The following is a 57,671-nucleotide window of genomic DNA, read 5'->3' as shown; positions in this document are numbered from 1 at the left end:
CATACCGTTATATGACTATTACAGTACCATATTACCATACTGTTATATGGCTATTACAATACCGGGAGGCTTGAACCTGAAAGAGACCCTTCTTGAGATAAAGGCAGAATTTGCAGGATACTTTAAAGAACGCGAAGCTGAGATTAACGGCTCTCTTCTCGCTGTCCTTTCAGGAGAAAACCTTCTCTTTCTCGGTCCTCCCGGTACGGCCAAAACCCAGCTTGCAGGAAGCATCTGCCAGATAATTGAAGGAGGGAACTTTTTTAATTATCTCCTGACCAGCTTTTCCACTCCTGAAGAGATTTTCGGGCCCCTTTCCTTAAAAGCCCTTGAAGAAGACGAGTTCAGGAGAAATATAAACGGATGCCTCCCGACTGCCCATGTTGCTCTGCTGGACGAGATCTTTAAAGCAAGCAGCGCTATCCTCAACAGCCTCCTTACCATACTGAATGAAAGAAAATACCATAACGGAAGGGAGATAGTTGATGTTCCCCTGCTGTCCGTCTTCGGGGCTTCAAATGAACTTCCGGAAGAAGACGAAAGTCTTGAAGCCCTTTATGACCGTTTCCTGTTCAGGTACAGGCTCTCATATATCCAGGACGATGAAAACTTCAAAAATCTTCTTTTCAGAGAACCCGAAGATTTCAGACCTTCTGCACGCATTCCGGTCTCAGAAATCGAAGAGCTCCGCAAAAATGCAAATTCTCTTTCTGTTGACCCTGATGTTGAGATAATAATTACGGAACTCAGGAAGAATCTCCAGCTTCAGGAGATAGAGATCTCAGACAGGCGCTGGAAAAGAATAGTCCAGGTCTTGAAAGTTGCAGCCTGCAGCAGCGGGTGTTCGGCTGTTGACAGGACAATGGCTCTTTTGCTCCAGCACATGCTCTGGAACCTCCCCGAAGAAAGAGAGACCATCAGAAAAGCAGTTTTTAAGCTCGTCGTTTCAGGAGGAACAGATACGGAAAAGCTCCGCCAGGATGCTGAAGACTTGAGGACAGCACTCAGTATTGCCCTGAAAAACGAACTCCCTGTTAGAGTAGTCTGCGACAGCTGCGGGGAAGAGTTTCAACTGAGGGAAACTCTTGAAGTCCATCACGCTGCCTGCCCGAACCACAGCTATACTCTCAGGCAGGAGGGGAATTCGAGGATTTACCCTTACGATAACCTTGTGAGGGAAATTGAATCTCTTCATGTGAGTTCAGGAAAGAAAAGTACCCTGTCTCAAAGCCAGAGAGAGGTTTTCGAAATAGAATTCGAAGCCCTGGCTGACAGGATAAACAGAGTAAAAAAGCGCCTGGAAGAAGAAAAAGAACTGCTCAGGGACCTGATGGAGGCAAACATCTGGCTTTCGACTGCTGACAGGAACGAAGCCCTGCTCCTGCATGATACCGGTAGCTCAGAGCTTTCAGGCACGGAAGAATTCATAGCTGAAATCCGTGATATTCTGAGCCTGCAAGATAAAGGAGGTAGGGCTGCAGGATCCGTACCCGTAAAACCTTCATCTTCCGGGCTATTATCTGAAGTTTCTCACTCAGGCTCTCATGCCGCAAAGGTGGAAGCAAAAGTCCAGGCATCTGATTTGGGAAACAATGCCGGAGGTTTCATAAAAGGGCTCGGGTCCAGATTCAAGCTCAGATAAAAAGCAAAACTGGTATCGAAATATTGTTTAAGGTGTTAAGATATTAGTCAATATCAGATACTGGTCAGTTATTGATGTATTGTCAGTTATTGAGGTGTTGGTCAGTTATTGATATACTGATCAGTTATTGATGTATTGTCAGTTATTGATGTATTGTCAGTTATTGAGGTGTTGGTCAGTTATTGATATACTGATCAGTTATTGATGTATTGTCAGTTATTGATGTATTGTCAGTTATTGAGGTGTTGGAACGGAAGACAAAACCGGTTTTTTGAGCTCTCTGGACAGCGCCCCATCAGGGTTTTACTCGTTTTTTTCAAGAAACAGGCTCTGGCATGATTCTCTTTCAGTCCAGAGACAGACGGCTTTTCTTCTTGGAGGGGAATTGAGAAGCATCATCGCTTATCCCAGGACAATCCCCAGGTCTCTACGTGAAAAAATAGCTGAAGTTATCGCACTTGAAATTCTTTTTGGCCAGCCGTATGAGATAAAAGATACTGAAAAGTTTATAGGACTTGCAGGGGCTTTTTACCCGATTTTCCTGACTTTGAAAAACTCAAGGCCATGGCCCAGGCTTCAGAAGATTGCAAAACGAAGCAGGGGAGCCGGGGTTGCATGTTTGAAACTTCTTCTTCCTTTAATTTATGACCTTATGGAACGCTTTTCAGAAAATAGAGGCCGGAATTCGGAAACAGGATTATTAAAGGAACTGGATGCTGAAACAGAAGCCATCCTGGAGGAATTTGAAAAAATCCTTAAACAAACTTTCCTCCTGAGGCAAAAAAGTTATTCAGATGACTCTTCATCTGGAGATTCTCCGGGATCAAGTTCTTTTTCCGGGAATCCCGATATTTATGAAGCTGTCCTCGGCTTCATGCAGCAGGACGGAAGCCAGGCTTTTCTTGACGGGATAATGGAAGGAGTGTACAGCAGGATGCAGGAGTTCATCTCTGAAATGGAAGAAAACCTGGACCTGTTTGATACCCTTGCCCTGCTCTTCCCTGGCAGAAGCTGGAGTTATTCCGTAAAAGAACTTAAAAAAGAGCCTTTTTATGTCCAGCTCAGGATGTTGAAAAGCTATTCGGCTTTTTTTGAAAAAAACCCTGACCTGAGGAGGATAATAAATTTTATAGGCAGGCAGGAATTTGACCCTCCTTCTGAGCGCATACGTTATTCTCCTTTTGGAAAAAACCGGATCCAGACCGTGCGGTTTTCGGACTCGATAAATAGCCTGCTGCCCATGGAAGCCGCAAAGCTCCTTAACCCTGCTCTGAAGCGAAAATTCTATGCTGACATGCTTGAAGGAAAACTCCTGAGCTACCAGCTTCTTGGCAAACACTACACAGGCCCTCCCCGAATAAAACCCAGAGGCCCTATGATTGCGCTCGTCGACACCTCGGGATCAATGCACGGGACTCCCCAGACCCTTGCAAAGTCTGCAGTGCTTGCAATGGCAAAGCTGATGCTCTCCCAGCAGCGGGACATGAAGGTTATTCTTTTTGCCTCTACGAGCCAGCACCTTGAAATCGAGCTCAGCAATAGAAAAAAGATGTCAGAGAGGTTTCTTAACTTCCTTCTCTACACCTTCGGCGGCGGGACAGATTTCAATACCGCGCTCGCTTCAGGCCTTAAATCCCTTAAAGAAAAGGATTTTCAGGGCGCAGACCTGCTTTTTATTACAGACGGGAAGTCTGAAATTTCTGATGAACTTGTCCTGGCTCGCTGGGAAGAGGCAAAAAAGAAGTATAACGCAAAGGTCTATTCCCTGATCGTCGGAGGCAGCGGAGCAGGCGGGCTTTCGCAGATCTCGGATTATACGTATATTGTGGAGATGGAGCAGGATAAGGAAAGTTCTGGAGGCAGAGTGAAGCTGGTAAAATGTGAGACCGGAGGATTTGAAATTAATAAAATTTCCTGAATATCCGGAACTGTTTTATCCGTAACTGAAACTCTGCTTTCTGTTTCTCCTCCGTCTCCAGAAGATAGTCCTTAGATGTCAAGTTGATTTAATGTAAGGACCCAGAATCATATCTTTATAAGACCCTCCAGCCGGAACCTTCGGATACAGGACCTCTTCCCTGTCTGTGCAGGCTTCCAGGAAGCAAGGTCCCTCTGCATCAATAAATGCTTCCATTTTCACATTCAAATCATTTCTGTTGCTTACCCTCTCTGCATAACTGAAACCAAATGACCTTGCAATCTCTGCAAAATTCACATCTTTTGGCCTTTGTGTTCCTGTGCGTACTCCTTCATAAGCTGCATCCTGAAGGTTCTGGACCATACCATCGCTTCTGTTATTCAACATGAGAATCTTGATTGGAAGGTCCAGTGATGCAATTGTATGCAGTTCTCCCAGATTCATTCTCAGGCTGCCGTCACCATCGATTGCTATGACTCCTGAATGTGGGTTCGCATAATGGACACCAATTGCTGTGGGCAGGGAAAAGCCCATTGTGCCAAAAGAGCCGGAAGTCATGAAAGATTTTGGGCATTGCATTGACAGGTACTGAGCTGCAAGCATCTGGTGGTTACCTACACCAGTAGTTATCTTTGTGCTTTCGTCAACGTGGTTTGCAAGCATTGAAATTACCTTGGCAGCCTGTATGTATTCGGATGATCTGTTGTAATTCAGAGGCCACGACTTTTTCAGGTATCTTGCACGTATCTGCCATTCCCGAATATCAAGACGGATATTATGCTTCCTGGCATAGTTCAGCAGGTCGCGTAGCGCTGTGGCAGCATCTCCTATGAATGTGAATTTCGGGCTGCGCTCGATTTTTATCTGATGCATTTTCTCAGGATTAATATCAATATAAGCTATGTCAGTGCCTATTGCAAACCCGACCTTTTCCGCAACCCGGTCATCCCATCTTACTCCGATGGCGAAGAATAAGTCGTTCTCCTGTATGAGCATGTTCGCATAAGGTGTACCGAACATTCCCAGCATTCCAAGGTTCAGGTCATGCCTTTCGTCAACGACGCCTTTTGCCATAAGTGTATTGACAGAAGGTATTCCGAAAAGCTCATTGAATTCCCTGACTGCCTGGCTTCCTGACTCAGAATTCAGACCGCCTCCGAGATAGAGCAGGGGCCTTCTGGAGTTGAGCAGCAGCTTAAAAAAATTTTCACACTGGCCTTCAGACAGATGTCTATCATCATGATAACTTCCCTCGAACCTTTTGACGTCCATACCATGATACTCATGGTTTTTTATCTGTTTGTCAAGAGGAAAATCTATGACTACAGGTCCGGGTTTTCCTGACTTTGAAAAGTAATAGGCATCCTTGATTATGGTTTCTATGTCATCACCATTGGAGAGCTGTATGACCTTTTTGGCTGCATCCCTGAAGATACCTCTTACGTTAATATGCTGAAAGGAATCGGTGCCTATCTTATGCTCAGGGACCTGCCCTGCAAATACAAGCAGGGGAATGCTGTCCCCATAAGCATCAGCAACACTCGTGAGCGTGTTAGTTATGGCAGGTCCGGATGTAACTATAGCCACACCTACCCGGTTACTTGACCGTGAATAGCCTGCCGCGCTGAATGCTGCAGATTGCTCATTGGAATTAACTATAATCTCAATATCACTATGCCTGAGGGCATGGAATACCGGAAGTATTGCTGCTCCCGTATAGCCAAAGATATGTTTGACACCAAGGTCCTCCAGACACTTAATCAGGACTTCTGCTCCATTCATTTCTTTCATCTTAAAACACCCGGAAAGAAACAAAACTGGCACAGAATGCACTATTCAGTATAATAACCAAAAACAGCACACTTGAGCCAGAATGATTTCTTTTTCTTGCTCAAGCGAATAGTACTACCACTACTACAGTTACTACGGATACAGGAAAATCGGATTCCGTGTACTTTGTGGTAGAACTTAACATTAGGAGAGTAGAAGAAGAATCTTATACTTAAGAGTTGTCATGGGTTTTCTGACTATTCGGCATCGGAGCGTGGAGAAATTCTGAAAACCGATTGCAGAAGAATTATTAATAAACCAGCCTATAAAAGCTGAGCATGTCTTTTTTTCAAGTTTTATCTTATCTAATATTGTTTTAGATGTAATTATTGTTTTAGATGCAATATCTAAAATATAAATGAAAAGTTATCAGGTTAGTAAGCTTTATAGAATTTAGTAAGCTTTATAAAATTTTTCACAAATTATCTCTTTCAGGTGAAAAAAATGGGAAGCCAGAAATTGGGTCGTGTCCTCAAATCATTGACTTAGTTTTATATAATCTTGAATCTATTATTATTTGGGGGCATCTTAATCACTTCTGAAATCGATTTTTCACAATTTTTTTGCTGGAACAAAGACTGCACTGATTATGGAATTAAAAATCAAGGGAATATAGTCCTTAAAGAAAGATATGGTAAAAATAACCATGCTCTTTTTAAATGTAAAACTTGTAAAAAATGTTTTAGTGAAACCAAAGGTACAATATTTTTCGAATTAAACACTCCAGATGAAGAAGTTCTAAGGACAATAGCTATGCTTCCTGAAAAAGGCAGTATTCGTGGAGTTGCAAGAGCTACTGGACATAGTAAAGACACTATTTGTAGATGGCTTGAGATTGCAGGAACCCATGCAGAAGAAGTTACAACTTATTTCCTCAAAAATCTTAATCTTACGAGAGTAGAGGTTGATGAGATCTGGTCATATATAAAAAAAAGCAAAAAAATGTGACTGACGAGGATTCTGAAGAGTGTGGGGATGTGTATTCACTTACAGCAATCAAAAGTGACACAAGATTGCTCCTTTCTCATCATGAAGGAAAACGTAGTGCTGAGGATGCTATAGAGTTATTTAAAGAAGTTGAGAAGATGCGTTCCACATCTTCTCCTATTCCTGTATTTACCTCAGATGATTGGGATGCCTTTGAAGAAGCACTTATAAACGTTTATGGTAAAATCGAGTTGCCACAATACAAAGGTATCGGAAGAAAACCGCTACCTAAACTGGTTCCACCTGACGATTTAAAATATGTCAAAGTATTGAAGAAAAAGGTAAAAAATTATGTAGTTGAAACAGTTCAACGTATCATCTTTGGAGATCCTGATGAGATATTCGAAATGCTTGGAGCTGATGCGGATAGTTATATTGGAACTTCTTATGCAGAAAGGATTAACCTTACGATAAGGACATCTCTTGCAAGATTTATAAGAAAAGGAATGAATTTCAGTAAAACCAAAAGGATGCATCAGAAAGCTATTGATTTATTCCAGGCATGGTATAACTTTATAAAACCTCATAAGTCTCTAAGGCTAAAAATAGATTCTGGAAACAGAAAATGGTTTCAAAGGACTCCAGCTATGGCAGAAGGAATAACTGATCACATATGGAGTTTAAAGGAACTATTAACATTTAGAGTTCCTGTTCAATAATATGAGGACACGACCAGAAATTGATATCTGACAGGCAGCAAATCGAAGACATCCTTTCAAAAGCAAAATTTATCCGCATCGCTCTCTCTGATGACGAAACGCCGTACATCGTCCCAATGTCTTTCGGCTATAAGGAAAACGCTATCTATCTCCACAGCTCCCAGAAAGGCAGGAAAATTGAGATCCTTAAAAAGAACCCCAGGGTCTGTTTTGAAGCCGCCGCCGAAACAGAACTTATTACTGCTAATGACCCCTGCAAATACAATGTCCGTTACAGGAGTGTTATTGGGCACGGGCAGGCAAAGTTTCTGGAAGATTACGACGAAAAAGTCAGGGGGCTTACTGTGCTTTCAGAGCATTACGGAATGGAGGGACCTTTTGAGTTTGAAGAATGGAAGGTTAACAGGCTGTGTGTGATTAAGATTGAGATTGAAAGGATGACCGGGAAAGAGAGTGGATTTTAATCCCGTCCCTTTACCTCGGAAAATATTGAAATTGAATGGTCAATCTTTGAAAACATTATTGCAAATTAAGATATAATCAGATTGTAGCGAATGATTCGGAATCTTATATCTACTTTCAAAACTCTCATCTGCACCGATAATTGCCGCAAATATTTCGTAATGATTGAGACCTTCTCTATCTATAGACATTTTGAATGCCTTATACAAATGATCGAATGTTATCCCTTTTTCTTCACAAATGCAGCAACTTATTATGTGGTGAACAAGCACATTTGATTTGAACTGTTTCCATCTTTTATATTCTAGCACAGACTTTTTCCATTCAATTATTAACTGATTCCACTCAGAAGATTCAAAATATTGATCAATTGAGGAATCAAGATCAAATTCAGGTATATAGGAACCAACAACACCGTTTTCTAGAATACCATCATCAATAACCCCTTTTTCCCTAAAAATCAAGATGGGCATATCTATTTGGAAAGCCATGGAAGGTTCAATTTGACAGTAGGGACTTGTAATCCATTTTTGAGAAATATCGTACTGTGTATGTCCTGTCAGATTTGTATTAGGTTTACCAACTCCTTTTTCTATAAAACCTCGCCTAAATGCAACTGATAATAGCCCATGAGATTCATTTATTATCTCTCTTATTTTGATTAATGGTGCTGAAGTACTATTGTCGGTAATTCCTAGAGTTCTCGGCTTGAAGCCGATTTCTACTAAATGTCCTGCAACTTTGCGGATAAATTTTGTTTGTTTTTGATTGAACGGTTTTGCATAACTAAGAAACACTGGAATTTCCATAGAACCATTTTAAAAACTCTTTTGCGATTATGCGGAAATTTAAAATTAGATTTGATCCCATCAGCTTTTGATTAGAAACCATCATTTCACAAACGATTAAAAATTTTTCGTTTTGATATATAGAAGCGTAGCAATAGATAAAATAGTAAGGAATTCGATTTTGAAGGCCGATTATTAAAACATCTGTATAAAGGCAAGTTTAAATCTGAAGGAGTAAGACGATCATCTCATATTAAGTGAGTAAATAACCCAGCCTGATTGCTGGACAATAAAGATTTGAGCATTAATTCTTGCCCAAATGAAATTATAGTTTGTTTTGTTTGACTAATCTCCAATAGTGATATCCTAAAGCTGTCAACTTACAAGATTTTGAATTCATTGCAGCATAATACATATGCTCCTCATCCACAGGTTTTACAAGACCTTCAGATTCAAAATCTTGTAAATCCTTGAATATTTCACATTTAAAAGCAATAGCCTTCTCTGAGGTAGGTTCATAAGAAGGATCCAATTTAAATTCATTTTCAGGCTTTGGGAAGTATTTGGGAATTCGTCTCAGCTTTTCAAGTGGTATTTTTGGATTTATGCTTCTGATTGGTACAAATCTGGAAACATTTGTTTTGAAAATAGGCCTTTGTGCCCAGGCACCAAGAGCAGAATCTATGTAAGCATATATACTTCCAGCTGTGATATGTCCCCGAATATCTGCAGCTCCCCCTTGAAGTGCATCTATTAATAATGAAGTGAATACTCCATGGCCACCTATTTCATCTGCAGACTCGATGTCACGACTAGCTGTAATTACTGTCAACTCATCGCATAAATTGGAAATACTTGAGTTTCCAAGATTTGATTCCGCAAAGGAGCCCGCATGACAACAATCTAAGATAATGATTTTACTTCTAGCTCTTGAGTTTATTGCAAGCCCAAGGATTTCGCTCATAGGTATTTCTTCATTATGTGTTTTAAAATCTGATGTAATAATATACCCACCTGTAGATTTTAACAAACCATGACCCGCGTAATAAAATAACGCAACATCACTATGTGTTTCAAAAAGTTCATCAATTAACCTTCTTGTTGTGGGAATATCCTGCCTGTCTGAAGGATTTGTAATTAATCTAACATCAAAATTGGGGGATCCATCTTCATTTTTTTTCAGCAGACTGGCTACACATACAGCGTCATTTACACAGCCCTCTAATGGATCGTATGGATAATTATCGATTCCTATAACCAATGCCTTTCTCATGATTCCATCACCTTATGCCCAGTCCCTTATTGCACCAACTATCGACTCAGTGTCCCGTTTTACAATCCTATCAACATGCTTTTTTACAATTCTCGATGTTCTTTCTGATCCCCAAGTTCAACAGCAATTATAGATCTTCCGAAGTACTCTGCAATTTCAAGCTCTTTGTCAATCCACTTACTTTAAATCATATACATTTCTCGAATTCTTTGATAATCTCTTGAAGCTTTTCTATATTATGACCTTGGCAAATACGAGCCTGTTTTAACATTCTAAGATTGTCTGATGTGGACTTTAGCATCCATGATTCTTTTGCTTTGTCTAGAACTTTTGGTAAAACGTTTACTGCAGAAACCCAATCACAGCTTATACAATTAAGTTCGAGTACCGTAGCAAGATCCCAGTAGTTATTGGAACTGGCACCACCACGGCGAGCCACTGCAAAACTTACGAGCGGAGCTAGCTGTTCCGCCTTTTTCAAAGCTTCTTTATCGCCTTTCTCGATAAGTAGTGTAATAGCACTTATGCCCGGATAGTAATCACGAGGATCTGAATTGAAGCCCTCAACATAAGTAGAGATTGATTCGTCCAGGGCAGCTAAAGCTATAATGCTCCCCTTCTCTTTTGCTTCACGGTAGCGGTCCTTGTGTATGCGCCCTAATATACCAAGAGTCTCGGGATCGGGACCATATTCTTTCATAACCTCTGTGAGAAGTGAAACAGCTTTATCCCTATCTCCCGGTTTGTTTCGTCGATTTAGTGAAAAGGCCCACTGCTGACGTACAAAGATATTATTTTTTAAATAATCCGGAAAAGCTTCGCATAGATCCGTCATTTTGTTCCAGGCTTCCACACTGCGAAAAGAGAGCATCAGATCTAAGAGTATACTAGCTTGAGTTCCTTTCAGATCACCTAAATCTTCTTGAATCTCTAGAAGGGCCACACATCGTTCCTGATTAGATGGTTTTAATTTGGCCCTGTCAAGACGTTCATGGAATTCTTTGTCGTGGCTAACTCGTTCTCTAAAAGAGTATGTTACTTCATATGGCAGCTTGATAGCTGGAAATTTCGGGATCAATTCAAATAGTGGGCTGTCATTTGCTTGAGGACCGTTGATCGCTTGTTGAATACGTTTCATAAGTTCAGATTTTAGATTTTCAGCTGCCTCTTTTGATAAAATACCGTTTTTTAGGTTATAACCAATTGACCTAATCATGTCCACGTCAAAAGGTAAAGGATGTATTTTGGCGTAAATGGGCACTGTAGTAAATGGTTTGACGGCGTGACGGATTCCCAGTTCATAAAATACATTCGGATTGGAAAGAGTTAAATCAGCCACCACATATTCGGAAAGTAATAGTCTGGCAAACATTGTAGTATGAATTATCCCCCCGGTTAGCTCTTCATCACCACGCAGTGGCTCCAGTCCCGCTTCCTCAATTGCTGGTTTTATGGCCAATTCGTATATTTTGTCAAAATCGATTTCAGTTCCAGTTGCCAAATCAGTTTTCTTGCCATAGGGCATAGCAACGAAACATATTGATTTGTAATTATTTCCGCTCATTAATTCACCCAGTCCAATAATTCCCTATGAAGGCAATATCTTCAATTTGCGAGTAGCGTCAGAGTTAAGAAATCAGCACTCAAAAATTACATTGGAAGCAAATGAGTCTTTTTTTATAAGGATGTAATACTTATGATTAAGATAAATAGACAGACCATTTTATACATACCCATGTTTGATTTTGGTTATAGCATGCTTAGAAATAAGCCAAGTTTATCCAGTCGAATACCCCATCCGCTTGCTGTGGAGATAGCATCGAAGATGAAAGAATCCGGTAATTAAAGAAAAAATTGCTTCACATCAAGCGATTCTGGAAACAAGCATATAAACAAAAGCACTTAAAACCAGCCTGATTAAAGAAAAAACAACTGAAATCATTGAAAACGCAAGCATATAAATATTCAGAACCAGGATCCTCATAAAAAAGCCGGAAAAATCGGCATTGAGAAGCAGGGCAAAGGCATTTACAAGTAAAATGAAGAAAAAGATAGTAATCAGGCCTCTCCCTGCTCCTTTAAGGTCTTCTTTGCTCAGAGCTATGTGGGAGGAAATCGCAATTGCAAGAGCAAAATAAATCAAAAAACCGGGGGAAGCCAGATTTTCTGCAGTAAAAATGCTTTTAAAAAGCTGGATTGTCAGCATGAAAATATCCGCTAACGTCTGTGAATCGGGCTGTCCGGGTTCAAAAGAAAAATAATTTGAAAACGTGGAAAAGGAATCAGGAAGGAAAAGGTACATTCCAAGGATAAGGGCTGCGGTTCCGCTGAATATGGGACCCATGCCTATGAAAAAGTTCCCTATATTCTGATAAAGGCTTTTTGAGTTCCAGCTGTGGTTGACGTATCCCAGTACTCCATCCCTGGGTTTCAGGGTAAATAGTTTGAATTCACTTACTTTGTGCTTGAAAATATAGCACATGAGAAGGTGGCCTGATTCATGAATCGGAGTGCCTATCCAGGATGTGAGCATAATTCCTTTCATGCCGAAAATACTCTGGATATAAAAGTTGGCTCTGTGCTCAAGTATCCCAAGGAGTATGCCTGTGAGGATCAGAGCACCTGTGACACAGAAAGTTTCTAACAGACTGAGTTTTAGGGCATCGAAAAGTATATTTCCCATTTTTAAATTCCCTTATTATTTTAAATCCCCTTATTATTTTAAATCCTCTTATTATTTTAAATCCTTTTGTCTATTTTTTAATAAAGTTTGATTATCTATATTTATTCGATCATCTCTAATTCATTCATAGAAAAACCCGGATAGGTTCTTTAAATGTAGCTATGGAATAAAAATACTACAGAAAGTCAAATTAAAACTAAAAATTAAAATTAAAAATTAAAATTAAAAAATGTTGAAATCATACTATTCTATGATGCCATACTATTCTATGATGCCATACTATTCTATGGTACCATAATAATTTATGATACAAAAAATCAGTTCTGGCTTGCAACATCAAACCAGACCGGGGTTTTGTCTTCAGGGTCACAGTTATAGTTTATGGTAATTTCCTCATCTTTCTTTATATCTTTTATACAGACGTATTTTAAAAGGCCGTTGTTGAAGTCTTTCTGGTATTTTGCGTTTGGGGTGTAGGAATGGTTGTAAAGGGACCCGTAGCCCAAAGCAATCGCTGCTGCTGTTGAATCGGCTCCCCATGCGAAGTAATAATTGTAGAGCCGGGTAAGCTCAAGAGTATTTACTTCTTCAGGGGGAAGAACGATGACCGGACAGGTTTCTATCAATTCACCTTTTTTAAGATCTCTCTGTGCAAATACGCCTCTACCTTTTCCTGGTGCGTCTTTAACACTTATCAATGACATTTGATCAGGCTCCTGCACGTATTGTAAACTGCCTGGAACTATTGCATTATTTTCAGAAGTCAACTCATTTATAATTTTCTGTCAGAAGATTTTCATGCCAAAGTTTTTGTAAATTTTTGCAGGCGTTCCAAAAATATTGCAGCCCTTTTAGAAGTCCATACTAACATTTTTGAAACCGCTGAATTTTTAGATAGCGAAGACCGAAGAGACGGCAGAGACAGCAGAAACAGTAGAAACAGTAGAAACAGTAGAAACAGTAGAAACAGTAGAAACAGTAGAAACAGTAGAAACAGTAGAATTACTATTGTTCCTGATGCCGGGTAAGGCAGGGTATTTCCTGGGTTTCTTCCCGAATTACGTGTTCCTTTCTGGAGGAAATGGTTTTTTCGGAATTTTTTCTCCCGAGAAATCTCCAGTATCCAAGCCCTATCAAAAAGACAGGGTAAATGATTTTCCACGTAAAACCTGAGACCAGAAAACTAAGAGACAGGAGTGCGAGAACCGAAAAAACCCATTTCTGCCAGCCAGATTCTGTTTTCCAGTAGGCGATAATGATAAAGGCATAGAGGAAGACGAAGTTCTGGTTTACGAGCAGCATCATGGCTGACACAGGGATTTTGAAAACGTAAGTTCCGAGGATGAGTAAAATTGACAGGACATACAGCCCCACAAGGCTGGATACGGGGATATTCTTCCCTGAAAGCTTGCCAAAAACATCAGGGAAGGCACCTGTCCTGCCCCCGGCATAAAGAAGGCGGCTTGCAGTAAAGTTCCACGAACAGGCGTTTGCTGCAATTACTATCACCATGAGCCATATGAGATGGCTTCCACCGGGAGTAAAAAGGACAAGTCCTGAAAGACCCGCAGCCCCTTCCAGGGGGACACCTGAGGCGCTTGCTCCTGTACTTATGAGAGCCAGGACAATATAAATCGAGGTTACAAGTGCAAAACTCAACCAGTAAAGTAAAGGCACGTTTTTCTCGGGTTCTTTAATCTCCCCGAGGGAAAAAGAAAGGTTTTCCCAGCCAATGAATGCCCAGAAAAGAAGTGCTGAGACTTTCCAGACATTGTTAAGGTCTATTTTTTCACTGCCCCTGAAAACTTCACCTGCAAGCTCGAGTCCCGAACCCAGGAAATCAAGGTTAAAAACTATGAGAAGTCCCGTAAGCAGAAATAAAACAGCCAGAGCCGCATAGTTGATCATGGATACTGCTTTCATTCCTGCCAGGTTTGAGATAAACATTAATGTTACAAGAAGGACTGCAAACAGGGCTACTCCTGTCTCTGTCAGGCTGAATAGCTGCTTCATGTATTCGCTGCCGATAAGAGCAACAGCAGGAAGCCCGAAAAAGAAAGAACCGCCTACAAGATACGAGACTGCATACCCTCCCCAGGGACCCACGGCTTCTTCGGCATACCCTGCAAGTCCTGCAGTTGAAGGGAATTTCAGGCCCAGGCGGGCGCAGATCTGTATAAGAGGTACTGCAATAAGGGCAATCAGGAACCAGCCAAGAATCGCTTCATGAGCGCTGCCGGCATCGAGCGCAAGACCGGGAAGTGCCAGAATGCCTGTCCCGATAAGCATGCAGATTGCAAGTCCCAGTCCCCTCCTGAGCGTGATTGTTTTTTCCAGTTTTCTCATTTTTCCTCTTACATGTGTCCGGTAAAGTTCCAGCAAATATTATTAACGAATATTTATCAGCAAATATATTTTGTGCTACTTATATATATTCGCCACTACAGGTTAAGTAGAAATTGATTTAAAGGTTCGGTTTTGCAGACCTTAATAAGCCGTATAAGCTGCTTTTTCTTCCTTTTCTTTCTTCTTTGCGTTTTTCCTGACAAAACCGTAATACCCGATTCCTGTAAGAGCAACAGAATACAGAATTTTCCAGGTAAAGCCCGAGACAAGGAAGGAAATGGAAAGGAAGGAAAAACCCGAATACACCCAGCGCCTCCAGCCGGTTTCTGTCTTCCAGTAAGAGAGCAGAATAAAGCCGTAAAGGAAGAGGAAATTCTGGTTCACAAGCATGAGCAGGGAAGAAACTGAAATATCGAACACACAGGTTATCAGAAGCACCAGCACAAAAGCAATATACATGCTCAAGATGCTTGCCATGGGCTGTCCCCGTTTTGAAATTTTACCCAGAAAAGCCGGAAGTACTTCTTCCTTTCCTGATGCGTAGACAAGACGGCTTGAAGCAAAATTCCAGCAGGTCACATTGGCAATGATAACTACGCCCATCAGCCAGATAAGCAAATTTCCCGGAGGCGTAAATTTAACCAGCTCCACAAGCCCGGAAGCCCCGCTAAGGGGAATTCCGTCAGCATCTGCTCCTATACTTGTGGCTGCAAGCATCAGGTAAATAAAAATTGTCAACCCGAAGCTTAGCCAGAAAACCCGCTTAACATTTTTTTCGGGATTCTGTAGTTCTCCCAGCCCAAATGACATATTCTCCCAGCCCAGAAAAGCCCAGAAAAGCAGGGCAGAAATTTTCCAGACATTATAAGGGTCAGGAAAATGGACAGGACTATCGGAGCCGGAAATTCCCAAAACCATGCCTGTAATTCCTGATATGCCTTCAAATAGAGCATTTATTGAAAAAACCAGCCCCGAGGAAAAGAAATTGAAGTTATAGAAAGTAAGTGCTGCAATCAGGAACAAAAGTATGACTACCGCTGCGTAGTTGAAAAATGAAACAAGCCTGACTCCGGCAACCGTTATAAGAGTCATGGCTGTGATAATGAGAAAAGCCAGCAGATGCACTCCATAATCAGACAGGCCAAAGATATGCTGAAGATACTCTCCGCCAATGAGGGCAACAGCCGGTTCTCCAAGGATGAAGGAACCACAGACGAGAGCGGTTACTGCATATCCTCCCCATTCTCCTACAGCCTCACGGGCATAATGAAAAAGTCCCCCTGAATATGGGAATTTCTTTCCAAGTTCTGCACAGATCTGAATAAGAGGCATTGCAGCCAGGATAATCAGGAGCCAGCCGAAAACTACTTCCTGAACCGTTCCCGCATCGGCGACCAGACCGGGCAGTCCGAGGAGTCCCGAACCTATGACCATAAGAATTGCAAGGACCACACCTCGCCCCAGAGTTACTGTTTTTTTCAGTTCTGTCATGATTTTTATCCTTCAAGTTTAAGGATTCATACTTATCAACAGGTTTTACCGGCGGCTATGGGAATATGAAGTAAAGGTGAAGAGATAGAAAAAACTTTCAGCCCTATAACCTTTGCGTTTTTTAGGCTGCAGGTATTCTATTTGAGACCTGCATAAAGGTAAAATATCTAATAAGCCCGGAGATATCATTCCCAAGCAGGAATCTCACTTAAAAAATAATGTAAAATTTCAGGCCAGTTTTTCTGGCGATCTTACTATAAAGAGAATAAAAGTTGAAAAAAGGTGTTGAAAGCTGAAAACAGGAAGAAAAACCTTAAAAAAGCATTAAAAGTAATAAAGTAGACCTGGATTATGGCTGTCTATCTCCTTTTTTATTCTTTTTATCTCAATTCTTCTGGATTATCAATTAATCTATATGTTATTTTTATCTAGGTATCAATCCATCTATATATTATTTTTTTATTCGGGTTATCTGGAAGAACTCCACTCCGGTTAAATAGAGGAGAAATATAACACAGGCAAAAAATTAATAAAGAAATATAACAATACATTAAAAATAAATTTAATAATTTGCACTACAAGAGAATTCGAAGTCATGGAGACCCCCACATGAAGCGAAAATTCCAATCAGGTAATGATTATCTCGTTCTGTATGACTGCGGCACTGCCTTTTTGCGATACGGGAATTCTTCTCCTGTTAAATGCGATTATTACGAATGTGGAGACTTTATAACTATCAGACTGGGAGGGGACACAATGCAGATGAGGATAGAAGAAGGAGGCATCAGTTCGTTTACAGGAGATAGATGGGAGGAAATTTATCCTTTTGATATTGCAGCCTGAACTCACTATTTTTAGTTCGGCGTGGAAGTAAATATCAAAAATGGAATAAATCCAATAGACTATTAAAATAATAATGTGACGTATTGTAGTATATTATATTATATTATATTATATTATATTGTAGTCTATTATAGTCTATTATAGTCTATTATAGTCTATTATAGTATATTATAGTATATTGTAGCATATTACAATATATTTTATAATATATTATACTGATATAGATAAAAGGGAATTTTAAAAAAATTTGAAATAGAAGATAGAAACAGGGTTTTTAAAACCCTGAAAAACTACTTTTAACTGTTATTTTCATATCCATCTTCTGTTTTAATCTTTTTCTATGCAGATAAGTTCCCGTGCATAAGGAAGATTTTCTTTCATCCAGTCACAGAACTCTCTCCACTCATCAAGCTTGTGGTGGCGGCGCTGGAAATAAATGTTCCTGAGTTCGGCATAGTTTGTTATGACTGTCCTCTTCTGCATGTAAGCGCTCGGAAGGTCCTGAACAAGCTCCCTGAAAACTGCTTTCCGGTAAGCATTGTCCTCCTCGCTGTCTCCTTCACGCGATTTGTAGGCCTTGATAAGGTCATTCAGGTGTCTTATCTGTGTGTTCCTGTATTCGGTCATCTCATCAAAAGAAAAATCATGAGGAGCAAGGTCCCTGCTTGTAAGCTTATGCATTGTTGAGGTTGAATTCTTTTCCGTAAACTTGTATGTATCAAACTCTTTCCACCAGTAAAGGGGAGCTGTGAGGTCAAAACAGACCGTAATGAACCGGAGAAACTTGCCGTGCTCGTTTCCTGCGAGAGTCAGACGCTGGGCAAGGTTAAGGTCTTTTTCCCCGATTGTGCAGTTCCCTGCCTGATCAGGCTCGCTGCTGTCCATAAGGTGCCAGGAATTCATGGGGTTCCGCATTCCAAGAATCGCATAATAAAGGTTGTATGTACCGTGTAAATCTATTTTTATCATAAAAGCGCCTCTTTAACCCGGTTTTCGTAGAATTATAAAGCCGGTATGGTTAACTGATTATGGTAAACGTTTGTAAACCTGCTTCTGGATAATAACTTACAATTCATTTTAAATATCTGTTGCGCAGAAAAAAAGACTTTTCATGGGTAAATTATTTAAGAGAAACAGTCACCCTCTTAACCCATGATTTATCCCTTCAAGTATGACTTCTCTGCAAGCTCCGGGTTTTTCCGTCTAACGATAAGCGGCAGTACTGTATATTTCCAGTACGATACTATTAACTCAAATAAGCTGCAAATCCCATGTAAAAAGAGACCTGAAACCTGTTCTTAATCCGAGTTATTTCTTAATTAAAGGAATGTCCTTAACCTGAGAACTGTCCTTATATCCCGAAAATAGAATACTGAAAATCAGGATATTAAAATGACTTCTGTAGAGCCTCTTTATATTGTAACCCTCTTTCTCACAGGCGCATTTACAGGTGTGATTTCAGGCTTGCTGGGAGTAGGAGGGGGTTTTATTATGTTCCCGGTCCAGTACTGGCTTTTGCAGGAAAACGGGCTTCATCCTGACATTGCCATAAGGATAGCTCTCGGAACAAGCCTTTTTGTAATCCTGTTAAATTCCATCAGTGTAACTCTGAAGTACCAGCGGAAGAAGGCTGTGCTATGGAGGCAGGCAACTCTTATGGGAATTTTCGGGTCGGTTGCCAGTTTCGGGGGTTCGGCTGTAGCCTCTTATCTTCCTGCATCCGTACTGAGCACAACCTTTGGTATTGTGGTCATTATCGGAGCGGTCAGGACCTATAAAACACCTGCTGCAAAAGAAACAGAAGAGATAAGCACCAGAAAACTCTCTTACATCTTTGCCGGTATCCTCATAGGCTTTTTTTCCGGGCTTCTCGGAATAGGAGGAGGAGTAATTGGAATCCCCATTATGTTGATTTTCCTGCATTTTGACATGTTGAAAGCTGTAGGGACTTCGGCTGCGGTAATAATGTTCACATCCTTTGGAGGCTCACTTGGATACATAATCCACGGATGGGGCCAGCCTGGACTTCCGCCTTATTCCCTTGGATATATAAATCTTCTTAACTGGGTTCTGCTGGCAATTCCCGGTTTTTTTGCGGCAAGAAAAGGGGCAGATATAGCTCATATCGTAAATCCCGAGTACCTGAAGCATCTTTTTGTACTTCTCATGATCTACGTGGGGCTGGAAATGATAGGAATTCTCTGACGAATCAGGCCATTTCAGAACTTAAATTGTTGAGGATTATAATCTCTCCTGTTCAGGGACTCTCGATAGCTTTCATAATCTCTCTTTTTCAGGCGCTTTCAATAGCTTTTACAGGGTCGAGTTTTGAGGCTTTGCGCGCAGGATAAATCCCTGAGAGGATGTTGACGATGAAAGCAAAGAAAGCGGCATATACAAAATTGAGTGCTTCTACTTCAAGGGGCAGGGTCTGAAGCCCGAAATACATCTCCTGAGGGACCTCTATTTTATAGTTCTGAAGCGCAACAATTGTAATATAACCCAGAACCGTGCCGAGGACCAGGCCTATGGCTCCGAGAACCAGTGACTGGAAAATAAATATCACCATTATGCTTTTTTGCGAGGCTCCCATAGCTTTCAGGATTCCTATTTCCCTTGTCCTCTGGGCAACAATGGTAATAAGGGTGTTTGCAATCCCAAAGCCTGCAATCCCGTAAATGAGGAGGTAAAAAATATTTACAAAAACCATCTGGGTTTCCAGAAGCCCGAGGATTTCGGCGTTTGCTTCACTCCAGCTTACTGCATTCAGCCCGGTTTCCCTCTCAATCGAAGATGCGATAACGTTTGCCTGGTAAGGATCTGCAACCCTTACCCCTATGGTGCTTACTACTCCGGGTTCATTGAAAAAGTCCTGTACTGAATCCAGTCTTGCATAGGCTATGGTTTCATCTGCAGCAGTACCGGTATGAACCAGGCCTACCACCTTAAAGGAAGTTGTCTGCGATCCTGGAAAAACAACGTCCACCCTATCCCCTATATGGACCTCAAGATTTTCCGCAAGCCTGTCACCGAGAAGGATTCCGTACTTCGTATGGACAAGGGTCAGGAGGTCTCCTTCTATAACGTCTTTATTTACCCTCATAACGTTCTCTTCGGATTCAGGGTTAACTCCCTGAAGTGAAACACCTTCGGCATTGTCCCGATATTCAAGCGCAGCCTGGCCCAGGTATTTGGGGGATACGGCTATAACCCCTTCTTTTTTAGCAATTAAAGCTGAGGTGTACCTGTAAAGATGGATGAACTCTTCTCCCTCATCCTGAGGACTGATAACGATATGGGGGTTATTTTCGATGCTTGACCTTACAAGCTCGTCCTGAAAACCTGAAAGCATTGCCATCATCACTGTGATAACGGCAACTGCCAGAGCAACGGCAAGTATAGCAAAAAGGGTCTGCTTTTTTCTGGATAATATCTGCCTTAAAGCAATTTTCAGTTCATACATCTGGATAAACTCCCTTATCTTACCAGACTGCCAGGTTTTCAGGAACATCATACCTGCAAAGTTTCAGGCAAGTTCAACCTTCTCAGCATTTCACTTTTAAGATTCCGACTTCAGGGACTTTAAGTGATTAGATTTTTTCGGATATTCGGGGCTCCATAAATTTCGAATAATCAAACAATGAAAAGTATCTGATTTTCCAGGCATTCCTGAAATTTACACTTCTGTATTCATTTTTAGAGGGCTAATATAAATCTGTTTCTGGCAACGGGAAAAAAGCACAATATTTCAGGTGCAACTATACTCTCATCACCTTACTTTTCCCAATGTTTGATAATGAGGAGCATTTCTTCCAAAAATGCAGGCAAATTTTGCTGATGGATATTTTTAAATAGTATTGAATCGTCTCGATTACTACATTTTTGATGAATTTTCATCAATCCAAATACGAACTATCTTCCTACTATAATCAAATTTCACCTGCCGGTATATTATTAACTCCTGCTTTAGGACCCTGGAGGAAAAATGGACCCCGAAAGAATTAAGAAGATAAGGTTGATGGACCTTGAATTCCGGGCACTTCACAGCAAATTGTTTGAAGAAATGTTTTTTAAAAAAATAGCTGCATCCAAAAACGCCGAACTTAAAGAACTCAGCAAAAATCAACCTGCTGCCCTCATGATAATCGGGCTGGAAAAGGAAATTATGCCCTCAACTATAGGGATATATATGGGCATGGACCGCAGCAGCCTTTCAAGGATGGTGGATTCTCTTGAAGAAAAAGGGTTTGTCCGGAGAAATAACGACCCTGAAGACCGCAGGAAAGTCCTCGTTTCCCTGACTGAAAAAGGGGAAAAGTGTTCCGAAATACTGAATAAAATAAGCGAGGAGATGTCTGTGGAGCTCCTGGGGTTAGCTGGGGAGCAGGACTTCCGGGATTTTGAAAATAGCCTTGAAACAATGCTTCGAGTTTTGAGGAAAATTGATTCCTCAATATCAAATGGTAAATAATATCAAGTGCAGTAAAACCCGAATCCCGGATAAAATATACTGTAATCCGTAACAAACCTGACTGAAAAACATACCTAAGTGAAAAACAGCCTCCTCAGGGGGATTTCTTATAAAAAACGTTTTTGAAAAAATGGGATTTTTTATTCTGAATAACCGTAAGGTTACAATGGCCCTTGTATTTTTGCTGATCCTTCTTTCCCTGCAGGGTGCCCAGTATATTGAAATGGCATCTGGAACCGAGACCCAGGTATCAAAAGATTCGCAGCTATACAAGGACTATGACCATCTTTTCCTGAAAACTTTCAGCACGGATAGCATCATATTGATGGTTGAGGGAAATGATGTGGGTACCCGGGCTATCATGAAAGCTGCCGACCTTCTCGAGCAGCAGGTCCTTATTGTTCCCGGAGTCACCACAGTTTCAAGTCCTGCTTCCATTATAAAGCAAATTAATTATGCAGAGTCGGGGAGGTTAAAGATTCCGGATTCTGACCGTGAAATCCGGGAAATGATGGAGAGATACCCGGAGTATTTCAAAAACCTGGTAATTGATAAAACCCATGCGCTCATAATTATTCAGATAGAAGGGGACAGCACAAACCAGCAGCAGGAAGACATGATCAATAACATAGAACTCGCGCTGGAAGGAGCTGAATTTCCTCCTGGCTATAAATTGACTCTTACAGGCAAGCCTTCCCTGATGCTTGACATTCAAAGTGAGATGGGGACCAGTATGGGCACTCTTCTGGGAATTGCCGGGATACTTATGGTGGTCGTACTTTTACTTGTGTTCAGGAATGTCAGGTGGGGACTGCTTCCGCTCCCTGTTGTATTGTTAGGAGTCCTTTTTACTTTCGGGGTCATGGGGTATCTCGGAGTGCCTATGACAATGGTTTCAATGGCAGCTTTTCCAGTATTGATAGGCATTGGAATCGACTATTCTATTCAGTTCCACAACAGGATGGAAGAGGAGATCCGGGCAGGAAAAACTTCTTCTCAGGCTCTTGTATCTACGGTCAAGAACACAGCACCTGCAGTGTTGATAGCTCTTGTAATGACAGCTCTCGGTTTTATCTCTCTATTTACTTCTGTTGTCCCTATGATCCAGGACTTTGGAAAACTCCTGCTCATAGGTGTAATCATGTGTTACATTTCTTCACTCTTTTTCGGGCTGATTACCCTTTACAGTTTTGACTGGATCTCTCGAAAGAATCCGTATGGATTATTTATGAAGAAATTAAAAAAGAGCAAAGCGGACGATAGTGAAGATCACGGGTTAGAATCAGACTCCAAAAATTCTGAATATTCTGGATATGGTTCTATTTCCGTCACTGGAGAGCGTGAACCTGGAATAATTGAAAAAATCCTGAGAAAAATCACTGGTCTTACGCTCAAATATTCTACACTGGTCCTTATATTTGCCCTTTTTACCTGCTGTGCAGGGCTTTATGTTGACCAGTCAATTCCCATCCAGACAGACACCAATTCCTTTATCCCTCAGGACATGCCTTCCCTGATCAATTATAAAAACATGCAGAATATATTATCGGGGTCTGGGGACCACCTGAATGTTATCCTGAGAGTAAAAGATACAAGTGATCCGGAGTTGCTGAGGTGGATAGATGAGTTTTGCCGGCACGAGGTTGAAAACAGAGGGCATGTTCATAGTGCCTCAAGCATTGTAGATCTCGTAAAAGAACGAAACAGCGGGATAATTCCCGAGACTTCGGAGGAAATTCAGGCGATATATGACGAAATCCCCGCAAGCCAGAAACAGCAATACATAGAAGGAGGTCAGCTGCTTCATATCGACCTCGATATAGGAAACGCAATGGCAGACCTTGAAGTTGCAGGAATTAAAGAGCTCAGGGATATTATCCTGCAGGATATACAATGGTTGCAGCCGCCTCCCGGAGTTTCGGTTACGGTTACGGGAAACTCTGTAGTTATTATTGATATGCTTGCCGGGCTCACAACAGGCAGAAGTCAGATGACTTTACTAGGTGTTTTCCTGGTATTTGTGGGTCTCCTGGTTGTTTACAGGAACATCGTAAAGGCTCTTTCTCCCATTATCCCGATGCTGGTGGTAATCGGATGGTCAGGCCTTGTCATGGAAGGGCTTGGAATTGCCTATAACCCAATGACTGCAGTTATGGGTGCGCTGATTCTTGGAGTGGGCTCTGAATATGCGATCCTTATGATGGAACGTTATTTTGAAGAAAAGAATGCTGGAATGAGCCCTGTGGAAGCTATTTTCCAGGCTTCTTCCACCACTGGCACTGCCCTTATCGCTTCGGGAGCCACAACAGTTTTCGGGTTTGCAGCCCTTATATTTTCACCTTTCCCCATGATAAGTAATTTCGGACTGGTGACTGTCATAGATGTCCTCCTGGCACTGGTTGTAACCTTCGTTATTTTCCCACCCCTGATAGTCCTCATGGACAGCCAGGGAGGAAAAAAGCCCGGAATACTGGAGAAAATTGGGGTTTTCATGAAAAACCTGAGGGCAAAATATTCAGTTACCTGAATGGCACGGGTCGGATAAACTCACCGCCCGGAGAAGAAAAGAGCATGAAATCAGACTTATTCGCTGCCCTGTGAACTTATCCCTGTGAACTTATCCCTGTGAACTTATGAATCGAGACCTGAGTGCCGGATAAGTCGTGATTCAAGCTCTTTTTTCTCGCCTGAGTCCTGTATCGGGAAGAAGGAGTCCTGTTTGCCCGAATTCTGCTTCAGGGGAACGGGGTCCTTTCCGGCAGATTTGCGGCTCTACAGTACTCTTTCCTTTTCGGCAGATTTGCGTCTCTGCAGTCCGCTGTCCTTTTCGGCAGATTTGCGTCTCTGCAGTCCGCTGTCCTTTTCGCTTCGCTCAAGAGGACTAACATGTCTAATTTGTGGTTTAGAATATTTGGTTCGTTCGCTCAGGAGGACGAACTGAATACTTATTGTAGTGAACTTCATTGAAGGTTCCGGATTTTTCTATCATTCTTTCGACTCTGGATGTTACCAGACAGGCCTGTGAGGGTGCTATATAAATCAAGTCCTGAGCAGGTTCAGGAATTAAGGTTGGTTTTATATTGTGTTCAATTTTCAGGTTTGCCTTTTAAGACCGGATCGATAATGTCGAAATACTTATATAGTATCTAATATTAGTTGATTTATCAACTGTATGATTATCAATTATATGATTTTGTATAATTGTAAATTCAATTTATTCGTGGAGATTTGTTTATTCATGGTAGTTTGTTATAGTCCCGGAAGTTACAGGTTATTTTTCATGGGGATTGGCCAGGTACGCTAAAAAGGAATGGTAAAAATGGATGAGGCAATACTGAGTAAGATAATTCTGTTATCAGTGGAAAGGGACGCTCTTGCTAACCTGATTTTTGAGCAGACCTTTCAGAAAAAAACAGCAGGCAAGTTCAGGGAACTGAGCAAGAACCAGCCCATTGTAATTAAGATCATGGGAATTGAAGGAGAAATTATGCCCTCCACTCTTGGAAAGTATACAGGAATGGATAAGAGCAGTTTAACAAGGATGGTTGACGACCTGGAAAAGAAGGGGATCGTTTTCAGAAAAACCGACACCAATGACAGGAGAAAAGTGCTTGTTTCTTTGACTGAAAAAGGGCTTGACTATTATAATGACTTAAGCCAGATTACCACTGAAATATCTGAAGAGTTGCTTCAGTTTGTCGATGATGAGGACATTGAGAGTTATATGGAAAGCCTTGAGACCATGGTAAGAATCCTGGGAAAAATAGAAGCAAGCAGAGCTGCCGGCTTAAGGTGACAGTATAGTAGATGGAGAGTTTAATAAATAATATTCTTTAAAGACAGCAAAATTCTTGAGGGAATTTAAGAGGTAATAGAATCGCTGGATAATGAAATTTTCAGTTAGATCAGATCCCGGAACATTAAGAAGGAGGAAACCTGAATGACTCTTAAGCTTATTGAGAACCTTCAGAAATTGGGTTTTACCGGCAACGAAGCCAAGGTTTATTCGAGTCTTGTCTGCCTGAAACAGGCAAAGGCAAGTGAAATTGCCGAAAATGCGGGAGTTCCGAGACCCAAGATATATGGAACTCTCAGAACGATGGAGAAAAAAGGTTATGTCAGAATAATCGAAGGTGAACCAACCATTTTTTGCTGCATCCAGCCAGAAGAGCTCATTTTAAGGTTAAAGTCGGATTTTTTGCTCTTTTTAAGGGAAACTGCCAGTGAATTGAATTCCCTGACTCCCGGAAACAGTGATTTCGTTTCTGAAGGTTTTTATAGAGAAAGGATTAAGGTCTGATAAAATAGAAGTCTGGTAAAATAGAAGTCTGATAAATAAGAATGATTGAAATTTGGAATGTCTGAACAAAAGAATGATTGAAAAAATGAAAGGCGAATAATTTCTTTTTACAAATCTATCTCTTTCTACAGATTTATCTCTTTTTACAGATTTATCTTTTTTTACAGAGCTTTTTCCAGAGCTTTTTCCAGTACATGAGTACGACTTCTGATCTTCCTCTTTTCTATATATCTGTAGACTCGAAGGAATTACTCTTTGACTTAAAAAATGCCATTCTTTAACTCAAAAAATTATAAAGAGACCATTCTTTAACTCAATGAATTATTTAAAGAGACTGTTCTTTAACTCAAAGGAACTACTATTTATATTTTCAGAGAGCTATCTGGAAACTAAAAATCTTAGATTCATAAATAGTTTAATAATATCCGGATAGAAATTTAAAGGTAGGAACGCATGCCTCTCAGCACCAACAGGAACATATGGCAGTTTCTGGCATTGACAACCATACTTTTTGTCTTATTTTTCGCAATTCTCTTCTATTTTGAAGACATTTTCATAGTTCTTATTGCAGGAGCAATCCTTATCCTGATTGTGGAAAAAGTGATAGAGATATTCAACAGGTGCATGGACAGGTTTCCGAACTGCAACAGAAAAACAGTTGGCTTGATCCTGCTTACAGGTTCGGGGCTTCTGGTCCTGTTTTTCCTCAGCAGCCAGGTTCAGGGCATTGGAGCCCTTATAGGGGACATAGGCAACATACAGCAGGACTATGCAAGCGGAGCCTCAGCCCTTTTTACCGAGCACGAGTCCGAGCTTTCAAAGCTTGCAGATTCCGGCCTTATAAAACCTGAAGACCTGCAAAAGATAGGAAACACCATCTTTTCCGGGATTACGGATCTAGTTTCAAAAGTTTCTTACTATTTCCTTACCGGAGTGCTGGTAATCCCTCTAATGTTTGGCATGTATTTCAAGCACCATAACAAGATAGGGGATTATATTCATGCTTATGCCCCTCCCGAACATGCAGATGGAATTCTCAGGGCTTTAGAAAGCATTGGCCGTGAGCTGGAGGATTTTTTCAGTGCTAAAATGCTTGAGTCGGCTATCATAGGTCTTATTTGCTGTATCGGATTTTATCTCGGAGGTCTTGATGGGTGGCTTTTTCTGGGCATTCTGGCAGGTTTTCTGAATATTATTCCTTATATCGGTCCTATCCTGGGAGCAATCCCTCCGGTTATTATAGGCTATATCGACAGCCCGATGACAGCCCTTTTTGCAGTAATAACCGTCGTCATTGCCCAGACTATTGATAACCTCTACCTCATTCCTTTCATGATCTCAGAAAAAGTAAATATTAACCCTCTCTTAAGTGTGATCCTGACCCTTGCAGCGTCCAAACTTTTAGGTCCTCTCGGAATGGTACTCGCAATCCCGATATATATTATCTATAAAATAATTGTGAAAGAGTCCTATATAGAACTAATTAATATATACAATAAAGATTAATTCTCTTATATTCCCTTTATTTTTTATTTTCTTTCTTTTTATTCCCTTTCTCTTTTATTCCCTTTCTCTTTTATTCTCTTTCTCTTTTATTTTTCAGAGGCTATATTCTTTCTGAATTAAGAGCCTTATATTTTAAGACTTCATGATCTCATAGTTATAAAAGCCAAATTATTTTTCACATTACCTATTATATATCTTAAAACAGAAAGGCTTAAAAATATATAAAGAGTATTTGTAAAAAGATATTTGACTTAAGGAAAATCACAGCTTAAAGGAGCCTGAAATATGATTGAAGTAAAGGGTCTCTCCAAGTTCTACGGGCAAACACAGGCAGTAGACGGTGTTGACCTTTCTATAGGAAAAGGTGAGCTTTTTGGCCTTCTTGGTCCAAACGGCTCCGGAAAAACGACCATGATTAAAATGCTTACAGGGCAGATAAAGCCGACCTCGGGCACTCTGAGGGTTCACGGAATAAATGTACTCGAAGACCCTCTTAGAGTCAGGGAGCTTGTGGGCGTTATTCCTGAACAGGAAACTCCTCCAAGTTTTCTAACCGCGGAAGAGTATCTTCATTTCGTTGCAAAAATCCGGAAAATGGAACACTATGAAGAAGCCTGCAGTAAATGGTTTGATTTCTTTGACTTTGCAGACCAGAAAGACTCTTTATGCAAAGACCTTTCACGAGGCACAAGGCAGAAACTTATGTTTGCCCAGGCTTTTCTGCATGAGCCAGAACTTGCCATTATCGATGAGCCTCTTATCAATCTCGACCCTGTAATGCAGAAGAAGGTCAAGGACTTCCTGAAGGGTTATGTGAATAATGGAGGTACGATCTTCATTTCCACTCATATTCTTGAAATTGCAAAAGAGATCTGCACAAGCATAGGGGTAATTTACAGAGGAAAACTGGTCTATACAGGCCGCCTTGACGATCCCGAACTTCAGAAAAGGAATTTTGAAGGCTTCTTCCTTGATCTTGTTAGCAGACGGAAAGAAATTTCAAACGATATTATGCAAAAACCTACAACAGAAGTTCCTCTCCCGGTCTGAGAGCAGGTGTAAAAACAGTAATTATGAAAACAACGATCTGCAGGGATTTTATGTTTGACATTTTCAAAAACATGGTCAAAGAAGAATGGAGGATGCACTCAAGCCTTTTCGGGCATAGAGGTTTTGCCCTCTTTCCGGTCTTTATTTTTTTATTTACATTTTTTGTAAGCCTTGTCCTGCCTGTTTTCAGGGAAATAGTTACCGATACCCAGATAGCTTTAGGAATACATTACTTTTTCCTGCTTCTAGGGTGTATGATCGGTGCTTTCGGGCTCATGAGCCGCGAATTCATGAACCGACGCTTCGGGCAGGCAAGCCTGATCGCATATTCTTCACGCGTGCTTCCGGTTTCTGAAAGATTTATCTTTGCTAATTTTCTTGGAAAAGATATAGTATATTATTTTGTTCTCTATATTCTGCCTTTTGTTGCAGGTTTTTCTCTTGCTGCAGAATTTGTCCCTGCTGGGATATTCAGTATTCCTTCAGTTCTTCTGACGCTTGTTCTGACCCTTTCCCTTTCTTTTGTGATTGGTATTTCTACAGTTTTCTTCCTGTCCACAGTTTACGCTCATTCAGGAAAGATCTCACTTTTCTGCCTCTTCATTGCTTCCATTCTCCTGCTCCACATATCCGGAAACATGAACCAGAATGTCCTTTACAGCCTTCCAAGCCTCTCCTTTTTCCTTGACCCTTCAGTAAGCAAGCTCCTGCACTCCGGCATCCTGATTCTTGTCCCTTCAGCCCTGTCAATAATTTTCCTTAAAATCGATTTTCCACAGTCTCAAAAGAGTTTTTCAAACTCTTTTTCAAAACTATGCAGGCTTCTGGGTTCATACAGATATGCAGCCTTTGTTGCAAAAGATTCCCTTGACCTTAAAAGGAGTGAAGGAGGGCTCGGAAAAGTAATTTTCTCTTTTGTATTGCCTCTTACGCTTGTATGGATACTCCTGTCCGCTCTGGGAAGAGTAATGCCTGCTTTAAGTACACTTACAATCTTTGCTCTGGTGCTGGGTGTGCTTTCATCTTCAATGTATAACTGGCTTACCGAGTATGATATTTTTGCTTCTTACGCCTTTCTCCCCCTGAAAGTATCTGACATGATAAAGAGCAAACTGAACAGCTATCTTTTCCTCAACCTCATTCCGCTGGCAATCCTTACACTGCTTGCCCTTAAAAACGAACCAGGGTCCCTTATCCCATCAATGCTGCTTTTTCTTACGATTTCACTTTATATGGTTGCAGTACTCGTTTACCTTACCGGGCTTTCCCCGTCCACTAATCTCTACAACGCAAAGACCTTTGCCCTTTATACGCTTTCGGTCGTGCCTTTACTGATGCTTAACATAGTTCTTTCCATGTTTGGCCCTTATTATTCTCTTGTGGATCTGCTGCTGGTTCCTTTTGCCCTTTACCTCCTTGGGAAAGGTTTTGAGAAATGGGACGGTAATAATTGCCAGTGCTTTTAAGAACTTTCAGTTTCTGGGAGCCTGTATTTACTCCTGTACATGGAGTAATCACAGGTTAACCCTTCTCATAGATGTCTTTTTAAGCCTTGGAGAGAGAAGTAATAGGGAAAAACCCTTCAGAATTCTCTGATTCGTAGCATGAGAAAAGGATAAAGCAAGATCGACAGCTGTGGGGGATATAGGTTACGATACCGTTTCTTTTTACAATAATGATGTTTTTAAATACAGTAAAAACGCTGCTTAAGGATCCAAAATTCCGATCCCTTCTGTACCTTACTACACTGACGCTTGCTTCAGGTACTTTTTTCTATCATTCTGTTGAGGGCTGGAGCTGGCTTGATTCTTTCTATTTTTCGGTAATAACACTGGCAACTGTAGGATACGGGGATTTTACGCCTCAAACAGACCTGGGTAAGATTTTTACTGTAATCTATATTTTTCTGGGACTGGGGATACTTGTTGGCTTTGTCACTCCGATTGGGGAATATTTAATAGATAAAAGAATGGAAAATATCGATAAGAAGATGCGAGAAAAAGAGAATTCTCAGATTAAAAATCAAAAGAACCCCGAAACTGAATATCAAACCAGAATTAATTTATCTGGAATAATCGGGAAGTTAAAAGGAAAAAAGTAAAGCCTATCCATTCCAGACTTTCTCCTGTGACCCTGTGTTTTATCTTATTCTCAACCATCTTTATTCTCAACCAGTTTTTCTGGAATTCTGGAATTAAGTTACTTTCAGATACTGTATAGTTATTGTAAATTGATTATGGTTACAGGCTCCGTAATTTGATTATGGTCACGGGCTCAATTCTAGTTGATAGTTGATTTACATAATAGTTTTTTGAATAAGTTAACATTCTGGTTCAAAACTTATATATTTATTTAAAACAGTATTCAGCATACTTATATAAAATATTAAGTCAGAGGTGTTTTAATGGCAAAAAATACAGCAACTGAGAAAGCTCCAAAAACAGGAGCAGAATGTGGAAAAACACAGGCAAAAGCTCCAGCACCAGCAAAGAAGAATGCAAAAGCTGACAGCAAACTATCCAAAGGTTCAAAGAAATAATAACAAACCGGTTACCTCATAAAGCCAACCCTCTCAGCAGTAACTTATCAAAGTTTAAAATTCAAATATTCTTAAAACTGGAAATACAGTAGGTTTAAACATCAAGAGTTCTAAAGTGACTGAAAACTGTATTTAAAAAACGATAACTAAAAAACGACAACTAAAAAACGATAACTAAAAAACGATAACTAAAAAACGATAACTAAAAAACGTTAATTAAAGCAATATTTAAAAATAAGTAACTAAAAAAAGTAATTAAAACAATATTCATAAATTGAATACTGGAAAATCAATTAAAATTTTAAAAATTGATAAGCTGCTGTTTTTAAGTCAAACCACAGGGACCCGGACTGCTTATTTCTAGCAGTCAATTTTGGCAGTCCGGAAAACCCTGAAAAATTAGAATGAATTTTTTATCTTTTTGTTTCCCATTTGAGCTTTTTATCTTTTTGTTTTCCATTAAAACTCTTCTATTTGCCTCTTCTGGGAGATAATTTTTAAAATGTATTGCCTTCAAATCAGTTCTCTCGGCTGTTTATGCTCAGGTATAACCGGCAGTGGCATGGTATTGATCAGAATTGAGCTCTCGATATTTTTTGCCCTTTCGATCACAAGTTCTTTTCCTTTCTTTGTGAGAGCAAATAGGGGAATTGCAGCTGCTACCTGCACAAGAGGTTTTGCAAGTTTCCTGATGTATTTGGAAGCACAGCTGATCACAATATCCGAGTTATCCAGAAGCTCCTGAGCTTCTTCCCTGCTGATGCCCGTTATGTGTACTGCAATAACGAAAAGGTCAAGCCCTGATTCGGATTCTATTTTCCTGACCTTTTTTGCGGTCTCGGCATCTGCAATTGTAACTGCAATTTTCTTATAGCCAAGTTCAGCTGCTTTTCTTACTCCGCCTGCAGGATCTATGGTTGCGGTTGAAGGATCCAAAACAGTTCCTCCTCGTTCTTCTATTCCTCTGATCACTGCATCTATAGGTTCGGTTTCGATTAAGCCGGACATCCTCCCTCCTATTCCCTGAACCAGCGCAGGATTGCCTGATATCACGGTTCCTGCTCCGTCACAGGTTGTTACGGTTGTTTCAAGGAAGCCACTGGTGAGACCGCTCATCATTATTTCTGAGGCTCCGAAGGCAACAACAGTTGTTTCAAATTCAAGCCTGCGGTTTTCCGTGAACATTCCCAGCTCGCTGATCCGGGCCTCCATGTTTTTCCTGATTTCATCAGGAGTCATCTTTTCAACTCCCCGCAGTTTGACAAAAAGAGGGCACCATTCTACTTCAGGGATTCCGACTTCTATAACTTTTCCGTCTTTTACGACTACTCTTGCTTTCCCCATCATTTCCATTATATGAGGCATTTAAAACCACCCTCCTGAAAAGAAATATTGTATTAAAAATCGTATCATTTAATATTGTGGTTCAATATTGTAATTTTTACCTTATTATTCCTGCTTAATTTCTGAATTTCTATCTGACAGGTAATCGGATCTTTACAGGTTGATCTTCTAAGGTAAACAACATTGGTTTTCTGACCTGAAATGAAACCTCATATCCGTTCCGGAAGTGAGGTGCTGAGCACGGATAGAAAAACAATACAGAAGGAAAGAGAGAAAAAGGAGAACTTAAAGCGAACGAAGAAAGAAATAAGCAGGACTTAAAGCCCTGCCCTGTCAACTATTGTGTCTGCCACCTGTTTTGCATCCCTGAACGGAAAATCTGCAGGAGTAAGCAATTTGCCTGCTTCTCCTGCAGTAACTGCAAGGTCGCCTGATCTGCATGTGGTGTCTGCACCCGCAGGAAAAGCAGCGAGCAATTCCTCGGGGGTGTTTATTGGAAACTTTGCGCCTTTTAGGCCTGCAACAATCTGTCCGTGAATGTCATCTCTTACAGTCATATTTATCCCTCATATTTTTGTTTTTTTCGAATTTTGTCTTTCCTCTAACCTTTTCCTTCCCGTTTTTCCATTTCCCTGTTGCCTGATTTTCTGGCTCTGTGAAGCATGATTTCCCCGGAGAACTCATTCTACAATCCTATATTGGCAGGTTATTATATATACTTAATCGGCACTGAAATGTAGTTAATGCATTCCACTGTATTATCATAATCCTGGATTACCTGATCTTCCAGATAGTGAGAAGAGCAGTATAAAATTGCCAGTAAATACTGAAAAACCGGGGCCAAAAAAACCGGACTTAAATAGCCAACTCTGGAGTGTCTTTCCTCTTCTGGGAGTCATTCTCTTCGGATTCCTGCCTTGAAGAATTTTGAAGAGGATAACCTTGAAGTGAGGAATAAATTTCGTTCAGGCCCTGAAGTATCTTGAACCCTTTTTCGGTGATCATATAGTCCCCTCTCTCGTGCTGCTGCATAATCAGCCTGCTCTCCGTAAGCTTCTGGAGATGGAAGAGCAAATTTCCTCCTCTGAGGCCGGTGAGTTCGGAAAAAGCGGAGAAGCTTTTTGCTTCGAACGCTACTGCCCTTAGAATTTCCAGGCGCTGGAGGTTTGAGACCGGCTCAAGAATCTCGCTCATAACCGCTGAGGTTTTGAGTGCTGAGATATTCGGTTTCTGTTCCTGATTATCTGCGTAAATCCTCATGGAACGCATGAGATTGACCTGTTTTACGAGAAGGCTCGAAACTTCTGAAAAGCATTTCTCACATTTGCTGTAAGGAGCTCCACATTTCAAATCTTCCAACTTTTTTCTGCTATCCGAGATTAGAGCATCGTCCACTCTGTTTTTCTTTATAAGCCCTGCATTCTGTTGCAGGAGGGCTGTAAATGCAGAGGTACACTTTTGCTTTTCAGGGCATTTTTTCACCATATTTTTCTCAAGCCCTGTATCTATATCTTCGAAGAGGTGGTTGAGAAGAGCGTTTGAGTACTCCTGTCTTGAACTTTCAAGAGCAGCTTCCAAACGCAGCCTGCTGGTGAATTCCATGACTTTTTTAATATCACTGTGCATTTCGGAAAGCTTTTCCTTGATAGCTTTTACTTCTGCCATTTCCTGTCCTTCGGATATCACTGAGTCCCCAGGAAGGCCCGCTTTTTTATTTCCATTTTTCATATTTCCATATTTTCCTGCTTTATTGTTAAAGTTTTTGTCATAACCTTTAAAGTTATTGTATTGTACATATTTCCTGAAAGCAAAGTAAAATATTAAGTTTTCTCCAGTAAATATTTTGAGCTTTCTTATACTGTTTTGATTGAACATTTCTGAGTGTGATCAAATCCACAAAAAAGATCAACAAAGAAATGATTTTGAGAATTAGCTGATGAAAAAAGATAGTATTTTAAAAAGATAAGATTTTGAAAGATATGATTAAAAAGATATGATTAAAAAAATAGGATTTTAAAAATTTATATTACGAACCCTGAAGTATCTTCCACCATGCCAAGTCCACTTCCTGTCTCCTGTAATGTTATAACCCTACCCCCGATTCCGAACTGAAAATCGACAACGTCTATAAAGTTCTCAATATACCTGAAAACCTGAAATTGAAGTTATTAGTGAAGCTGAAAGTCTCTTTGCAGTAGCTCTTTGTGACCATTAATACTTTACCATCTTCAGCAGTAATAATCCACCTTTTGTCACCCTTTTCCGATGGATATTCGTTAACTTTTACCTTTTTGAACCGAGACATCTCTCTGGTTTCAGCATCGTAGATGTCCAGATAGTTGTAGATACTGTACTCCATTCCCCCGATTTCTATATTGGGAATGTGGTTCGGTCTGTGAAAATACAGATTAAATAAAAGATAAAAAAGAGAAAATCAAAAATACAAAAGCCTGGGATTACTAAAAAGTAGTAACGGCTTTAATGGTTTAAGCCGCCTTATTTCATTATTCATTTTATTCTTTTATTTCATTATTCATTTTATTTTGTTTTATTTAAGGTTCTTTGGCTGTTTGTGCTCAGGTAGAACAGGAAGAGCCATGGTATTGATCAGAATCGGGCTTTTGATGTCCTTTGCCCTTTCAATAACAAGTTCTTTTCCTTTCTGGGTAAGGGCAAAAAGAGGTACAGCAGTTCCAACCTGAGCGAGGGGTTTTACAAGGTCTCTGACGGGCTTTGAAGCGCAGCTGGTTACAATGTCTGAATTTTCTACAAGGGCCTGGGCTTCTTCCCTGTCCAGACCTGTAACATGCACCCCGATTACTATCAGGTCAAGCCCGAGCTCGGACTCAAGTTTCCGAACCTCTTTTGCAGTCTCGGCAAAGGCAACGGTTACTGCGATCTTTTTGTAACCGAGCTCTGCTGCTTTTTTCACTCCTGCAACAGGGTCCATTTTTGCGGTTGAAGGGTCAAGCACAATTCCGCCGCGCTCTGTAATCCCTTTTATGATGCCTTCTATAGGCTCTGTTTCTACAAGGCCGGACATCCTGCCGCCCATGCCCTGGACAAGGGTAGGGTTGTTGGAAATTACAGTCCCTGCGCCTTCACAGGCGGTTACTGTTGTGTCAAGCAAACCTCTGCTGAGGCCTGTCATCATAACCTCGGATGCTCCAAATCCTACAAAGTCTTCGAGTTCAAGCCTGCGTTTATCGGTAAACATCCCGAAATCACTGATCCTGAATTCCATATTCTTCCTGACTTCATCAGGGGTGATTTTCTGGATTCCGCGTATTTTGGCAAAGAGGGGGCACCATTTGACTTCAGGCTCTCCGACCTCGATAACCTTTCCATCTTTTACGACTACTTTTGTTTTTCCAAGTAATTCCATTATGTGGGGCATAGTTTCACCTTTATGAGCTGAGCAAAAATATGAATGTTAAGAAATTCAAATTAGGAAAAAGTTGCAGGTAAGGTTTGTGGTTGATTACTTAATAGCTTATTGGTTTTGGAGGGTTCTAACGATTAAAGACTGTATACATTCCATTATATATTATATGCCTTTTATAATACCAATAATATTTTATATTATAACCGTGTAGACGTTGAATGTCAAGTCAGGAATTCAATAACAGGTTAATTCTTCCATTTGAGCCGGAATTTTTCGGCAGAATAATTATCCTGGTTAAGTTCATGATTCATCAACACAAGGAGGTATTGACCAGAGGAATAATTTCCTGTGGTCAGTAACATATTCTGTTTATAGAAGACAAAACTTCTAATTTCCGGCCACTTACGGTGCCTGATCCCTATAAGGCAGCAGGAAAGTGGAGACTCTGTGTACAGTGTGTCCGCCTCACATAAATCGCAGAGAACCATTTGATAGGTTCAAAAATATTACGCACACGTAATAGAAATTTTTGAATAACAAGCATAGAGCCGACCTGATTAGATCATCCAAACTTATCTAGTTAGATATGTCGGAAAAATGGTATTACGAATACGTAATATATAATTTTAATAAATAATGGGAAATATCGAATTACCCTATAGATCAGATTCTGTTTATTTCCCTCCAAAGATCCATCCCAGGGCGATACAATGCTGAAGAGACATCAGGGGACCCTATCCCTGATAACAGGAATTCTCTTAACAGCCGTATCGACTCTGGGAAAAAACACACAACTAACCTGTAGAACTTGAGTTTACTCAGGTTCTAAAAATCCAACCCAAAGGTGATACGATGCTAAAAAGACAGCTAGGAACCCTATTCCTCGCAATATGCCTTACTTTAACAACCGTACCTTCTGTATTAGGCGGCGAGAACACACAGACTATAACTGTTACCGGAGATGGAAGTGGAGACTACAACTGTGATGGAGTGGACGACCACGTCCAGATTAACCAGGCGTTAGAATTTGCAGCGGCAAATCCGGGCACAACTGTCCAGCTTAAAGGCCCGTTCACATACGACATTGGTGACTCTCTTCTGATTGGAAGTGACACAACCCTTGCCGGAGATTCCGGTGTAACAATTAAGCTTGCCAAAGGGCTTCCTCTCTGGGGTAGTCGTGAGAGCAGTATTGCAGAAAAGAAAGCCATGATAATGATAAGGGGCGGTTCTGCAAGCAACGTTAAAATAGAAAACTTAACTGTTGACGGAAGCCAGAGTGACTATTATTCTGGCATAAGGCTCGGAACTTCAAGCTACAATATGGCAACCATAATAAACTGTAACGGACTGACAATCCAGGGCGTTACGTTCCAGAACGGTTGCAATGATGCGATGCTTATCTCAAAATCAAGCAACGTAATGATAGATTCCGTAACTGTAAACAAGTGCGGCCATGATGGCGTGTATGCATACCACGTAAATGGCATCACAGTTAAGAATTCCAAGTTTATTAACCGGACCAACTCATCCGTCAGGTTTGATTCCGTAACTGATGGAGTAATGAAGAACAATGAATGTACAACATCAGGCGGCGGATATGCTGGTCTTGAACTGCAGGGAAATCTCAAAAACATAGAAGCATCTGGAAACTATTTCCATGACCTGCCAGTGCCTGCAGTAATACGTTTAAACACACAGGAAACAAATGTAAATATCCACGATAACAGAATTGAAAACTGTGGATAAGCAATTTCAAACGGAAAACTCTCAAAATTATCTGAGAGAAAATCTATTTTACTTTCTATATCTCAGGACTAGAAATAAAATTTGTTTGGAATAAAAGTTTCCATTCTTTCTCTCTTTTTATTCCGGATCACTGACTTTTGATACTGTCAGTGCCTGCTTATAGTATTCAATTGCTTTTATTACAGTTTCGCATGGACTGCTGTATATCCTCCAGATATTTTTCAATAACATTATCATGGCTAACTGTATATCGCCCTGATATTTTTCAATAACATCACCATGATCATTTCACCACTGAGAAGTGACTGGTTTCCAGGTTTTAGCTGTTTTAAAGTTCCATCCAGCCTGTTTCTAATAGAGTTTTCAACTTCAGCTTCTGTACAGGTTTTACGGGAAAGTCCACTCTTCTTCGTCAGGCGTTGAGTTTCCCAGGTTCTTAGAAAGCAGTATTTACATTGGCCATGAAATATAATCTGGAATATGGGACTTTAAATTCTGCTAGATGTTTTGTGAACTTCTATGGCATTATTTTATAAATATAATTATTTTCAAAAAGTGAGAACAGACCAAAACAGGGTGGATATAAGGTATCGTTTGAACAATTTACAGATCCACTATCCAAATTTAGCTAACGTTCCACCAAGGTTTCTAATATATTTAATTTTAATTATAGTATTAATTGCAAAGAATTACACTTTATTTTAGAAAGAATCAAAAGCATGTGGTCATAGAAGAGATTGAGGGAGATCCTCTCCTTTTAGATGCAATATTTCTTTTTTAGTGTATTTTTTTGCGAAAATAACTATGGATGATAGGGGGATATGGAATATGAAAAATTATTTATTAGTTATAATGCTCGGCATTTTGTTCGCTGTATTAACAGGAACTGCCCTTGCACAGGATATGGAAGCAAATGACTCAGAGGTAAATATCACAGAAGCGAACGACACAGAGGCTTTTCAACAGGCTTTAGAACAGGATGGATTCATCGTACAGGAAGGTGATCTGGCCTATTTTGATTTACTAAGGCTATTGGAGGAAGGAGTATTACCTTCTGCATATGGAAACAATCCTACCACAAAATATCTGATATATTTTGTTCCACCGGCACCTGGTTATGAAGTAGAAGAACGAATTAATCAAATAACCAGTACGCTTGGAGTGAGCGGTAACACAACTCCTTTCTGGAACCTTGGTCCTGATGAGGCTGTTGTTTTCGTGGGAAGAACCCCGCCGGAATGCAGGTACTTCAGTTATGATTATATGTTAATGCACAGGACAATTGGGAATGAGAGGAGATGGATCTTTGCCAACGTAGTAGATACGATAAACAATCTGGTTATCAAAACTGAAGGAACGCCAGATGGAGAGCCTGGAAATCCATTCGATCAAAACACGGTAATAATCATTACTGCTGACAGAGGTATTGACCAGCGCGTCCGGGCCGCTGCCGAGTCTTCAGGATATTCGGACAATATAATAAATACCCAGGTTCTTCCCTCGGCCATGCTGAACATGGGAATGGAGAATGATTCAGATACATTTGCCTCATTTGTCCGCCCTGCCCTATTCAATGATACCCAGGATGAAGAGAATTACATCAATAATACACCTGCAACTATTTTCAGGATCACTCCCAACAACACTACGGAACTTGACCCGTATGATTATCCGGAACTGAGGGTCCGTGGAACCGGGCAAACAGAGTTTGAGCTTATGGATGATCTCGAAGAGCTAAGGGTTGCGATTCTCGAAAGATATAATGAATCGAATGCCACAGAGCTTCCGACCAGTCAGGCAGTTCCTGTAGGGAGTGATGCTATTCAGAGAGGAGTCAACGGCGTAGGTCCTACCAACGATGCAGCTTATCTATGGACAGCAAACCAGACTATCTCTTCGCCGACACCTCCTTTCTTTGACACTTCGGAATACTATCCTTTCATTCGAGACCCTGCAGTTACTCTGGGCAATGATTCCGACGAATTCATAATCGTCTATGGGGTTAACCATGCAGCCACAGGAAAGGCGACATACTCGAACTTCGCAGTATATGGAGCAGATGTGTGGAACGGCGTTAGAGCAATAACTGATGAGGATTTCAACGGATCTGCCGAGGAATACCTCCCTGACAATCCAAATGCGAAATACCTGTATGTCTACAAGCTCGCCAGGAACTGCAGCGAAGATGATCAGTACTGCTATGAGGTTCCTTATGGTCAAGGAGTTCACGGTATAGAGCTGGATCAACCACTTGTTATTACCTGGAGGGCCTACTTGGAAAACACAACAAGGACCGGACCAGCTTACTCGGAGATTGTGTATGACCGGGCTATAAAGTTCGACACAAATGATTCTGGTAACATGAGCTCCTAATGTTAAGTAAGTTCAAGCTTTGATTAAGAAATTCAAGCTCTGACTGAATGTGTTATTTCAACACATTCCTTATCTTTTTGGCTATAACGCCAAATCGTGTTTTATTATACCTTCTTGCTATTTAGAAAGGTTAAAATGAATAATTTTCAGGTTTTAACTGGTTTTTAGGACTCTTCTTAAATTCAGGAAATCCATCTTTTTTGCATACTTCACGGGAAAGGCTGCTCTCCTTCGTCGAGCGTTGGATTTCCCCGGTTCTTAGAAAGCAGTATTTATATTTGACTGTTCTGGGGAATAATATGAAAATATACTTAAAATTTTTTAGGTGCTTTGGGTATTTCTGTACTTTATTTTAACAAAGTAAGAACAGGTGAAAGCAGTATGGGAATAAGGAATCATTCGAACAATCAACAGATCAACTATCCAAGTTTAGTTAATGTTCCACCAAGGTTTCTAATATATTTAATTATAATTATAGTATCCATTGTAAAGAATTACATTTCATTTTTAAGAAGTATCAAAATCATACATGCTTATAAAGTATTTAAAGAGATTCTTTCTTTTTAAATGCGATTCTTCTTTTTTAAATGCAATTCTTTGCGAGAATAAGTATAAATGATAGGGGGAAAAGTATACGAAAAATTATTTAGTAGTTATACTAACCGTTTTGCTTACAATGTCAATAGGAACTACCCTTGCAGAGGATATGGAAATAAACGACACAGAGGTAAACGACACAGAGGTAGATGACACAGAGGCTTTTCAACAGGCTTTAGAACAGGATGGATTCATCGTACAGGAAGGTGACTTGGGATTTTTTGATTTTCTCAGGTTATATGAGGAAGGAGTAATGCCTTCTGCATACGGAAATAATCCCACCACAAAATATCTGATCTATTTTGTTCCACCGGCGCCTGGTTATGAAGTAGAAGAAGGAATTAATCAAATAACCAGTACGCTTGGAGTAAGCGAGAATACAACTCCTTTCTGGAATCTTGGTCCTGATGAGGCTGTTGTTTTCGTGGGAAGGACACCGCCTGAATGCAGGTACTTCAGCTACGAAAATTTTGTGATACACAGGACAATCGGGAACGAGAGGAGATGGATCTTTGCTACTTTAGCAGATACGATAAACAACCTGGTTATCAAAACCGAAGGGACTCCGGATGGGGCTTCTGGAAATCCTTTCAATCAAACCACAGTAATAATCGTTACTGCTGACAGAGGCATTGACCAGCGCATCCGGGCTGCTGCCGAGTCTGCAGGATATTCGGATAATATAATTAATACCCAGGTTCTTCCCTCTGTCATACTGAACCTGGGCGTGGAGAATGATTCAGATACATTTGCCTCATTTATCCGCCCGGCCCTGTTCAATGACACCCAGGCTGGTGAGAATTACATCAATAATTCAACCGGTACTGTTTTCAGGATTACTCCCAACGAAACTGTTGAACTTGACCCGTATGATTATCCGGAGCTAAGGGTTCGTGGAACCGGGAAAACAGAGTTTGACCTCATGGATGATCTCGAAGAGCTAAGGATTGCGATTCTTGACAAGTATAACGAATCAAATGCCACAGCGCTTCCAACCAGTCAGACAGTTCCTATAGGGACTGATGCTATCCAGAGAGGTATAAATGTCCTGGGTCCAGCTAACGACGCGTGCTATCTCTGGACAGCAAACCAGAGTATCTCTTCGCCTACACCTCCTTTCTTTGACACCTCGCAGTACTATCCTTTCCTGCGAGACCCGGCAATCACTCTGGGCAATGATTCCGATGAATTCATAATCGTCTATGGGGTCAACCATGTAGCCACAGGAAAGGCAACGTACTCGAACTTCGCAATATACGGAGCTGATGTGTGGAATGGTGTCAGAGCAATCACAGACGCAGATTTCAGCGGGTCTGCTGAGGAATACCTCCCTGACAATCCAAACGCGAAATACCTCTATGTCTACAAGCTCGCCAGAAACTGCAGTGAGGATGATCAATACTGCTATGAAGTTCCTTATGGTCAGGGAGCTCATGGTTTAGAACTGGATCAGCCTCTTTTCATTGCCTGGAGACTCTATATGGAAAACACTACAAAAACCGGCCCAGCTTACTCAGAAATCGTGTATGATAGGGCTATAAAGTTTGATCCAATGAGCTCTGGTAACATGAGCTCCTAATATTAAGCAAGTTCAAGCTCTGGATGAATGTGTTATTTCAACACATTCCTTATCTTTTTGGCTATAACACCAAATCGTGTTTTATTATACCTTCTTGCTATTTAGAAAGGTTAAAGTGAGTAATTTCGGGTTTTAACTGGTTTTTAGGGCTCTTCTTAAATTCAGGAAATTCACCTTTTTTGCAGCTTTTACGGAAAAGCCACTCGCCTGCGTCGAGCGTGTAGTTGCCTGGGGCTTTAAAAAGCGATATTTTCAACATGGTTGTTGTTTGAAAAAAAGGATCAAAAAATTGCTTAACGGAAGCAAAAAAGTTGAAGGGATCAGAGAATAAAAATTCCCTGACCATTTAAGTTAGTAAACAATGATTCCAAACTGCATGGATGTCAGATCTGAGGTCTTCTGTCAATGATTCTCTTTGCCTTTCCTGCGGTCCTCTCTATGCTACCTTTCTCCAGCAGTTCGACGTTTGTGCGAATATTCAGGACAGCTTTAAGTTCGTGCTGTACATGGTCCTGGACGGCTTTTAAGTCTTTGAGGTCGCCGGTAAAGGCATTTTCTTCGAGTTCAACTTCGATTGTGAGTTCATCGAGCATGTGTTTGTTGCGGTCGAGGATCAACTGGAAGTGTTCGCCTACCTGCGGGATCTTTGAAATTACGTCCTGGATCTGGGAGGGGAAAACGTTAATCCCTCTGACTATGAGCATGTCGTCGGCCCTGCCGAGCAGGCGTGAGATCTTTGTGGTTGTCCTGCCGCAGTCGCATTCTGACTCGAGGAGTTTTGTCATGTCGCCTGTGCGGTATCTGATATTACAGAAGCCTTCTTTGTTGATTGAGGAAATGACAAGTTCGCCTTTTTCGCCTTCTGAAACCTGCTCTCCGTTTTCGTCAAGGACTTCTACAAAGAAGTTGTCGCTCCAGATGTGCAGACCGTCCTGTTCCTGGCATTCGAAGCCGACACCGGGCCCGAACATTTCGGATAAGCCGTAGCAGTCGTAGGCTTTGAGGTTGAGCTTTTTCTCAAGCTGCTTGCGGGTGTTTTCCGACCAGGGCTCGCCTCCAAAGATTGCTGCTTTTAAAGATAGCTTGTCTATAAGATCGAGTTCTTCTGCGGTTTCTGCAAGGTAGAAAGCATAGGAAGGAGTGCAGTGGACTGCGGTTACCCCAAAGTCAATCATCATCTCAAGCTGCCTGGCAGTGTTTCCTGTTGCTGCCGGCACGATCATCGCTCCCATCCTTTCAACGCCGTAGTGGAATCCGAGTCCGCCTGTAAAGAGGCCGTAGTTCATGGAGTTCTGGATCGTGTCGCCCTTTGAAAGGCCTATCATTGTGAGGCTGCGGGCGATAAGGTCTGACCAGGTCTCTATGTCCTTTGCAGTATAACCGACAACCGTTGGTTTTCCACTTGTCCCTGAGGATGCATGAATGCGTACTATATCTTCTTTTTTTGCAGCAAAAAGGCCGAAAGGATAATTGTCCCGAAGGTCTGTTTTGCGTGTGAAAGGCAGTTTACGGACATCATCGAGGGTTTTTATATCATCAGGAGTGACTCCGGCTGCTTTGAAATTCTGCCTGTAAAAAGGAACATTGTCATAGACCAGCTTTACGCTTTTCTGAAGGCGTTTCAGCTGCAATTTCTTCATTTCGTCGGGGTTCATTGTTTCGTATTTCGGCTGCCAGTATTTCATTAACAGAACCTTCTTTTGATTTGTGAAACCATTCTCAGGTCATAAGTTTTTATGCATGAATGCCATGTCTCTACATGTCATGCTATCTTAATTAATCTTATCAGTAATATAAAATGTTTGGAAAAATCCTTCTTTACTGTAACCCTTCCCACATATAAATATTGTTGAGTGAATTTCTGCATCTGGAAAGAAAATCTGATGGTTTGAATTCTACCCTTTGTACTAACCTTTGTACTAACCTTTTATATGTCGATAGGTGAAAAAACGCAATTCTGGATTTTAGAAAATCTGTGTTTTTATTATAAGTTTCTGTTCTCAGAAATCCTCACTCTCACGGATCCACTTTTACCCAGGCTGATAATTGTCAGACCAGTAAGGACTCTGAAAGGCTTCTGGAAGTCTCATGCTAAAATGTTTTTACTCAGTGTCTTTTCATTCAAAAGAACTTCATGAGCATCCGGACCAGTTAAATTAATGGCTCTAAGACACTTGGATTCTGGCACAGAATAGCTATATTTGAATATTGTATTTTAACCATATTTGAGTATTGTATTTTAGCCATTTTTTAAGCATTGTATTTATCATATACCTGAAATTTATAAAATTTTATAACTTGTGGATATTTCGTCGATTCTTGCTGGAAATCAAGCGATTTAAGGATGCCCTGACTCAGAAGTCAGCGCATCAATAACCTCCTAACTTTCTCAATAATAAATAAATTTCTCCAGATCTGTATACTCTATAACCTCCTCATAGTCCTTATTTTTTTGATTAAAACGGGTGAGGCTATTAATAAATGAATTTATACTGTTATCATGTTTTAGACCGGAAAATAAAGCATTATCAAGTTTTAAACTGGCATCTTAATTTTTATTTAATTTCTAGAAAATAAGTATGTTTATATGTTAATTTCTCCTGTAGTTTTTGAGTAATTTTATTCTGTTGTTTTTGATTACGGGGTATCCCGGATCATGTAATGAGAAAAACAGGAGGGAAATAAACTGAAAAATAATAGAAAGTATATATGGAAAATGACACTGTCTGTTTTCGCCACATTGATGATTCTGGCTTTATTGTCTTCAGCAGCCTCTGCAGCACTTAATGTGTACAAAACTCCCCTTGGTGCAGGAACTCCCCCAGCAACACAACGTTTAACCGGTGGGGGTAATTACATTGATTATACGGTGGTACCAGCTTCGAGTACTGATTCACGAATAGTACAGTTCAAGGACCTGTCTAAAGGTACAGAGACATATATCAGATGGGACTTTGGAGATGGGACTCATCTGGAAGGAACGAAAATTACCCCACAGCTAAAAAATCCGGTACACAAGTATGCAAAGAATGGTTATTATATTAGCTGTCTGACTATCAAGTGCACTGGTTACAACGGAAAGCTATGGGTTCATAAAACTATTATTACTAAATAAATTTGAAAACGTCATAAGTCGGCTTGATTATAAGTTGACTTAACATTTTCAATTTTTATGAGCACCTCAATATAATTTTATAAATATGATTTTATAATAACTACCCCAATAACATTTTTTAAAAACGTTTCTTCAAAACCATTCCCCAATAATCCTTATTTTTTAACCCCCTTACACAGAAATCTTTTGGGGAATCATCTACTATGACTTGCCTGACAGTGAAAATGAAATTTACGCTACGGCCAATGAGACCTAAGTTTGACAGTTTGATTTTTATGTTGAAAGACTGTTTTCATATCTGTTGGAATAATAAGTAATATTATTTCAACAAATTTTTGCCCATTTTTTACGATTCAATTTGACAGATGATTCTCTTTCTCTTGATGGCTATTTTCATAATTTTTGATCAAAATTTTGGTATAGAATTTGACAGAAAACATGAATCCCAGATAAAACACAGATAGTATCTAAAAAGTCAGATACCAAAAATGCCAAAATAGGACAAAAATCCCTACTAATTTACCTTATAGTGATTGTGAAGCTGGAACATCAGAGGCAATTTGATGAAATTTATGAATACTGTCAATTGATTTTTGGTAAAAAACTGAAGCTTCTCATTAAATTTAATTTATACTGTCAAACTGAGGATGAGATTTACGTTGTCATCAGTATAATGTTTAAACTTTATGAGCATTAACCCGTATCAATCCTTCCATATCAATCTTCCTGCACTTCAATTATCTTCTATCCCAATCAGTCCAGTTAATTGTCCTCACTTCCACTCTTTTTTGGGCACTATAGCAAACTTTTCATATTAGTGTGGAGATATAAGCTATTTAAATAAAATAAAGGGGATTGCTGGATTTGGTTTCTTCTAAAACTACACCTGTTTTTTCTCTGGTAGCATTTGCAGTTATTCACAGCCTGACTGCTAGCCTGCCCTTCAAACGCATGGTCATGAAAGCTGCCGGTCCCAGGGCAGAAAAACTTTATTTGCCGGCATACAGCCTTGTTGCAGTTCTGACCGTATTGCCGCTTGCCTATCAGCTCTACAAAAACCCGGGGCGTATCCTCTATAAAATACCTTCTCCCTGGCGCTGGCTCATGGTCGGTGGACAGGTTATTGCAGGTATTCTTGCTCCCATGGCTTTTTGGAATGCACCGCACAGGTTTAAAATACGCTCGCAGCTGTCCGGTCCACAGGCTTCAGAAGAAGGTTCCCTGAAGATAAAGGGAATTTACAGGTGGGTAAGGGACCCCTTCCTGCTCTCGGGGCTGGTCGTAATGCTGCTCACTCCCTTTATGACCGTAAACCTTCTTATCGTATACCTTCTGACCACTGTTTACCTGTTTCTGGGATCTCTGCACTGGGAAACAAGGCTTGTGGCACAGTTCGGTGATGAGTATAGGGAATACCAGAAAAAGGTTCACAGAATTATTCCAGAATTAAAGGGAAGCGTTAAGAACCCGGGTGATAAAGCATCTGAGTAAAAACTTCTGAGTGATCGAATAATCCTCAGTTAATAAATCTTTTTTATATTAAAGTTAAATATAATTGAAACCTAATTTTACGTAAACCCCGAAAATACAATAACCATACCCAGGCGAAACCGGCAGGCTGGTGAAAGCTTATGATAAAAGCAGGCAGTTCTTTTTTTCACAATGGTAAACGCGGTATTATCGGTGCTGTAATCTTACTCAAGGGAGTTCTTTACGCGGTCACGGTTTCCCATTTATTCCAGGGAGAAGGAGACCGTCCGATAATTGATGGAAAGAAATTTGTTGTTACGCGAATTCTGAAAGATCACGGTGTAGTCCTTATAGAGCTTCCTCCTGATACCCCGGTTGAAATCACGGAATTTGGCATCCCGGCTGAGCTGGAACTGGCTGAGCTTATCAACGATACCCGTACCATCCGTTATTGTCGGGTAGCTAACTCCGGGGCTTCATTACTTTTTCTGGGATTCCAGTGCCACGATATGCCGGCTCCAGAGGATAGCGGCTCTCCTATCGTGCAGGGAGGAAAGGTAATAGGAATGATGTCCTCGGAAACACTGGACACATGCATGGGAATGGCGGTTTCATCTAAAATTCTTTGCAGCCTGGAAGTATAACGAAAAATCATTTCCAATCATGTTAATGAAAGCCAGATTTCAATTATCTAAAGTTGAATTAAATTGTAAAATTCTTCATCGAAATCAAAATAAAATAGTTTCTATCGAACATCACAGCCTTTAATTATTATGAAGGAGAATTCTTTCCTATGACAGATCCTGTTTACTTTCTTTTTCCTCTCGTTTATATCGCCCTTAACGCAGTTTCTTTTGCCCTCTACGGGATGGATAAATACAAAGCAAGAAAGGAAAAATGGCGCATTTCGGAACAGAGCCTGTTGATAGCTGCATTTTTCGGTCCAATCGGCGCGTGGCTTGGAATGGTACAGTTCAGGCACAAGACGCAGAAACCCCTGTTCAGGTACTCCGTGCCTGCGTTTATTGGAGTTCACCTTCTACTGGTTCTCTGGATAAACCTGGTTTAAATATAAAGGTTTCATAATGTCAATTTTTCAAAAGTGAGGGTGGAAATGCTCTTAAGGTGTCTGTTTTTTAATACATTTAAAAGAGTTTAGAAGTAACTGATGTACAGCCTATAAAATATTGATAGAACGCTTCTTCAAAAACATAGCCTGTCAGTGATGTCAACTATTTCCCACTCACACGAGAACCGCAATAATCTTATTTTAGAAATCTCACCCAGTCAACATTTGAGTTTTGGATAAGATCAAAAAGCATTGAGCTGATAATACTGGATTTTCATTTTAAAGCTTCTTTGTATTTTACCATGAAGAATAGGAGAACAAGATACGTTATATCCTGCATTCTTTAAAGAAAGTAATAAATTCACTTTACTATAAAATATCCTTTCACATCAGAGGCTAACTGAGGTGGAGGATGAGTACAGGAGCGGAAGAATGCCATTTTTCGGGTGGATGGTACCAAAAAAGATAATTTCTTTTTTCCAGCACTGCTAAAATTATGTGTTCAAGGCTGAGAGTTTATATAGTCTCACTTTCAGTGCCTGTCTCAACGCATGGGTAATATCTCAGTTCACCATAACTTCATTGTCTTGATCATCTTCCATGTATACAAAAAAGGATTTATCTGATGATATTTTGGACTCTGCCAGGCAAAAAACTCGTTAGCGACGAATAACATTATTGCACATATGGACGAAAAAAACAATGCATTTACTGACATTTGTATTTCGACAGGCGACATTCTACCCGCTCCTTTTAACTTTTTCGTGATATTGAACGCAATGTGATAGTAACATCCTCTTTAGCAGTTTCGGTATATCTCAATTTATATTAAGTTATTGGTTTTTGTGTAAAAAGCCTGAGTTTTTATCTCAGAGTTTTTATGCTTCTCCCTATGGAATTAGAAGTTAACGGAAACTTCCATAGTCTTTAAATAATCCGGAAAAAGTTAATAATCTAAAAATCAGAGGCTTTATGTATTGCTTCATGTATTATTTGAGTTGCTCACCTGGACAGCTCCTCTTCAACCTCCTTACTTCCTTCTTCAAGTTCCTGTTTTTGCTGCGCATCAAACCTGAGTAAAAGTGCCTGAAACTCCCCTATATGTGTTTTTTCTTCTTTTGCCACATCCAGAAGGACACGTTTTATATTTTCATTTTGCGTAAGGGCAGCCATCTGCTCATAAAGATTTATGGCATCGATCTCGGCAACAATCCCGGCTCTGAGAATTTCCTTATCTATATCTTCTCCGGATATTTTCTTAAGGTCTACAGGAATTTTAGATAACAATTATTTACCCCCTGCTTATCGTATATGAAGATATAATCATAAGTAATTTTACTGAATTCGGAATTCGGCAGGCTTTTCAATTATTCCGGCTCTCCTGACTATGTTTAAAATGTGTTTTTAAGGCATTACTTTCAGCTGTAACTGATCCTGTAAATAGCATTATTTTTATCGTCCGACACAAGCAGAGCTCCGTCAGGCATTACAAGCACATCCACAGGCCTTCCCCAGGACGCAAGCCCCTGAAGCCAGCCGTCTGCAAAAGGCTCATAACTTACAGGAGTCCCGTTCTCAAGCCTGACAAGGGAAACCCTGTAGCCTATGGGAATTTTCCTGTTCCAGGAACCGTGCTCGGCAATAAAGATCTGGTTCCTGTATTCTTCCGGGAACATGCTGCCATTGTAAAAGGTCATACCGAGTGCAGCCACGTGCGGGCCCAGTTCAACCTCAGGCGCTGTAAACTCCGAGCAGTTCCGGAATTCTCCGTATTCCGGGTCAGGGGTATCTTTCCCATGGCAGTATGGAAAGCCAAAGTGCATCCCGGGCACGGGCGCCCTGTTGAGTTCATCCGGAGGCAGATCATCCCCCAGCCAGTCCCTGCCGTTGTCAGTAAACCACAACTCTCCGGTTTCGGGGTTCCAGGCAAAACCTACCGTATTCCTTATCCCTCTTGCAAAAATCTCGGGCTGGCTCCCGTCAGGCTCCATACGCATCATCGTCCCATAGCGTTCCTCTTCCTCTTCGAGGTTGCAGACATTGCACGGCATACCGACAGGCACATACAGCTTTCCATCCGGTCCGAACTTTATGTATTTCCAGCCGTGCGACCTGTCTGCAGGGAAGTCTCCTCTGACAACTGCAGGGTCGGGAGGATTTTCAAGTCTTGCTTCGATATCATCGTACCGGAGCACCCTTGAAATTTCGGCTACATAAAGTGAACCATTCCTGAATGCCACCCCATTGGGCATATCCAGGCCCTCGGCAATTACGAGTACATCATCAGCTTTATTGTCTCCGTTCCGGTCGGTCATGGCATAGAGTTTCCCGGCACCCCGGCTTCCTGCAAAAAGCGTTCCTTCCGGACTGAGAGCCATGGACCTCGCACCTTCAACACCTTCGGCATAATAATCAATGGAAAAACCCGGAGGAAGTCCGATACATTCAATGCCTGTCCCGTTATCCCCGCATTCGTTAATGGGCACGGTTCTCAGGACAGCATAAGCTGAAAAAATAAGTATGGCAAGAGCAAAAAAGCCAAGTATTATCCTTGTCCCTTTCATTTTCCCCTCCATTTTTACTTAAAGACCCCGTTGTTTGAGAGCTGCTGGTCTGAGAGCCATTGCAGTGCTGAGAAGTTTCTTTTCGGTTTCATGGCTGGAATAACCCTCCCCTTTCCAGCAGATAACACCCTCCTGATCCAGTAAAAAAACGTATGCAAGCTCTGTATTTTCCATTCCAAGAGCGTTCCGGTAGCCTGAATAGTCCCCGTAGAAAGTGACCACATTATCATGTTTTTCTACAGGTATTCCTCCTCTCATTCCGGAATCGATCATCCGGGAAAGGACCTTCCAGCCTTTATTTATCATGGGAACTTCGTAAACCGTAAACCTTCTATCTTTCCCGAACTCCTGCTCAAAAGGTCGAGCCCATGAATCTATCATGCTCTGCGCACTTCGAATAAAAGCAATACAGACGAGCGTTACTTTTCCTTTCACCTCTTCCGGAAGATGTACAACTCTCCCTGCAAGTGATTTTGATGTTATTTCAGGAAACGGCTGTCCGATTATATCTTTTGCAGCTTTTGAACTTCCCGGCCCTGCTTTGATGAAATCCCCCCAATTCTTAGCTGAAATTAAAGTTTGAATCCGTTCAAATGGTTCAGGTTAGTGCCCATATTATATAATTTGCTGTACTATAGAAATGCTTTTTCTGGCGAAATGCCTTTTCTGTAATTACTTTCTTTGCCTGTAATAACATAGAGCATGAAATATTTAGAGTAGGGGATCTATTCTATTATCTGTATTATCTGTATTATACGGGATATGCGGGGTATGCATTCATTTACAATTGGGGGTTATTGGGCTGCAGCACCTTAATGGTAAGCTGCTGTGTCTGGTTCGCCAGAATTAGCCGCTGTTGTCTCTCTATCTGAATATGGATGCCTGTATCATACCTGTTAACTTTACATTTGCGGTGACGGTTAATGAAGATAAACAGTGCTCTGGCTTTAACGTCGGCTGTCTTTCTGACAGCATGGGTTGCAGGTTTTGTATCTGTTATATTCCACTTTATTCCCGTTACAATACCTGATCCTGCAATTCGTTATTTGCCGGCATACGATCTTCTTTTCATCGCCATTATCGAGTTACTCAGCATTATCTCTTTTTCCGGCTCCGTGCTTTTCCTGCTGGAAGCCCGAAAAATACTGGCCAGGTGGTATCTGGCAGCCCCTCTGTGCATTTCCCTGGCTTTGCTGGTTATCGCGAATCTTCTTATCTGTTTTAACGGAAATACGCTTCTCGGAGGCCCCATAAGTACGTCAGAAACTCTCTGGCTTGTCTTACTGGCTTTGCTGTCCCCCGGTTCGTTACTACTTTTCCTGACCTCATACGGGCAGGATAGTTTAACAGAACTATACATCGTGGTCACATCTGCAACAAGTATTTTTTCTGCAATTTTTCTTTTTTCTGTACTGAAGGGATTATCCAGCCCGGGAAGTGTTCAGTCAATAATGCTGCCTCTGGCTTTTTACCTGAGTATCCTGCTGCCGGCTACGGGAATATGTTATTTATCGAAAGCAACAATGTACGGAGTAACCGACAATGAAGATGAAGACGGAGGTGGAGACAAAGACTATTAAATTGACCTTTTAAAAGGGTTCAGGTAATATTTCAGCCCCTGAATAGAAATTATAGTTACATAAGCCTGAAAAATTCATTTCCCTGTCCCGAAATTAATACTTTCACCCTACTTCCTCAAGCCTTTTTTATCTGTTCTATTCTATCTTATGTGATGCCTGCCTCCAATCCCAAAAAGAACAGCTCTGAAAGGAGAATTGTCTTTCATGTAGACATGGACAGTTTTTTTGCGTCTGTAGAGGTAAGGGAGAGGCCGGAACTGAAAAATCTGCCCGTAATTGTGGGTTCTGACCCTAAAGGAGGTTCAGGAAGGGGAGTGGTAAGCACCTGCTCATACGAGGCAAGAAAGTATGGAATCCATTCTGCAATGCCGATCTCTCAGGCTTACAGGTTCTGCCCTGATGCTGTATTTTTGCCTGTGAACATGAAGCTCTATGCAGGGGTCTCAGCAGGGGTAATGGAAATTTTGCGGGGATTTGCAGAAAAGTTCCAGCAGGTAAGTGTTGATGAAGCCTATCTTATACCCGGTTCCGGGGTCAGGAATTTTGAAGAAGCCGCCCTTTATGCTTTAAGAATTAAGGACGAGGTACAGAGGCAGCAGAAGATCACATGTTCTGTCGGGGTTGGGCCGAACAAGCTTGTTTCAAAAATTGCCTCAGGCTTTCAGAAGCCGGACGGACTTACCGTTGTCAGGCCAGAAGATGTCAGGGATTTTCTTTTTCCACTGCCGGTTTCCAGAATTCCCGGAGTTGGAGAAAAGACAGAGGAAACTCTTAAAAAAATGGGGATAAACAGGGTGGAAGAGCTTGCAAACTGCGATGTACAGATGCTTTCCGAAAAGTTAGGAAAAATGGGGTTCAGGCTAAAACAGCTGGCAAACGGTCTCGACTTTGAAGAGCTTGTAGAAAAAGAAAGCGTAAAATCAATAAGCAGGCACGGAACTTTTGCAGAGGATACGGATGACCCTGTGAAAGTTTCCGGTTCCCTGGACCTTCTTATAGAGAGCGTGCACGGCTCTCTCATGAAGCACAGTTTTCTTTTTAAAACCATAACCCTTACGGTCCGTTTTGAGGATTTTTCCACCTATACACGCTCAAGAACCCTTTCGATCTGGACTTCGGACGTTTTTGTGATTAAAAGGACAGCAATGCAGCTTTTGTCGGAATTTACAGGCAGGCGAAAGTTCAGGCTTGTAGGTGTCGGGGTTACTAAACTCAGGGAAAGAGATGAAAGGCAGACTTTGATTACAGATTTTCCTTAATTTCCTGTTCGGGTCCGGAAAGTTCCTGGATTTGACCTGAAAGCTCTCTTATGCTTATATATTTTATAACAAGAAGACAGATTATGTTTGATGGAAAGACAGGTCAGGACCGCACTTGCTCTCTTTCTTATTGTCGCACTGAGTGCAGTCATTATTTATGCTATTTTTCCTTACGTAGACTATCTTTTTGGAGGCTTTATTCTTTTTATTACCTTCAAGCCTCTGTACCGTTTTTTACTCAAAAAAACCCGGCTTAACAGGCAGGTCTCGGCGCTTCTGGTTATAATTATTTCCATATTTCTTGTACTGATCCCTCTTTTTTTTCTCCTGAGCATGGTTATTATTGAGATCCAGCAGATTTTATTGAATCAGGAAGCTATTATGGCGACTATTGAAGTCGGAGACCGTCTTTTTAACAATTTCTTTTCAAGGTTTGGAATCTCTGAAAACATCTTCCAGATCAATTTTGAAGAAAGGGTAATGGACCTTGCCACTCAAATCATCAATTTCCTGAGTTTGCTCGTGGTCGGTTCAATTCAGAGCATCAGCCACCGGGCAATTGGTTTGCTTATAATGTATTTCCTGTTTTATTACCTCTTAACAGGAGAGGAATCGGATTTTATGCAAAACCTTTTTCTGGCAATTCCTTTCAATACAAAGAACACTGTTATCCTTCTCAATGAGTTCAGGAACATTGTCCGTACAACTCTTATCGCCAGCGGCGCTATTGCCGTAATTGAAGGCGGAATTCTGATCGTTTCCTTTCTTATTTTTGGAGTCCAGGGAGCTTTTCTCTGGGGGTCTATTGCAGCAGTCCTGTCTTTTCTGCCTGTTGTCGGAACACCCATTATCTGGATCCCGGCAGTAATTATTCAATTTCTCCAGCAGGACTATGTTGCAGCAGCAGGTATCCTCATAACAGGAATTTTTCTGAGCGTATCAGACTCCAGTTTTTTTAGGCCTGTAATCCAGAAAAAAGTAGGGAAAATTCATCCTTTTCAGTCTTTGCTTGGGATCTTCATAGGAATCCCGCTTTTCGGGCTTGTAGGAATTATCATCGGTCCCCTCTTACTGGCTTATTTTTACCTCACTGTAAAAATGTTTTCTGAAGAATACCTTTCTGATAAGGAATGAAGAATACCTTTCTGATAAGGAATAAAAAATACTGCGGCGTAAGCTGAAACTGCCACATGGAAAGCTGGTAGAAGTTGTTATATTTGCGGAAATTTAAAAATAGTTTTTCCGGGTCAAAAAAAATAGGGTCAAAAAAAATATTGCCTCAGGCCAGACTACAGTTCTTGGCACACTTCCTAGTGTCATGACAATTTAATTATTGAGCATAATTTATAGTATTTCTATGTCAATAAATAACGATTCTTAACTTATAAAATGACCAAAAACTAAATGTTCATGACACTAGCACACTTCCCTTAATTTGTTTTTATCCCACGTATTCTACAGTCTTTTTCACGGGGCGGAAAAGCCGCATGAAATCATGCACGTCCTCAGGGAAGTCCGTATTAACTGAAAGCCCGAGTTCTTTTGCTTCTCTGGCTGAGAGAGGAGTGCTGTGTATCATTTCTCCGCTGACCAGTTTTTCGACAACCTCTTCAAGCCTGTCTTCTTTTCCGTCAGGCTGAATCTTACCTTCAAGGAGCTCTTTTGCAACGTTTCGTGTGAGCCTGAGGGCTTTTCTCGATATATCGCTCATAACAAGAGTAGAGTCGTCAGCGTCTTCTTTTTTAGTTTCTGCGGCATGGATCCAGGAAGGTGCCGGAAAGACTCCCCTTATGGGATCTCCAACCTGGGGGTCTATTGGCCCTATGACGGCATCTTTATCCATTACTATTTCGTCTGCTGCAAGGGCAATAATCGTACCCCCTGACATAGAATAATGAGGGATGAGCACACGAGTCTTTTTTGGGTGGTTCTTCAGGGCGCGGGCGATCTGGATGCTGGCGTGAAGCTGCCCTCCGGGGGTATGGAGGATCAGCTCAAGCGGATAGTCCCTGTATTTCCTTATCCAGCGCAGGACCTGCTCGGCGTCTTCTTCATCTATGGACTGATAGGCGGGAAGCCCGAATAAGGATATCATCTCCCGCCTGTGTATCATTGTAAGTACCTTATATCCGTGGTGTTTTTCCATGGCTTTCATTTTTGCCATACGCTGCATACGGATTTTTCTGAGTTGAGACTGCGGGTATATTATAGCATAAAGAAAGAAAAAAGCAAACAGAAGAAAAGTCAGATCCCAGACATCAAATGTTATACCGTCAATTAGAACCAGAAAATCCCCCTCAATTTTCCATTAAGAACTATCCGGGCTTCCAGTACAGATTTCTAAAGCACAGATTGTTATATCCGGTTTTAATTTATCGTGTTTTAATTTATCGTGTTTTAATTTATCGTGTTTTAATTTATCGTGTTCAATTTATCGTGTTCAATTTATCCGCTCTTAATTTGTCCTGAATCTATTAATTTCTACTCTTAAAATTCCAGCTCCTTAAGTTCAGCTCCTCCAGCTCCTTTCCATCTTCTCATACAGGCCGAGCAGGTTGTTCCTCGTAATTTTGAAATAAGGATGCTCAGGCCCGTACTCTTTTTCAATTATGTCAAGGGCTTTTTCGTAAAGATCGATTGCAGTTTCATATTCTCCCATACTTTCATGCAGGCCTGCGAGGTTGTTCAGGGTTGTGCCCACATCCGGGTGCGATGGTCCAAGTGTGGACTCATAGATTTTTAGAGCGCGGGTGTAGAGGGGAAGCGCTTTTTTATGCTTTCCCATGATCCTGTACAGTTCGCCAAGGTTGTTCAGGGTCTTGGCAACTTCGGGATTATCCAGGCCAAGGATGCGCTCCCGGATTTCAAGAGCTCTGGTATAAAGTTCAAGGGCTCTTTCGTTCCTCCCTTTCTGGACATAGACCCCTGCAAGGTTGTTCAGGGTTGTTGCAAAGCCTGTATGCTCGGTTTTTCCCAGTTTTTCCATGATTTCAAGGGAGCGTGTGTAGAGAATAAGGGCTTTTTCATACCTTGTAGTCTGGAAATAAAGAAGAGCAAGGTTGTTCAGGGTCTGGGCTATCTGAGGGTGCTCTTTTCCGTATACCTTTTCCTGGAGTTTGAGTGCCTGCCCGTAAATCTCCTCAGCTCTCTCAAGTTTTCCCGTTTCCGAAAGAAGGACACCGAGATTGTTCAGTGTGCCGGCAGTATAAGCCAGGACCTTCCCGTTTTCCGGCTCCTTTTCTGCCAGCCTCCCAAGCAGTTCGAGGGACCGGAAAAAAAGTTCTTCTGCTTTTTCCGGTTTTTCTATCAGCTTATAATAAAAAGCCGTCCTGTTAAGGGTCCTGATGGCTCCAAGGTTCTCAGGGCTCAGGAACCTTTCCTGAATTTTGAGGGCTTCTGTGTAATATGAAAGAGCTTCTTCCAGCCTGTCCATAACAGAGCAGAGGATTCCAAGTTCGCTGAGAGTATCCCCGGTCTCGTGATGGTCAGAACCAAGGACTTTTTTACGGATGCTAAGTGCTCTTAAATACAGCTTCAGGGAGTCTTCGTGTTTTCCCATGTAACGATAGATTCCTGCAAGCCCGCTCAGTACAGCTGCAGTTCCTGAAGATTCAGGTCCGAGTTCTCTTTCTGCGGTGTCAAGCAGTTCTTCATATATGGGTAAAAGGATTTTCCAGTTTGCTGACCTGTAGAAGGGTTCGGCAGCAATTGTAAACCATTTTATTAATTCTTCGGACCCCAGAAACTCTTTTGCATGCTTGAATGCTTCCTGTAAAACAATTTCGTCCTCAGGTGTAAGCAGTTCCGGGTCCAGGTTCTTTAACCTTTCCTCATACCTTTCAAACAGAACCCTGTGGTTTTCAATACCGTTTTTAGCAGAAATTTCCTCTTTTTCAGAATCTTTCTCTGGATTAACCGTAATTTGCACCTCCTGAATGAAAAGCAGAATAATTAAGGTCTTTAGTGGATATTCTAACTGTAAATATCCGGATTGATCCTATATTAAGGGTATTATAGGATCTATTGAAGTATTAAAGTTGCATCGGAATATTATAGCTACAAAGTTACATCAGGGTATAACAGTTAAAGTTATATTGGGGTATTATAGTTATAAAATTATATAAAAGTATTATACAGCTACTTTTCTTCCTTTTAATCTCTCTTTGTTTCTGTACCTGTATTTTTGTACCTGTATTATCCTGATATTTTCGGACCTTATAATTGATTTAATGTTTCATTTGCTTCTCATTCTTATATTTCAGACCTGCCTGTAGATTTTCTTCCGGGTCAATTTTCCTTCATTCTCTGGATATTCTCCGGATATTCTCCAGCTATTTACCCGCTATTTACCAGCTATTATCCTGTTTTTTGAGAAACATCGTTTTTCTTATTAAGAAAATAAATTCTATTTACCTGCTGATCTGGCTTTTTCTTGTCAATAGACAAAGTTTTTATATGTATGTAATACAATTACTGTTTAACTTTTAAAAATTAATACATTTTACCATATCTGGGGAAATTAAATAATATGTTTAACTTGCCGGCTGGTAAGTTTTTTGAATTTGGGGAAAACGACAGGGTACTTGATTAATTGTCTAAGGGGTCTGCCAAAAATACTTTTTATTTTTAGCTCTGGCGCTTTAAGGGACTTATGACCTTTATACGGTCTGGTAGCAGCATCTCCAGGAGATAACAGTCCAGACTTTGGAAGAAGTCCGTTAACCAGAGGCATCTGTATCTTGTCAGATCCCTTAGAATATATGAGGGGTCATGTAATGAAAAATATACTCGTGGTTGAG

General features: G+C 40.9%; 49 protein-coding genes (1 of these 49 only partly in view). 27 read left to right on the top strand and 22 right to left on the bottom strand.

Annotated features, from left to right (window positions below):
* Positions 1–46 precede the first annotated feature (46 nt).
* Together MSMAS_RS10090 and MSMAS_RS10085 are read left to right on the top strand one after the other, a co-directional pair.
* Complete coding sequence (locus MSMAS_RS10090) at positions 47–1,642, top strand: AAA family ATPase (RefSeq protein WP_011034746.1); 1,596 nt, start codon at positions 47–49, stop codon at positions 1,640–1,642.
* A 271-nt stretch (positions 1,643–1,913) separates the two neighbouring features.
* Entirely contained in the window at positions 1,914–3,560 is a 1,647-nt protein-coding gene (locus MSMAS_RS10085; protein ID WP_048037588.1) for a vWA domain-containing protein, read from the top strand.
* Positions 3,561–3,638: 78 nt separating this feature from the next.
* Here the strand turns inward: MSMAS_RS10085 and MSMAS_RS10080 are convergent, their stop codons facing one another.
* Complete coding sequence (locus MSMAS_RS10080) at positions 3,639–5,351, bottom strand: thiamine pyrophosphate-binding protein (RefSeq protein WP_048046531.1); 1,713 nt, start codon at positions 5,349–5,351, stop codon at positions 3,639–3,641.
* A gap of 540 nt (positions 5,352–5,891) precedes the next feature.
* Here MSMAS_RS10080 and MSMAS_RS19530 point away from each other — a divergent pair.
* Genes MSMAS_RS19530 through MSMAS_RS10065 form a run of 3 tightly spaced genes read left to right on the top strand, consistent with a single transcriptional unit; the run spans position 5,892 to position 7,500 of the window.
* Complete coding sequence (locus MSMAS_RS19530) at positions 5,892–6,338, top strand: hypothetical protein (protein WP_011033920.1); 447 nt, start codon at positions 5,892–5,894, stop codon at positions 6,336–6,338.
* Positions 6,335–7,036: an IS1 family transposase gene (locus tag MSMAS_RS18850; RefSeq protein ID WP_155395171.1), complete on the top strand. Its 702-nt coding sequence runs from the start codon at positions 6,335–6,337 to the stop codon at positions 7,034–7,036. The genes MSMAS_RS19530 and MSMAS_RS18850 overlap by 4 nt, the downstream gene beginning before the upstream one ends.
* Positions 7,037–7,056: 20 nt before the next feature.
* Positions 7,057–7,500: a pyridoxamine 5'-phosphate oxidase family protein gene (locus MSMAS_RS10065; protein ID WP_048040263.1), complete on the top strand. Its 444-nt coding sequence runs from the start codon at positions 7,057–7,059 to the stop codon at positions 7,498–7,500.
* 39 nt (positions 7,501–7,539) lie between these two features.
* Here the strand turns inward: MSMAS_RS10065 and MSMAS_RS10060 are convergent, their stop codons facing one another.
* The 7 genes from MSMAS_RS10060 to MSMAS_RS10030 all read right to left on the bottom strand — a co-directional run bounded on the left by MSMAS_RS10060 (position 7,540) and on the right by MSMAS_RS10030 (position 16,079).
* Positions 7,540–8,307 carry a hypothetical protein gene (locus MSMAS_RS10060; RefSeq protein ID WP_196296816.1) on the bottom strand — a complete coding sequence of 256 codons (768 nt, stop codon included), beginning with the start codon at positions 8,305–8,307 and terminating at the stop codon, positions 7,540–7,542.
* 304 nt (positions 8,308–8,611) lie between these two features.
* Positions 8,612–9,559: a caspase family protein gene (locus MSMAS_RS10055; protein WP_048040265.1), complete on the bottom strand. Its 948-nt coding sequence runs from the start codon at positions 9,557–9,559 to the stop codon at positions 8,612–8,614.
* A 187-nt stretch (positions 9,560–9,746) separates the two neighbouring features.
* Positions 9,747–11,123 carry a TRAFs-binding domain-containing protein gene (locus MSMAS_RS10050; RefSeq protein ID WP_048040266.1) on the bottom strand — a complete coding sequence of 459 codons (1,377 nt, stop codon included), beginning with the start codon at positions 11,121–11,123 and terminating at the stop codon, positions 9,747–9,749.
* A gap of 300 nt (positions 11,124–11,423) precedes the next feature.
* Positions 11,424–12,242, bottom strand: a complete 819-nt coding sequence (locus MSMAS_RS10045) for a hypothetical protein (protein WP_048040268.1) — start codon at positions 12,240–12,242, stop codon at positions 11,424–11,426.
* 317 nt (positions 12,243–12,559) lie between these two features.
* Positions 12,560–12,946, bottom strand: coding sequence for an SET domain-containing protein (locus tag MSMAS_RS10040; RefSeq protein ID WP_048038184.1), 387 nt, complete (start codon positions 12,944–12,946; stop codon positions 12,560–12,562).
* A gap of 301 nt (positions 12,947–13,247) precedes the next feature.
* Complete coding sequence (locus tag MSMAS_RS10035; RefSeq protein ID WP_048039250.1) at positions 13,248–14,588, bottom strand: APC family permease; 1,341 nt, start codon at positions 14,586–14,588, stop codon at positions 13,248–13,250.
* Between the two features lie 141 nt (positions 14,589–14,729).
* Entirely contained in the window at positions 14,730–16,079 is a 1,350-nt protein-coding gene (locus MSMAS_RS10030; RefSeq protein WP_048038187.1) for an APC family permease, read from the bottom strand.
* Positions 16,080–16,688: 609 nt separating this feature from the next.
* Between MSMAS_RS10030 and MSMAS_RS10025 the strand changes: the two genes are divergently transcribed.
* Positions 16,689–16,922, top strand: coding sequence for a hypothetical protein (locus MSMAS_RS10025; protein WP_015412847.1), 234 nt, complete (start codon positions 16,689–16,691; stop codon positions 16,920–16,922).
* A gap of 327 nt (positions 16,923–17,249) precedes the next feature.
* Here MSMAS_RS10025 and MSMAS_RS10020 read toward each other — a convergent pair whose 3' ends face one another.
* Positions 17,250–17,891, bottom strand: a complete 642-nt coding sequence (locus MSMAS_RS10020; RefSeq protein WP_011034755.1) for a hypothetical protein — start codon at positions 17,889–17,891, stop codon at positions 17,250–17,252.
* A 423-nt stretch (positions 17,892–18,314) separates the two neighbouring features.
* Between MSMAS_RS10020 and MSMAS_RS10015 the strand changes: the two genes are divergently transcribed.
* Positions 18,315–19,127 (top strand): sulfite exporter TauE/SafE family protein, encoded by an 813-nt coding sequence (locus tag MSMAS_RS10015; RefSeq protein ID WP_011034756.1) that lies wholly within the window; start codon positions 18,315–18,317, stop codon positions 19,125–19,127.
* An 88-nt stretch (positions 19,128–19,215) separates the two neighbouring features.
* Here the strand turns inward: MSMAS_RS10015 and MSMAS_RS10010 are convergent, their stop codons facing one another.
* The gene (locus MSMAS_RS10010; protein WP_048038190.1) at positions 19,216–20,385 is read right to left on the bottom strand and encodes an ABC transporter permease; all 1,170 of its coding nucleotides are present in this window, start codon (positions 20,383–20,385) and stop codon (positions 19,216–19,218) included.
* A gap of 522 nt (positions 20,386–20,907) precedes the next feature.
* On the opposite strand from MSMAS_RS10010, the gene MSMAS_RS10005 reads away from it, so the two are divergent.
* Together MSMAS_RS10005 and MSMAS_RS10000 are read left to right on the top strand one after the other, a co-directional pair.
* Positions 20,908–21,393, top strand: a complete 486-nt coding sequence (locus MSMAS_RS10005; RefSeq protein WP_011034758.1) for a MarR family winged helix-turn-helix transcriptional regulator — start codon at positions 20,908–20,910, stop codon at positions 21,391–21,393.
* 130 nt (positions 21,394–21,523) lie between these two features.
* Positions 21,524–23,920 (top strand): hydrophobe/amphiphile efflux-3 (HAE3) family transporter, encoded by a 2,397-nt coding sequence (locus MSMAS_RS10000; RefSeq protein WP_080503078.1) that lies wholly within the window; start codon positions 21,524–21,526, stop codon positions 23,918–23,920.
* A gap of 208 nt (positions 23,921–24,128) precedes the next feature.
* On the opposite strand, the gene MSMAS_RS18845 is transcribed toward MSMAS_RS10000, so the two are convergent.
* Positions 24,129–24,269: a hypothetical protein gene (locus MSMAS_RS18845; protein ID WP_155395367.1), complete on the bottom strand. Its 141-nt coding sequence runs from the start codon at positions 24,267–24,269 to the stop codon at positions 24,129–24,131.
* Between the two features lie 443 nt (positions 24,270–24,712).
* Here MSMAS_RS18845 and MSMAS_RS09995 point away from each other — a divergent pair, with 443 nt between their 5' ends.
* From MSMAS_RS09995 to MSMAS_RS19785, 7 genes are all read left to right on the top strand, one after another.
* Positions 24,713–25,189: a MarR family winged helix-turn-helix transcriptional regulator gene (locus tag MSMAS_RS09995; protein ID WP_011034760.1), complete on the top strand. Its 477-nt coding sequence runs from the start codon at positions 24,713–24,715 to the stop codon at positions 25,187–25,189.
* Between the two features lie 144 nt (positions 25,190–25,333).
* Complete coding sequence (locus tag MSMAS_RS09990; RefSeq protein WP_048046530.1) at positions 25,334–25,693, top strand: TrmB family transcriptional regulator; 360 nt, start codon at positions 25,334–25,336, stop codon at positions 25,691–25,693.
* A gap of 453 nt (positions 25,694–26,146) precedes the next feature.
* The gene (locus MSMAS_RS09985) at positions 26,147–27,199 is read left to right on the top strand and encodes an AI-2E family transporter (protein WP_048046529.1); all 1,053 of its coding nucleotides are present in this window, start codon (positions 26,147–26,149) and stop codon (positions 27,197–27,199) included.
* Between the two features lie 285 nt (positions 27,200–27,484).
* Positions 27,485–28,249, top strand: coding sequence for an ABC transporter ATP-binding protein (locus MSMAS_RS09980; RefSeq protein ID WP_048043316.1), 765 nt, complete (start codon positions 27,485–27,487; stop codon positions 28,247–28,249).
* A gap of 50 nt (positions 28,250–28,299) precedes the next feature.
* The gene (locus MSMAS_RS09975; RefSeq protein WP_048046978.1) at positions 28,300–29,715 is read left to right on the top strand and encodes a hypothetical protein; all 1,416 of its coding nucleotides are present in this window, start codon (positions 28,300–28,302) and stop codon (positions 29,713–29,715) included.
* A 209-nt stretch (positions 29,716–29,924) separates the two neighbouring features.
* The gene (locus MSMAS_RS09970) at positions 29,925–30,350 is read left to right on the top strand and encodes a potassium channel family protein (protein WP_226987616.1); all 426 of its coding nucleotides are present in this window, start codon (positions 29,925–29,927) and stop codon (positions 30,348–30,350) included.
* Between the two features lie 303 nt (positions 30,351–30,653).
* A complete protein-coding gene (locus MSMAS_RS19785; protein WP_015412858.1) occupies positions 30,654–30,788 on the top strand; it encodes a hypothetical protein in 135 nt (44 codons plus the stop codon).
* A gap of 513 nt (positions 30,789–31,301) precedes the next feature.
* On the opposite strand, the gene MSMAS_RS09965 is transcribed toward MSMAS_RS19785, so the two are convergent.
* The 5 genes from MSMAS_RS09965 to MSMAS_RS09945 all read right to left on the bottom strand — a co-directional run bounded on the left by MSMAS_RS09965 (position 31,302) and on the right by MSMAS_RS09945 (position 35,529).
* Positions 31,302–32,153: a methanogenesis marker 8 protein gene (locus tag MSMAS_RS09965; RefSeq protein WP_048046528.1), complete on the bottom strand. Its 852-nt coding sequence runs from the start codon at positions 32,151–32,153 to the stop codon at positions 31,302–31,304.
* A 296-nt stretch (positions 32,154–32,449) separates the two neighbouring features.
* Positions 32,450–32,689, bottom strand: a complete 240-nt coding sequence (locus MSMAS_RS09960) for an MTH865 family protein (protein WP_011034767.1) — start codon at positions 32,687–32,689, stop codon at positions 32,450–32,452.
* Between the two features lie 298 nt (positions 32,690–32,987).
* Positions 32,988–33,860 carry a winged helix-turn-helix domain-containing protein gene (locus MSMAS_RS09955; RefSeq protein WP_048046976.1) on the bottom strand — a complete coding sequence of 291 codons (873 nt, stop codon included), beginning with the start codon at positions 33,858–33,860 and terminating at the stop codon, positions 32,988–32,990.
* Between the two features lie 397 nt (positions 33,861–34,257).
* Positions 34,258–34,491, bottom strand: a complete 234-nt coding sequence (locus MSMAS_RS19240) for a hypothetical protein (protein ID WP_048046527.1) — start codon at positions 34,489–34,491, stop codon at positions 34,258–34,260.
* A gap of 189 nt (positions 34,492–34,680) precedes the next feature.
* A complete protein-coding gene (locus MSMAS_RS09945; RefSeq protein WP_048046526.1) occupies positions 34,681–35,529 on the bottom strand; it encodes a methanogenesis marker 8 protein in 849 nt (282 codons plus the stop codon).
* Positions 35,530–36,369: 840 nt separating this feature from the next.
* Here MSMAS_RS09945 and MSMAS_RS09940 point away from each other — a divergent pair.
* The 3 genes from MSMAS_RS09940 (at position 36,370) to MSMAS_RS09930 (ending at position 41,815) form a co-directional block, all read left to right on the top strand.
* Entirely contained in the window at positions 36,370–37,266 is an 897-nt protein-coding gene (locus MSMAS_RS09940) for a right-handed parallel beta-helix repeat-containing protein (RefSeq protein ID WP_011034771.1), read from the top strand.
* A gap of 903 nt (positions 37,267–38,169) precedes the next feature.
* Positions 38,170–39,639, top strand: a complete 1,470-nt coding sequence (locus MSMAS_RS09935; protein WP_011034772.1) for a hypothetical protein — start codon at positions 38,170–38,172, stop codon at positions 39,637–39,639.
* Between the two features lie 676 nt (positions 39,640–40,315).
* Positions 40,316–41,815, top strand: coding sequence for a hypothetical protein (locus tag MSMAS_RS09930; protein WP_048040282.1), 1,500 nt, complete (start codon positions 40,316–40,318; stop codon positions 41,813–41,815).
* Between the two features lie 383 nt (positions 41,816–42,198).
* Here the strand turns inward: MSMAS_RS09930 and MSMAS_RS09920 are convergent, their stop codons facing one another.
* Positions 42,199–43,500 (bottom strand): phenylacetate--CoA ligase family protein, encoded by a 1,302-nt coding sequence (locus MSMAS_RS09920; protein ID WP_048046525.1) that lies wholly within the window; start codon positions 43,498–43,500, stop codon positions 42,199–42,201.
* 1,031 nt (positions 43,501–44,531) lie between these two features.
* Between MSMAS_RS09920 and MSMAS_RS09915 the strand changes: the two genes are divergently transcribed.
* The 4 genes from MSMAS_RS09915 (at position 44,532) to MSMAS_RS09900 (ending at position 47,469) form a co-directional block, all read left to right on the top strand.
* Complete coding sequence (locus MSMAS_RS09915) at positions 44,532–44,930, top strand: PKD domain-containing protein (RefSeq protein WP_011034775.1); 399 nt, start codon at positions 44,532–44,534, stop codon at positions 44,928–44,930.
* An 864-nt stretch (positions 44,931–45,794) separates the two neighbouring features.
* Positions 45,795–46,421, top strand: coding sequence for a methyltransferase family protein (locus MSMAS_RS09910; RefSeq protein WP_015412869.1), 627 nt, complete (start codon positions 45,795–45,797; stop codon positions 46,419–46,421).
* A 140-nt stretch (positions 46,422–46,561) separates the two neighbouring features.
* The gene (locus tag MSMAS_RS09905) at positions 46,562–47,044 is read left to right on the top strand and encodes a hypothetical protein (protein WP_011034777.1); all 483 of its coding nucleotides are present in this window, start codon (positions 46,562–46,564) and stop codon (positions 47,042–47,044) included.
* A gap of 149 nt (positions 47,045–47,193) precedes the next feature.
* Entirely contained in the window at positions 47,194–47,469 is a 276-nt protein-coding gene (locus MSMAS_RS09900; protein WP_011034778.1) for a DUF1294 domain-containing protein, read from the top strand.
* A gap of 1,002 nt (positions 47,470–48,471) precedes the next feature.
* On the opposite strand, the gene MSMAS_RS09895 is transcribed toward MSMAS_RS09900, so the two are convergent.
* The 3 genes from MSMAS_RS09895 to MSMAS_RS09885 form a co-directional block, all read right to left on the bottom strand.
* Positions 48,472–48,756 (bottom strand): ferritin family protein, encoded by a 285-nt coding sequence (locus tag MSMAS_RS09895; RefSeq protein ID WP_011034779.1) that lies wholly within the window; start codon positions 48,754–48,756, stop codon positions 48,472–48,474.
* A 131-nt stretch (positions 48,757–48,887) separates the two neighbouring features.
* Positions 48,888–50,033, bottom strand: coding sequence for a PQQ-dependent sugar dehydrogenase (locus MSMAS_RS09890; protein WP_011034780.1), 1,146 nt, complete (start codon positions 50,031–50,033; stop codon positions 48,888–48,890).
* 18 nt (positions 50,034–50,051) lie between these two features.
* Entirely contained in the window at positions 50,052–50,516 is a 465-nt protein-coding gene (locus tag MSMAS_RS09885; RefSeq protein ID WP_080503079.1) for a hypothetical protein, read from the bottom strand.
* Between the two features lie 440 nt (positions 50,517–50,956).
* Here MSMAS_RS09885 and MSMAS_RS09875 point away from each other — a divergent pair, with 440 nt between their 5' ends.
* The 3 genes from MSMAS_RS09875 (at position 50,957) to MSMAS_RS09865 (ending at position 54,006) form a co-directional block, all read left to right on the top strand.
* Positions 50,957–51,613, top strand: coding sequence for a hypothetical protein (locus MSMAS_RS09875; RefSeq protein WP_011034782.1), 657 nt, complete (start codon positions 50,957–50,959; stop codon positions 51,611–51,613).
* Positions 51,614–51,762: 149 nt separating this feature from the next.
* The gene (gene dinB, locus MSMAS_RS09870; protein ID WP_011034783.1) at positions 51,763–52,872 is read left to right on the top strand and encodes a DNA polymerase IV; all 1,110 of its coding nucleotides are present in this window, start codon (positions 51,763–51,765) and stop codon (positions 52,870–52,872) included.
* A gap of 90 nt (positions 52,873–52,962) precedes the next feature.
* Complete coding sequence (locus MSMAS_RS09865) at positions 52,963–54,006, top strand: AI-2E family transporter (RefSeq protein WP_011034784.1); 1,044 nt, start codon at positions 52,963–52,965, stop codon at positions 54,004–54,006.
* Between the two features lie 307 nt (positions 54,007–54,313).
* Here the strand turns inward: MSMAS_RS09865 and MSMAS_RS09860 are convergent, their stop codons facing one another.
* Positions 54,314–55,108: an SDH family Clp fold serine proteinase gene (locus tag MSMAS_RS09860; RefSeq protein WP_080503080.1), complete on the bottom strand. Its 795-nt coding sequence runs from the start codon at positions 55,106–55,108 to the stop codon at positions 54,314–54,316.
* Positions 55,109–55,381: 273 nt separating this feature from the next.
* A complete protein-coding gene (locus MSMAS_RS09855; RefSeq protein WP_080942075.1) occupies positions 55,382–56,800 on the bottom strand; it encodes a tetratricopeptide repeat protein in 1,419 nt (472 codons plus the stop codon).
* An 847-nt stretch (positions 56,801–57,647) separates the two neighbouring features.
* Here MSMAS_RS09855 and MSMAS_RS09845 point away from each other — a divergent pair.
* Positions 57,648–57,671, top strand: the 5' end (the start) of a protein-coding gene (locus MSMAS_RS09845; RefSeq protein WP_048040288.1) for a response regulator. Its footprint extends 354 nt past the window's final position; the window shows 24 of its 378 coding nt (coding positions 1–24); it begins with the start codon at positions 57,648–57,650; its stop codon lies off the right edge, out of view.

It is taken from the genome of Methanosarcina mazei S-6 (assembly GCF_000970205.1).
Lineage (GTDB): Archaea > Halobacteriota > Methanosarcinia > Methanosarcinales > Methanosarcinaceae > Methanosarcina > Methanosarcina mazei.
This window is presented reverse-complemented; position numbering and strand designations above follow the sequence as displayed.

What these genes read in the sequence shown, in the direction of transcription:
- MSMAS_RS10090 (WP_011034746.1), top strand. Translation starts at nt 47, where the DNA reads ATGGCTATTACAATACCGGGAGGCTTGAACCTGAAAGAGACCCTTCTT.
- MSMAS_RS10080 (WP_048046531.1), bottom strand. Translation starts at nt 5,351, where the DNA reads ATGAAAGAAATGAATGGAGCAGAAGTCCTGATTAAGTGTCTGGAGGAC.
- MSMAS_RS10060 (WP_196296816.1), bottom strand. Translation starts at nt 8,307, where the DNA reads ATGGAAATTCCAGTGTTTCTTAGTTATGCAAAACCGTTCAATCAAAAA.
- MSMAS_RS10055 (WP_048040265.1), bottom strand. Translation starts at nt 9,559, where the DNA reads ATGAGAAAGGCATTGGTTATAGGAATCGATAATTATCCATACGATCCA.
- MSMAS_RS10050 (WP_048040266.1), bottom strand. Translation starts at nt 11,123, where the DNA reads ATGAGCGGAAATAATTACAAATCAATATGTTTCGTTGCTATGCCCTAT.
- MSMAS_RS10045 (WP_048040268.1), bottom strand. Translation starts at nt 12,242, where the DNA reads ATGGGAAATATACTTTTCGATGCCCTAAAACTCAGTCTGTTAGAAACT.
- MSMAS_RS10040 (WP_048038184.1), bottom strand. Translation starts at nt 12,946, where the DNA reads ATGTCATTGATAAGTGTTAAAGACGCACCAGGAAAAGGTAGAGGCGTA.
- MSMAS_RS10035 (WP_048039250.1), bottom strand. Translation starts at nt 14,588, where the DNA reads ATGAGAAAACTGGAAAAAACAATCACGCTCAGGAGGGGACTGGGACTT.
- MSMAS_RS10030 (WP_048038187.1), bottom strand. Translation starts at nt 16,079, where the DNA reads ATGACAGAACTGAAAAAAACAGTAACTCTGGGGCGAGGTGTGGTCCTT.
- MSMAS_RS10025 (WP_015412847.1), top strand. Translation starts at nt 16,689, where the DNA reads ATGAAGCGAAAATTCCAATCAGGTAATGATTATCTCGTTCTGTATGAC.
- MSMAS_RS10020 (WP_011034755.1), bottom strand. Translation starts at nt 17,891, where the DNA reads ATGATAAAAATAGATTTACACGGTACATACAACCTTTATTATGCGATT.
- MSMAS_RS10015 (WP_011034756.1), top strand. Translation starts at nt 18,315, where the DNA reads ATGACTTCTGTAGAGCCTCTTTATATTGTAACCCTCTTTCTCACAGGC.
- MSMAS_RS10010 (WP_048038190.1), bottom strand. Translation starts at nt 20,385, where the DNA reads ATGTATGAACTGAAAATTGCTTTAAGGCAGATATTATCCAGAAAAAAG.
- MSMAS_RS10005 (WP_011034758.1), top strand. Translation starts at nt 20,908, where the DNA reads ATGGACCCCGAAAGAATTAAGAAGATAAGGTTGATGGACCTTGAATTC.
- MSMAS_RS10000 (WP_080503078.1), top strand. Translation starts at nt 21,524, where the DNA reads ATGGGATTTTTTATTCTGAATAACCGTAAGGTTACAATGGCCCTTGTA.
- MSMAS_RS09995 (WP_011034760.1), top strand. Translation starts at nt 24,713, where the DNA reads ATGGATGAGGCAATACTGAGTAAGATAATTCTGTTATCAGTGGAAAGG.
- MSMAS_RS09990 (WP_048046530.1), top strand. Translation starts at nt 25,334, where the DNA reads ATGACTCTTAAGCTTATTGAGAACCTTCAGAAATTGGGTTTTACCGGC.
- MSMAS_RS09985 (WP_048046529.1), top strand. Translation starts at nt 26,147, where the DNA reads ATGCCTCTCAGCACCAACAGGAACATATGGCAGTTTCTGGCATTGACA.
- MSMAS_RS09980 (WP_048043316.1), top strand. Translation starts at nt 27,485, where the DNA reads ATGATTGAAGTAAAGGGTCTCTCCAAGTTCTACGGGCAAACACAGGCA.
- MSMAS_RS09975 (WP_048046978.1), top strand. Translation starts at nt 28,300, where the DNA reads ATGTTTGACATTTTCAAAAACATGGTCAAAGAAGAATGGAGGATGCAC.
- MSMAS_RS09970 (WP_226987616.1), top strand. Translation starts at nt 29,925, where the DNA reads ATGATGTTTTTAAATACAGTAAAAACGCTGCTTAAGGATCCAAAATTC.
- MSMAS_RS19785 (WP_015412858.1), top strand. Translation starts at nt 30,654, where the DNA reads ATGGCAAAAAATACAGCAACTGAGAAAGCTCCAAAAACAGGAGCAGAA.
- MSMAS_RS09965 (WP_048046528.1), bottom strand. Translation starts at nt 32,153, where the DNA reads ATGCCTCATATAATGGAAATGATGGGGAAAGCAAGAGTAGTCGTAAAA.
- MSMAS_RS09960 (WP_011034767.1), bottom strand. Translation starts at nt 32,689, where the DNA reads ATGACTGTAAGAGATGACATTCACGGACAGATTGTTGCAGGCCTAAAA.
- MSMAS_RS09955 (WP_048046976.1), bottom strand. Translation starts at nt 33,860, where the DNA reads ATGAAAAATGGAAATAAAAAAGCGGGCCTTCCTGGGGACTCAGTGATA.
- MSMAS_RS19240 (WP_048046527.1), bottom strand. Translation starts at nt 34,491, where the DNA reads ATGGAGTACAGTATCTACAACTATCTGGACATCTACGATGCTGAAACC.
- MSMAS_RS09945 (WP_048046526.1), bottom strand. Translation starts at nt 35,529, where the DNA reads ATGCCCCACATAATGGAATTACTTGGAAAAACAAAAGTAGTCGTAAAA.
- MSMAS_RS09940 (WP_011034771.1), top strand. Translation starts at nt 36,370, where the DNA reads ATGCTAAAAAGACAGCTAGGAACCCTATTCCTCGCAATATGCCTTACT.
- MSMAS_RS09935 (WP_011034772.1), top strand. Translation starts at nt 38,170, where the DNA reads ATGGAAGCAAATGACTCAGAGGTAAATATCACAGAAGCGAACGACACA.
- MSMAS_RS09930 (WP_048040282.1), top strand. Translation starts at nt 40,316, where the DNA reads ATGTCAATAGGAACTACCCTTGCAGAGGATATGGAAATAAACGACACA.
- MSMAS_RS09920 (WP_048046525.1), bottom strand. Translation starts at nt 43,500, where the DNA reads ATGAAATACTGGCAGCCGAAATACGAAACAATGAACCCCGACGAAATG.
- MSMAS_RS09915 (WP_011034775.1), top strand. Translation starts at nt 44,532, where the DNA reads ATGACACTGTCTGTTTTCGCCACATTGATGATTCTGGCTTTATTGTCT.
- MSMAS_RS09905 (WP_011034777.1), top strand. Translation starts at nt 46,562, where the DNA reads ATGATAAAAGCAGGCAGTTCTTTTTTTCACAATGGTAAACGCGGTATT.
- MSMAS_RS09900 (WP_011034778.1), top strand. Translation starts at nt 47,194, where the DNA reads ATGACAGATCCTGTTTACTTTCTTTTTCCTCTCGTTTATATCGCCCTT.
- MSMAS_RS09890 (WP_011034780.1), bottom strand. Translation starts at nt 50,033, where the DNA reads ATGAAAGGGACAAGGATAATACTTGGCTTTTTTGCTCTTGCCATACTT.
- MSMAS_RS09875 (WP_011034782.1), top strand. Translation starts at nt 50,957, where the DNA reads ATGAAGATAAACAGTGCTCTGGCTTTAACGTCGGCTGTCTTTCTGACA.
- MSMAS_RS09865 (WP_011034784.1), top strand. Translation starts at nt 52,963, where the DNA reads ATGGAAAGACAGGTCAGGACCGCACTTGCTCTCTTTCTTATTGTCGCA.